Annotated in this window: 56 protein-coding genes and 1 other annotated feature (1 of these 57 only partly in view); of the genes, 4 read left to right on the forward strand and 52 right to left on the reverse strand. The window is 39.4% G+C overall.

Annotated features, from left to right (window positions below; translation table 11 throughout):
• Both ACDX78_RS00280 and ACDX78_RS00285 read right to left on the reverse strand, forming a co-directional pair.
• Positions 1-181, reverse strand: partial view of an organic hydroperoxide resistance protein gene (locus ACDX78_RS00280; protein ID WP_486024366.1) — the start only. It extends 251 nt beyond the left edge of the window; the window shows 181 of its 432 coding nt (coding positions 1-181); its start codon is at positions 179-181; its stop codon lies beyond the left edge, outside the window.
• Between the two features lie 94 nt (positions 182-275).
• Positions 276-1,151 carry a LysR family transcriptional regulator gene (locus ACDX78_RS00285; protein WP_486024368.1) on the reverse strand — a complete coding sequence of 292 codons (876 nt, stop codon included), beginning with the start codon at positions 1,149-1,151 and terminating at the stop codon, positions 276-278.
• Positions 1,152-1,259: 108 nt separating this feature from the next.
• Here ACDX78_RS00285 and ACDX78_RS00290 point away from each other — a divergent pair, with 108 nt between their 5' ends.
• Positions 1,260-2,024, forward strand: coding sequence for a class I SAM-dependent methyltransferase (locus tag ACDX78_RS00290; RefSeq protein WP_486024370.1), 765 nt, complete (start codon positions 1,260-1,262; stop codon positions 2,022-2,024).
• 236 nt (positions 2,025-2,260) lie between these two features.
• Here ACDX78_RS00290 and pyrE read toward each other — a convergent pair whose 3' ends face one another.
• The 38 genes from pyrE to ACDX78_RS00480 form a co-directional block, all read right to left on the reverse strand.
• Complete coding sequence (gene pyrE / locus ACDX78_RS00295) at positions 2,261-2,875, reverse strand: orotate phosphoribosyltransferase (RefSeq protein WP_486024371.1); 615 nt, start codon at positions 2,873-2,875, stop codon at positions 2,261-2,263.
• Positions 2,859-3,572, reverse strand: a complete 714-nt coding sequence (pyrF, locus tag ACDX78_RS00300; RefSeq protein WP_486024372.1) for an orotidine-5'-phosphate decarboxylase — start codon at positions 3,570-3,572, stop codon at positions 2,859-2,861. The genes pyrE and pyrF overlap by 17 nt, the downstream gene beginning before the upstream one ends.
• The gene (locus ACDX78_RS00305; protein ID WP_486024374.1) at positions 3,569-4,483 is read right to left on the reverse strand and encodes a dihydroorotate dehydrogenase; all 915 of its coding nucleotides are present in this window, start codon (positions 4,481-4,483) and stop codon (positions 3,569-3,571) included. The genes pyrF and ACDX78_RS00305 overlap by 4 nt, the downstream gene beginning before the upstream one ends.
• A complete protein-coding gene (locus tag ACDX78_RS00310; protein WP_486024376.1) occupies positions 4,480-5,235 on the reverse strand; it encodes a dihydroorotate dehydrogenase electron transfer subunit in 756 nt (251 codons plus the stop codon). Before ACDX78_RS00310 ends, ACDX78_RS00305 begins: the two co-directional genes overlap by 4 nt.
• Positions 5,232-8,429, reverse strand: coding sequence for a carbamoyl-phosphate synthase large subunit (gene carB / locus ACDX78_RS00315; RefSeq protein WP_486024378.1), 3,198 nt, complete (start codon positions 8,427-8,429; stop codon positions 5,232-5,234). Before carB ends, ACDX78_RS00310 begins: the two co-directional genes overlap by 4 nt.
• Positions 8,422-9,522, reverse strand: coding sequence for a glutamine-hydrolyzing carbamoyl-phosphate synthase small subunit (carA, locus tag ACDX78_RS00320; RefSeq protein WP_486024380.1), 1,101 nt, complete (start codon positions 9,520-9,522; stop codon positions 8,422-8,424). Before carA ends, carB begins: the two co-directional genes overlap by 8 nt.
• Entirely contained in the window at positions 9,515-10,798 is a 1,284-nt protein-coding gene (locus ACDX78_RS00325) for a dihydroorotase (RefSeq protein WP_486024381.1), read from the reverse strand. Before ACDX78_RS00325 ends, carA begins: the two co-directional genes overlap by 8 nt.
• Positions 10,752-11,681, reverse strand: coding sequence for an aspartate carbamoyltransferase catalytic subunit (locus tag ACDX78_RS00330; RefSeq protein WP_486024383.1), 930 nt, complete (start codon positions 11,679-11,681; stop codon positions 10,752-10,754). Before ACDX78_RS00330 ends, ACDX78_RS00325 begins: the two co-directional genes overlap by 47 nt.
• A 129-nt stretch (positions 11,682-11,810) precedes the next feature.
• Positions 11,811-12,353: a bifunctional pyr operon transcriptional regulator/uracil phosphoribosyltransferase PyrR gene (pyrR, locus tag ACDX78_RS00335; protein ID WP_486024384.1), complete on the reverse strand. Its 543-nt coding sequence runs from the start codon at positions 12,351-12,353 to the stop codon at positions 11,811-11,813.
• Between the two features lie 169 nt (positions 12,354-12,522).
• Positions 12,523-13,434 carry an RluA family pseudouridine synthase gene (locus tag ACDX78_RS00340; RefSeq protein ID WP_486024386.1) on the reverse strand — a complete coding sequence of 304 codons (912 nt, stop codon included), beginning with the start codon at positions 13,432-13,434 and terminating at the stop codon, positions 12,523-12,525.
• A complete protein-coding gene (gene lspA / locus ACDX78_RS00345) occupies positions 13,431-13,901 on the reverse strand; it encodes a signal peptidase II (RefSeq protein ID WP_486024388.1) in 471 nt (156 codons plus the stop codon). The genes ACDX78_RS00340 and lspA overlap by 4 nt, the downstream gene beginning before the upstream one ends.
• 284 nt (positions 13,902-14,185) lie before the next feature.
• Complete coding sequence (gene ileS, locus ACDX78_RS00350; protein WP_486024389.1) at positions 14,186-16,942, reverse strand: isoleucine--tRNA ligase; 2,757 nt, start codon at positions 16,940-16,942, stop codon at positions 14,186-14,188.
• Between the two features lie 80 nt (positions 16,943-17,022).
• Positions 17,023-17,243, reverse strand: a binding site (T-box leader).
• 53 nt (positions 17,244-17,296) lie between these two features.
• On the reverse strand, positions 17,297-17,800 hold the full coding sequence (locus ACDX78_RS00355) for a DivIVA domain-containing protein (RefSeq protein ID WP_486024390.1): 504 nt from the start codon (positions 17,798-17,800) through the stop codon (positions 17,297-17,299).
• Positions 17,801-17,866: 66 nt separating this feature from the next.
• Positions 17,867-18,643 carry a YlmH family RNA-binding protein gene (locus ACDX78_RS00360; protein ID WP_486024392.1) on the reverse strand — a complete coding sequence of 259 codons (777 nt, stop codon included), beginning with the start codon at positions 18,641-18,643 and terminating at the stop codon, positions 17,867-17,869.
• Positions 18,644-18,655: 12 nt separating this feature from the next.
• Entirely contained in the window at positions 18,656-18,922 is a 267-nt protein-coding gene (locus tag ACDX78_RS00365) for a YggT family protein (protein ID WP_486024393.1), read from the reverse strand.
• A gap of 8 nt (positions 18,923-18,930) precedes the next feature.
• Entirely contained in the window at positions 18,931-19,350 is a 420-nt protein-coding gene (locus tag ACDX78_RS00370; RefSeq protein ID WP_486024394.1) for a cell division protein SepF, read from the reverse strand.
• 23 nt (positions 19,351-19,373) lie between these two features.
• Positions 19,374-20,045: a YggS family pyridoxal phosphate-dependent enzyme gene (locus ACDX78_RS00375; protein WP_486024395.1), complete on the reverse strand. Its 672-nt coding sequence runs from the start codon at positions 20,043-20,045 to the stop codon at positions 19,374-19,376.
• A gap of 26 nt (positions 20,046-20,071) precedes the next feature.
• Complete coding sequence (gene pgeF / locus ACDX78_RS00380; RefSeq protein ID WP_486024397.1) at positions 20,072-20,881, reverse strand: peptidoglycan editing factor PgeF; 810 nt, start codon at positions 20,879-20,881, stop codon at positions 20,072-20,074.
• 56 nt (positions 20,882-20,937) lie between these two features.
• The gene (locus ACDX78_RS00385; protein WP_486024399.1) at positions 20,938-21,195 is read right to left on the reverse strand and encodes a YlmC/YmxH family sporulation protein; all 258 of its coding nucleotides are present in this window, start codon (positions 21,193-21,195) and stop codon (positions 20,938-20,940) included.
• Positions 21,196-21,516: 321 nt separating this feature from the next.
• A complete protein-coding gene (gene sigG / locus ACDX78_RS00390) occupies positions 21,517-22,299 on the reverse strand; it encodes an RNA polymerase sporulation sigma factor SigG (RefSeq protein ID WP_486024400.1) in 783 nt (260 codons plus the stop codon).
• 126 nt (positions 22,300-22,425) lie between these two features.
• Positions 22,426-23,145 carry an RNA polymerase sporulation sigma factor SigE gene (gene sigE / locus ACDX78_RS00395; protein WP_486024401.1) on the reverse strand — a complete coding sequence of 240 codons (720 nt, stop codon included), beginning with the start codon at positions 23,143-23,145 and terminating at the stop codon, positions 22,426-22,428.
• A 14-nt stretch (positions 23,146-23,159) separates the two neighbouring features.
• On the reverse strand, positions 23,160-24,080 hold the full coding sequence (spoIIGA, locus tag ACDX78_RS00400) for a sigma-E processing peptidase SpoIIGA (protein ID WP_486024402.1): 921 nt from the start codon (positions 24,078-24,080) through the stop codon (positions 23,160-23,162).
• Positions 24,081-24,735: 655 nt separating this feature from the next.
• Positions 24,736-25,875, reverse strand: a complete 1,140-nt coding sequence (gene ftsZ / locus ACDX78_RS00405) for a cell division protein FtsZ (protein ID WP_486024404.1) — start codon at positions 25,873-25,875, stop codon at positions 24,736-24,738.
• A 71-nt stretch (positions 25,876-25,946) separates the two neighbouring features.
• Entirely contained in the window at positions 25,947-27,227 is a 1,281-nt protein-coding gene (gene ftsA / locus ACDX78_RS00410; protein ID WP_486024405.1) for a cell division protein FtsA, read from the reverse strand.
• A gap of 273 nt (positions 27,228-27,500) precedes the next feature.
• Positions 27,501-28,334, reverse strand: coding sequence for a cell division protein FtsQ/DivIB (locus ACDX78_RS00415; RefSeq protein ID WP_486024407.1), 834 nt, complete (start codon positions 28,332-28,334; stop codon positions 27,501-27,503).
• Positions 28,335-29,221: 887 nt separating this feature from the next.
• Positions 29,222-30,286, reverse strand: a complete 1,065-nt coding sequence (gene spoVE / locus ACDX78_RS00420; protein WP_486024862.1) for a stage V sporulation protein E — start codon at positions 30,284-30,286, stop codon at positions 29,222-29,224.
• A gap of 127 nt (positions 30,287-30,413) precedes the next feature.
• The gene (murD, locus tag ACDX78_RS00425) at positions 30,414-31,763 is read right to left on the reverse strand and encodes a UDP-N-acetylmuramoyl-L-alanine--D-glutamate ligase (RefSeq protein ID WP_486024408.1); all 1,350 of its coding nucleotides are present in this window, start codon (positions 31,761-31,763) and stop codon (positions 30,414-30,416) included.
• A complete protein-coding gene (gene mraY, locus ACDX78_RS00430) occupies positions 31,760-32,746 on the reverse strand; it encodes a phospho-N-acetylmuramoyl-pentapeptide-transferase (RefSeq protein WP_486024410.1) in 987 nt (328 codons plus the stop codon). Before mraY ends, murD begins: the two co-directional genes overlap by 4 nt.
• Positions 32,747-32,848: 102 nt before the next feature.
• Positions 32,849-34,207 (reverse strand): UDP-N-acetylmuramoyl-tripeptide--D-alanyl-D-alanine ligase, encoded by a 1,359-nt coding sequence (locus ACDX78_RS00435; RefSeq protein WP_486024411.1) that lies wholly within the window; start codon positions 34,205-34,207, stop codon positions 32,849-32,851.
• A gap of 5 nt (positions 34,208-34,212) precedes the next feature.
• Positions 34,213-35,685, reverse strand: coding sequence for a UDP-N-acetylmuramoyl-L-alanyl-D-glutamate--2,6-diaminopimelate ligase (locus tag ACDX78_RS00440; RefSeq protein ID WP_486024413.1), 1,473 nt, complete (start codon positions 35,683-35,685; stop codon positions 34,213-34,215).
• 534 nt (positions 35,686-36,219) lie between these two features.
• Positions 36,220-38,151: a stage V sporulation protein D gene (locus tag ACDX78_RS00445; RefSeq protein WP_486024414.1), complete on the reverse strand. Its 1,932-nt coding sequence runs from the start codon at positions 38,149-38,151 to the stop codon at positions 36,220-36,222.
• Positions 38,152-38,393: 242 nt separating this feature from the next.
• A complete protein-coding gene (locus ACDX78_RS00450; protein ID WP_486024416.1) occupies positions 38,394-40,634 on the reverse strand; it encodes a penicillin-binding transpeptidase domain-containing protein in 2,241 nt (746 codons plus the stop codon).
• A gap of 17 nt (positions 40,635-40,651) precedes the next feature.
• Complete coding sequence (gene ftsL, locus ACDX78_RS00455; RefSeq protein ID WP_486024418.1) at positions 40,652-41,029, reverse strand: cell division protein FtsL; 378 nt, start codon at positions 41,027-41,029, stop codon at positions 40,652-40,654.
• The gene (rsmH, locus tag ACDX78_RS00460) at positions 41,029-42,006 is read right to left on the reverse strand and encodes a 16S rRNA (cytosine(1402)-N(4))-methyltransferase RsmH (RefSeq protein WP_486024420.1); all 978 of its coding nucleotides are present in this window, start codon (positions 42,004-42,006) and stop codon (positions 41,029-41,031) included. The genes ftsL and rsmH overlap by 1 nt, the downstream gene beginning before the upstream one ends.
• A 19-nt stretch (positions 42,007-42,025) precedes the next feature.
• Positions 42,026-42,457 (reverse strand): division/cell wall cluster transcriptional repressor MraZ, encoded by a 432-nt coding sequence (mraZ, locus tag ACDX78_RS00465; protein ID WP_486024422.1) that lies wholly within the window; start codon positions 42,455-42,457, stop codon positions 42,026-42,028.
• A gap of 194 nt (positions 42,458-42,651) precedes the next feature.
• Positions 42,652-44,271: a bacillithiol biosynthesis cysteine-adding enzyme BshC gene (gene bshC, locus ACDX78_RS00470; protein WP_486024424.1), complete on the reverse strand. Its 1,620-nt coding sequence runs from the start codon at positions 44,269-44,271 to the stop codon at positions 42,652-42,654.
• Positions 44,272-44,428: 157 nt separating this feature from the next.
• Positions 44,429-44,809 (reverse strand): DUF3397 family protein, encoded by a 381-nt coding sequence (locus tag ACDX78_RS00475; RefSeq protein ID WP_486024426.1) that lies wholly within the window; start codon positions 44,807-44,809, stop codon positions 44,429-44,431.
• Position 44,810: 1 nt separating this feature from the next.
• A complete protein-coding gene (locus ACDX78_RS00480) occupies positions 44,811-45,692 on the reverse strand; it encodes a 2-dehydropantoate 2-reductase (protein WP_486024427.1) in 882 nt (293 codons plus the stop codon).
• A 184-nt stretch (positions 45,693-45,876) separates the two neighbouring features.
• Between ACDX78_RS00480 and ACDX78_RS00485 the strand changes: the two genes are divergently transcribed.
• Positions 45,877-46,353, forward strand: coding sequence for an N-acetyltransferase (locus ACDX78_RS00485; protein ID WP_486024429.1), 477 nt, complete (start codon positions 45,877-45,879; stop codon positions 46,351-46,353).
• Positions 46,354-46,887: 534 nt separating this feature from the next.
• Here ACDX78_RS00485 and ACDX78_RS00490 read toward each other — a convergent pair.
• From ACDX78_RS00490 to ACDX78_RS00505, 4 genes are all read right to left on the reverse strand, one after another.
• Entirely contained in the window at positions 46,888-47,373 is a 486-nt protein-coding gene (locus tag ACDX78_RS00490) for an RsfA family transcriptional regulator (RefSeq protein ID WP_486024432.1), read from the reverse strand.
• Between the two features lie 85 nt (positions 47,374-47,458).
• On the reverse strand, positions 47,459-48,235 hold the full coding sequence (locus tag ACDX78_RS00495) for an enoyl-CoA hydratase/isomerase family protein (RefSeq protein WP_486024433.1): 777 nt from the start codon (positions 48,233-48,235) through the stop codon (positions 47,459-47,461).
• Positions 48,236-48,368: 133 nt separating this feature from the next.
• A complete protein-coding gene (gene rpmF, locus ACDX78_RS00500) occupies positions 48,369-48,542 on the reverse strand; it encodes a 50S ribosomal protein L32 (RefSeq protein WP_486024435.1) in 174 nt (57 codons plus the stop codon).
• 28 nt (positions 48,543-48,570) lie between these two features.
• A complete protein-coding gene (locus tag ACDX78_RS00505; RefSeq protein ID WP_486024436.1) occupies positions 48,571-49,107 on the reverse strand; it encodes a YceD family protein in 537 nt (178 codons plus the stop codon).
• Positions 49,108-49,400: 293 nt separating this feature from the next.
• Between ACDX78_RS00505 and ACDX78_RS00510 the strand changes: the two genes are divergently transcribed.
• Positions 49,401-50,618, forward strand: a complete 1,218-nt coding sequence (locus ACDX78_RS00510) for a nucleotidyltransferase (RefSeq protein WP_486024437.1) — start codon at positions 49,401-49,403, stop codon at positions 50,616-50,618.
• A 157-nt stretch (positions 50,619-50,775) separates the two neighbouring features.
• Here ACDX78_RS00510 and ACDX78_RS00515 read toward each other — a convergent pair whose 3' ends face one another.
• On the reverse strand, positions 50,776-51,807 hold the full coding sequence (locus ACDX78_RS00515; RefSeq protein WP_486024439.1) for a SepM family pheromone-processing serine protease: 1,032 nt from the start codon (positions 51,805-51,807) through the stop codon (positions 50,776-50,778).
• 343 nt (positions 51,808-52,150) lie between these two features.
• Between ACDX78_RS00515 and ylbJ the strand changes: the two genes are divergently transcribed.
• The gene (gene ylbJ, locus ACDX78_RS00520; RefSeq protein WP_486024441.1) at positions 52,151-53,380 is read left to right on the forward strand and encodes a sporulation integral membrane protein YlbJ; all 1,230 of its coding nucleotides are present in this window, start codon (positions 52,151-52,153) and stop codon (positions 53,378-53,380) included.
• A gap of 231 nt (positions 53,381-53,611) precedes the next feature.
• Here the strand turns inward: ylbJ and coaD are convergent, their stop codons facing one another.
• The 7 genes from coaD to ACDX78_RS00555 all read right to left on the reverse strand — a co-directional run bounded on the left by coaD (position 53,612) and on the right by ACDX78_RS00555 (position 57,634).
• Complete coding sequence (gene coaD, locus ACDX78_RS00525; RefSeq protein ID WP_486024443.1) at positions 53,612-54,091, reverse strand: pantetheine-phosphate adenylyltransferase; 480 nt, start codon at positions 54,089-54,091, stop codon at positions 53,612-53,614.
• 6 nt (positions 54,092-54,097) lie between these two features.
• Positions 54,098-54,664: a 16S rRNA (guanine(966)-N(2))-methyltransferase RsmD gene (rsmD, locus tag ACDX78_RS00530; RefSeq protein ID WP_486024445.1), complete on the reverse strand. Its 567-nt coding sequence runs from the start codon at positions 54,662-54,664 to the stop codon at positions 54,098-54,100.
• A gap of 288 nt (positions 54,665-54,952) precedes the next feature.
• Positions 54,953-55,240, reverse strand: coding sequence for a YlbG family protein (locus ACDX78_RS00535; protein ID WP_486024447.1), 288 nt, complete (start codon positions 55,238-55,240; stop codon positions 54,953-54,955).
• A gap of 61 nt (positions 55,241-55,301) precedes the next feature.
• Entirely contained in the window at positions 55,302-55,739 is a 438-nt protein-coding gene (locus ACDX78_RS00540) for a YlbF/YmcA family competence regulator (protein WP_486024449.1), read from the reverse strand.
• 54 nt (positions 55,740-55,793) lie between these two features.
• A complete protein-coding gene (locus ACDX78_RS00545; RefSeq protein ID WP_486024450.1) occupies positions 55,794-56,027 on the reverse strand; it encodes a YlbE-like family protein in 234 nt (77 codons plus the stop codon).
• A gap of 12 nt (positions 56,028-56,039) precedes the next feature.
• Complete coding sequence (gene ylbD, locus ACDX78_RS00550; protein WP_486024451.1) at positions 56,040-56,456, reverse strand: spore coat protein YlbD; 417 nt, start codon at positions 56,454-56,456, stop codon at positions 56,040-56,042.
• A 95-nt stretch (positions 56,457-56,551) separates the two neighbouring features.
• Positions 56,552-57,634 (reverse strand): CAP domain-containing protein, encoded by a 1,083-nt coding sequence (locus tag ACDX78_RS00555; RefSeq protein ID WP_486024453.1) that lies wholly within the window; start codon positions 57,632-57,634, stop codon positions 56,552-56,554.
• Between the last annotated feature and the right edge of the window lie 37 nt (positions 57,635-57,671).

Here is a 57,671-nt window from a genome sequence, read left to right on the forward strand (position 1 = left end):
AGGCACCATCAAAGCAAGCAGCATACCCTGCTGCGAATAATTCTTCCGGATTTGTTCCGCTATCTGAAGGATTATTCGCCGGATTTACCAGGTTCATATCTATGTTCCCATTACTTGATTTCACATTTCCTTCCCTGCCGCCTTTTGCAGTGGCACTGCTTGTAAAAATTACCTCACTCATCGAAACACTCCTTTTTATTGTGTATCAATAGTATTCCTTGTATTTCGGCTCGTAAAACATCATAAAAAAAGAATCTTCTTGCAAACAATGAAATTTAATCTATCTGATGTTCCAAAAATGACTGACTATTCAAAGCATCAATAAAATGATTCACTTGCGGCAGTTCCCTCACCCCTTCCTGATAACAAAGCCAGGTTGCTCTTGTAACAGGCTCCCCGTTTAACTGAAGTGGTAAATGTGGATAATCTTTTTTCATGGAATCAGATACACTTTCAGGCAATACCGCCATCCCAAGCCCTTGTTTCATAAGTTGTTTACATGTTTCAATCTGATCTACTGTGATTGTCTTCATTGGCTTAATATGCACCTGGTGATGATATAGCCAATTATCTACCAATTCATGCATACTGTCATCACTGTTAAATGCAATTAATGGTCTTTCTTTCATTTTGCTTTCAGGAAAAGGCTCTGTATCAAAAATGTAAAGTGGGTCATCAAACAAACGGGTGCACTTGCTCTCTTTCAGTTTTTCCCCGCGAATAATACATACGTGATATTTCTTATGATGTTGTTTTATATCTTCACTAATGCCAGTTACAAGGTCAATGGCAACCTTTGGGTAACGATTGGTAAATTCCCCTAAAATAGTTGGAATAAAACGCTGGCTGATCAGTGAAGAACAGGCAATCGACAATGTCCCCTGCACCTCTTCACTGGATTGTGCAAGCCGGTTATTCATTTCTTTTTCATTTTCAATCACATTTGCAGCATGTTTTAAAATCAGTTCCCCGGCTGGTGTCGGTATTAGCCGTTTAGGCGTCCGAATAAATATCATTCTGTCAAAGTAATCCTCAATAGACTTTAAACGCTGGGTCACCGCAGGCTGTGAAATAAGCACTGCTTTAGCAGCGCCCCTGATTGTACCGACTTCATTCAATTTTAACAGCAATATATAATCGTCTATTCTCATATTAATCTTCCTTCGATAAGTATTAGTTATTACTATTAATTATAAACTACTATTTTACTTATTGCATCAATAAACATATGATATACATAAAGGGAGAGGATGGTAAGTATGTCAGGAAAAAAAGATGTGAAAAATGTTTTTACAAAAAATAGAAAAGCATATGTATCGAGCAGTACCCATCGCAATAGCAGGGATTTAACGTTGTTAACCGAATGGCTGAATCCGAATTCCGATATGGTTGCATTAGATATTGCAACAGGCGGCGGCCATACAGCAAAACGGCTCTCACCATATGTCAATAGAGTAATTGCTACAGATATAACAAAGGATATGCTGGAAAATACAGCAGCGTATCTGTCTGGATATTCAAATATTGATTATATCATTGCAGATGCAGAGCACCTGCCATTTTTGAATCACACCTTTGATATTGTAACCTGCCGGATCGCTGCACATCATTTTCCCAATCCTGACCAGTTCATTCTTGAAGTAAAGCGAGTATTAAAGGAAAAGGGGAAGTTTTTACTGATAGATAATATCGCACCTGCCAATGAAAAATATGATTTATTTATTAACAGCTTGGAAAAAATCCGCGATTACAGTCATGATCGTTCCCTTAGAATAAATGAATGGAAAAAGTTTTTTTCAGAAAATAAACTGGAGATCCTGCAGGAACAAAAGAGAAAAAAAACATTGCCCTATGAAGAATGGGTCAATCGTACGTTGGACGATGAAGAAGATCAAAAACAAGTAGAACAGTTTATGACAAGCGCTTCAGAAGACATTAAACATTATTATAAAATAAAAATGGAAGAAGGAAAAATTCAACATTTTACGATTGATGAATGGATGGTTCTATGTACCCGTAACTAATATTAAACATGGCTGTGCCATATCTATAATAATCCTCTCTAAATACAAACAATCCCCCGGCAAAGTAGATACCTAGAAAACGACCAAAGGTAGTGATCGGTGCTGCACTTATACCCGGGGGCGTGAAAGCGAAATATATTTCCGGAGATGGCTTTATGTTTTCATTATTATTGATTCGAATTATCTTTGATAAAATACGCTTGCCCCAGTCTTCTTTCATATTGATATAATTTCAATTACCATTCATTTCTCCATGCAAGTAATTGGTCTTTATCTTTCACGGTTAATCTTCCATCCGCTGTTAAAACATCTATTAATTGATCAAAATTGGTAATCGTCTTCAGGTCTAAATTTTCTTCGGAAAAAGCTTTTACCGACTTCTGCAGTGCATAGGTGAAAATGGCAAATACACCAGTAACTTCCAAACCTGCCCCTTTTAACGCTTTTGCTGCATCGATCGATGATCCACCGGTGGAAATGAGATCTTCAATAACCAGCACCTTCTGCCCCTTATTTACTTCTCCTTCAATTTGATTTCCTTTGCCATGTCCCTTTGGTTTAGAGCGGACATATACCATAGGTAACTCGAGTGTGTCTGCAAGCCATGCAGCGTGAGGAATTCCTGCGGTCGCACAGCCTGCAATAATATCAGGTTTTTCCGCTTGCTTTTCAAGGAGCTCAACAAAGGCATTCGTTATTTTCTTTCGTATAGGCGGATGGGACATTGTTAAACGATTATCACAGTAAATAGGTGATTTGATACCGGAAGTCCATGTAAAATAATGATCTGGATTTATCTGAACGGCTTTTATATTTAGTAAGTCCCTTGCAACTTCATATTGTAAGGCCATATTCCCACTCCTTTAACGCTTCTATATAGCTTTGATGCGGATGCTTGGACTTTGTAATACTTCTGCCGATCACAAGCATGTCCGACCCATTTTCCCGAGCAAATGCCGGTGTAGCGATCCGTTTCTGATCATGCTGGTCTGTTTTTTCCAGACGAATCCCGGGGGTTACCGTCAAAAAACCGGAATTGCATTTCTCCTTAATCAATCTGGCTTCATGCACGGAACAAACCACACCATCTGCCTCGCTATTTTCTGCCATAGATGCCAGATGCACGGCATTACCGCTCAGACTGCCAGGTAATAAAAGCTCTTTATTCATTGATTCTTCATCCATGGAAGTGAGGATCGTAACAGCAATTAATTTAACATCATGGTTTCCCGAAGCTTTTAATAATCCTTCTTTCGCCCGTTTTATCATTTCGCTTCCACCTAGAGCATGCACATTTATGATATCTACTTCCAGTTTTGCCAGGTTTTCCATCGCTCGCATTACCGTGGTCGGAATATCATGCAATTTTAAATCAAGAAAGACAGGATGATTATTTTCTTTTAATTTTTCTATAATTTGCGGACCTTCCCGGTAAAACAGTTCCATTCCAACTTTCACTGGAACACCTTGAAGTTTATTCTCCATCAGGAACTGTTCCGTTTCTTGCCAATCAGGAAAATCCAGTGCCAGAAAGACAAAGTGATTCATGATGCAATCCCCTTTCCGATAACTTCTTGTATGGATTTAAATCCATACCTCTGCAGTGCTGCCGGCAGATCATCAATAATTTCCGAACAAGCAAATGGATTTTGAAAATTTACAGTGCCGATTGCTGTTGCACTCGCACCAGCAAGCAGAAACTCAACGACATCTTCTGCACTAGTAATCCCGCCCATCCCAATAATTGGAATGGAAACAGCCTGCTTTACATCATAAATCATTCTTACGGCAACCGGTTTAATGGCCGGTCCGGATAATCCGCCGGTTTTATTGGCGAGTAAAGGACGGTTACTAGGCAGATGAATTTGCATTCCGGTGATTGTATTTATCATGGTGAGACCATCTGCTCCAGCTCTCTCTACTGCCTTTGCCATTTCCACAATGTTACTTACATTAGGTGACAGCTTTACATAAACAGGTAATTTGCTTACCTTCTTCACTTTTTCCGTGACTTCTGCAGCCATCGCCGGGTCTGTTCCAAATTGAATACCGCCTTCCTTTACATTTGGACAGGAAATATTCAGTTCCAAGGCACTCACCTGATTTGTTTTATTAAAGCTTTCAGCTACCTTTTCATACTCCTCCAATGTACTTCCAGCGACATTGGCAATAATCGGAACATTGTAACCGGCAAGAAAAGGGACTTCCGTTTCTATAATTTTTTCCACACCGGGATTTTGCAGTCCGATAGCATTCAGCATTCCTGAAGCCGTTTCTGCTACCCTTGGTGTATCATTGCCAAAACGTTCTTTACCTGTTGCAGCTTTCATGATCACTGCCCCTAGTCGCCCCAGATCATAAAATTCACTGTATTCGCGGCCAAAGCCAAAGCAGCCTGAAGCAGGCATGATTGGATTTTTCAGGTTTAAACCCGGCAGTTGAATGGATAAATCTGTCATAAAGAGACCTCCTGTGCGTGAAAGACCGGCCCATCTTTACATATTTTTTTGTATCCGTCTTGATTCGCTGTTGGAATTACACAAGCAAGGCAAGTTCCCACACCGCAGCCCATCCGTTCCTCCAGGGATATGTAGCCCTGTTTTCCTTTCAGCTTCGCGGTAATGGACTGAAGCATGGGAACAGGACCAACCGAATAATAGCAATCAAAAACACCTATTTTATTTAAAACATCCGTGACAAACCCTTCTTCTCCATAAGAACCGTCATCCGTTACAATAAAATTATTTCCAAGGTCATTAAACTGGTCTTCATAAAAAACGTATGCTTCGGACTGAAATCCAAGTATGGATATTACATTCACATTTTTTGCCCGTAATGTCTTCCCAAGATAATATAATGGAGGTACACCAATCCCACCACCTAACAATAAAGCGGTAGATCCGGGTTCCAGCTCTGTCGTAAATCCATTGCCGCTCGGACCTAAGGCATTGATTTTCATGCCTGGCTTGTATTTAGCTAGATGACGAGTGCCTGAGCCAACAATTTTAAATAATATCGTAATTGTTTCTTCTTTCTTATTTATATCTGCGATTGAAATCGGACGCCGCAACATATGATGATCAACACTTATGTGCAGAAATTGGCCCGCTTCAGCAGTTTGGCTGATATATTGATTTTGTAACACCATTTCTACTGTATCTAAAGCAATTTCAAATGAACGTATGATTTTCATTTCTTCCTGTCTTTTCATGATGAACCAACCTCTTGTTTTGTTATTGGTTTAGCGTGAAATGTCATAGAATCAATTACATTTAAAATGGCATTTGCCGTATCCAGATTTGTTAAACAGGCGATGCCATGCTCCACGGATTCACGGCGGATTTTAAAGCCGTCGGACCGCGGCTGTGTTCCTGAAGTTAACGTATTGATGACGAATTGCACATCCCCATTTTCGATAATGGATAGTACGTTCGGTTCATCCGATCCGATTTTTGCTACTTCCGTGACAGGTATTCCGATTCTTTTAACGAATGAAGCTGTGCCCTTTGTGGCAAATAATTGAAAACCGAGCTGATGAAAACGCTGTGCAATCTCAAGTGTTTCTTGTTTATCTTTATCTGCTACCGTCAATAGAACCGCACCTTCCTGCGGCACTGTCAAACCGGAAGCAACCAGGCCTTTATACAATGCTTTTTCCAATGTTTTGTCATAACCTATTGCTTCCCCGGTCGATTTCATTTCCGGGCCTAGAATCGTATCCACGCTGCGCAGTTTTTCAAAGGAAAATACAGGGACTTTTACAGCAACTTCGTTGTTCTCAGGCAGTATTTTCGTTTCATAGCCCAATGCTGAAAGCTTCCTGCCTAAAATACACTTTGTCGCAATATTCGCCATAGTTACACCGGTAATTTTGCTTAAAAACGGGATCGTTCTGCTTGCACGCGGATTAACTTCAATTACATAAACTTCATTATCCTTGATAATAAATTGGATATTGATTAATCCTTTGACATCCAGTGCTTTTGCAATTCGTGCTGCAGCATTCAGGCATTTTTGTTTCACATCTTCATTAAGCCTTTGCGGCGGATATACTGCAATCGAATCTCCCGAATGCACGCCTGATCGTTCAATATGTTCCATAATGCCTGGAATTATTGTAGTTTCCCCGTCACTTATTGCGTCAACTTCCACTTCTATTCCGGTAATATATTTATCAATAAGGACGGGATGATCATTGGTTACTTTATTTTTTGCTAAATAGGCAACTAATTCATCGTTATCATACACAATTTCCATACGGCTGCCGCCAATGACATAGGATGGCCTTACTAATACAGGATACCCAATCGCGTTTGCTGTCTCCATGGCATGCTCCATTTTTAGAACGGTTTTTCCTTTTGGGCGCAGTAAACCTAAATCATCCAGAAGTATTTCAAATTTGTCCCTGTCTTCCGCCCTGTCGATTGCTTCGATATCTGTTCCTAATATAGTCACACCACGCCGCTTTAGTCCTGCTGCCAGATTAATAGCTGTCTGGCCTCCAAATTGAACAATGGCTCCTTCTGGTTTTTCCAGTTCAATAACATGCATCACATCTTCCAGTGTAAGTGGTTCAAAATAAAGCTTATCGGAAATGCTGAAATCCGTAGAAACTGTTTCCGGATTATTGTTCATAATAATAGCTTCATAGCCCATTTCCTTTATCGCAAGAACGGAATGAACCGTCGCATAGTCAAATTCAATCCCCTGTCCGATTCGGATTGGCCCTGAACCAATCACAAGAATTTTCTTGCGTTCAGAAGGTAATGATTCATTTTCATCCTCATAGGTACTATAAAAATAGGGTGTTTTTGATTCAAATTCAGCAGCACATGTATCTACCATTTTATAGACAGGTGTCATTCCTTCTGACAACCTTTTATTATAAATATCATCAGCAGTAACATTCCATAAGCGAGAGATATGTGAGTCTGAAAATCCACGTTCTTTCGCCTTTTCCAGCAAATCGATTGAAAATGGCTGCGCAGCAAGCTGCTGCTCCAATTGAATCAACTTTTCCATTTTCACAAGAAAGAAACGGTCTATCTTTGTAATATCAAAGGCTTCATCTACAGTCATGCCTCTGCGAAGCATCTCCGCTAATACAAAGATTCGTTCATCATCCGCTTTCTGAATTCTTTTCTTTAGTTTTTCATCAGATATATCAATAAGATTCTCCAGCCATAGTTCTTCTGTACCGGCATCAAGGGAACGTACTCCTTTGAGCAATGCCTCTTCAAAATTTCTTCCGATGGCCATGACTTCTCCGGTAGCTTTCATTTGAGTCCCAAGTGAACGGTCACCAGTGATAAATTTATCGAATGGGAACCGGGGTATTTTTGCCACAACATAATCAAGTGCGGGTTCAAAGCAGGCATAGGTCGTTCCGGTAATGGGATTCATAATTTCGTCCAATGTCAGACCGACTGCAATTTTTGCAGCCATTTTTGCGATTGGATAGCCGGTTGCTTTTGAAGCAAGTGCTGATGATCTGCTTACCCGCGGATTTACTTCGATAATGTAATAATTAAAGCTGTATGGATCCAGTGCAAGCTGTACATTACAGCCACCTTCGATTTTCAGTGCTCTAATAATTTTTAATGATGCATTTCTGAGACTCTGATATTCCCGGTCACTTAAAGTTTGGGAAGGTGCAACCACAATGGAATCTCCAGTATGTATACCGACCGGATCAACATTTTCCATATTGCAAACTACAATAGCCTGGTCATTTTTATCCCGCATTACTTCATATTCAATTTCTTTATATCCTGCGATGTTTTTCTCGACTAAACATTGATTTACAGGGGATAGTGAAAGACCATTACTCGTAATTTCTCTTAATTCTGTTTCGGTGTAACACATGCCGCCGCCTGTACCGCCAAGTGTATAAGCCGGGCGCACAATCAGGGGGAACCCAATTTTCCCTGCGAAATCAATTGCTTCATCTACTGTAGTCACTATTTGACTATCCGGTACCGGTTCGCCAATTTCCTGCATTAAGCTTCTGAATTTTTCACGGTCTTCTGCCTTTTGAATTGCTTCCAATGATGTACCTAACAATTCGATTTCATATTCAGCGAGAATTCCTGTCTCTTCAAGTGCAATGGCTAAATTCAAACCGGTTTGCCCGCCAAGCGTTGGAAGCAGTGCATCAGGATGCTCCTTACGAATGATTTTTGTTAAAAATTCTACAGTCAATGGCTCCATGTATACTTTATCCGCCACGGTAGTATCTGTCATAATCGTTGCCGGATTTGAATTGGCCAGTACAACTGTGTAACCTTCTTCTCTTAAAGCCTGACATGCTTGCGTGCCGGAATAATCAAATTCCGCTGCCTGTCCGATAACAATTGGTCCAGAGCCAATGACAAGGATTTTTTTAATGTTCGTGTTTTTAGACATGCGTTTTCTCCCCTTTTTTCAATTGACTCGCGTCGATGATGTTTAAAAATTCATCAAATAAATGGCTGGTATCCTCTGGTCCTGGTGAGCTTTCCGGATGATATTGAACGGAAAAGGCAGGATATCGTTTATGTGCAATACCTTCTACGGTTCCGTCGTTAAGAGATTGCTCGGTTAATTCCAGCTCCGTATTCTCAAACGTTGCTTTAGCTACTTCATAGCTGTGGTTCTGAGATGTAATATACGTTCTCCCGCTGCGAAGATTCTTTACCGGATGATTGGCACCCCTGTGGCCAAATTTCAATTTCTCTGTATCAGCTCCGCTTGCCAGCGCCAGCAACTGATGTCCGAGACAAATACCGAACACTGGAATTTCTCCAAGCACATCTTTAATCATTTCCACTGCCTCGGGTACATTTTTCGGATTTCCCGGTCCATTGGTCAATATGATCCCATCCGGCTTTAAACGCATGATATTATTGGCGCTGTAATTGTATGGAACAACCGTAATATGACAGTCCCTTTTCGTTAACTCCCTTAGGATTCCGTGTTTCATTCCAAAGTCAACAACTGCAATTCTTTTTCCTCTACCCGGAACCACGTATGGTTTTATCGTTGATGTTTTTTTCACTTGGTCCTCTGGCAGTGGTGTGTTTTTCATTTCTTTCAACAATTCATCAGGGGATACATCAATATTTGCAATCATCGCTTTCATTGTTCCTTGCCTGCGGATGATTTTGGTCAATTTTCTTGTATCTATATTTGCCAGACCCGGAATATCATTTTCTTTCAAGTAAGAATCTAGGCTTTCTTCGTTGCGGAAATTAGATGGTGTATGGCACACTTCTTTTACAATTAAACCGTGTATAAATGGGGTTACTGTTTCAAAATCATCCATGTTAATGCCGTAATTACCAACAAGCGGATAAGTCATCGTAACAATCTGTCCGCAGTAAGACGGATCTGTAATAGCTTCCTGATACCCTGTCATGCCAGTATTAAATACAATTTCTCCTTTTGTCGAACGTCCACTGCCAAAACTTTCACCGATAAAAATAGTGCCGTCTTCCAAAACCAGTTGTCTTTTATTCATTGCTGTCCTCCTGAAATACTATTTTGCCTTCTGCAATGGTGAGTACTGGCTGTCCAGCAACTTCCCATTGATGAAATGGTGTGTTTTTACCTTTCGAATAAAAATTTTCTTTATTAATTACCGTAGTTTTATTTAAATCAACGATGGTCATATCTGCAGCTGCATTTTCTTCCAATCTTCCATAGGGTAAGTCAAAAGTTAAAGCTGGTTTTATTGTCATCCATTCTACTAATTGATAGAGTTTAATTTTATTTGTTTTTACAAGATGTGTGTACAGTAATGAAAATGCTGTTTCCAGTCCCGTTATTCCAAATGGAGCTTTAAGAAACCCTTGTGCCTTTTCTTCCTCTCCATGTGGTGCATGGTCTGTTGCAATAAAATCTATCGTTCCATCCAGCAGTCCTTCCAATAAAGCTTCCTGATCTTCTTTTGCTCGGAGCGGCGGGTTCATTTTGAAATTGGCATCGTCTTCTATAATGTGTTCCTCATTCAAAATCAGATGGTGCGGCGTCACTTCTGCTGTCACCTTGATCCCTGCTTTCTTTGCATCGCGGATCACTCGGACTGATTCTTTCGTACTAACATGACAAACATGATAATGACAGCTGGCTGCTTCTGCAAGCAGAACATCTCTCGCAATTTGAACAGATTCACTGAGTGAGGTAATCCCTGGTAATTCCAATTTTTCACTGACTTTTCCGTCGTGTACTACACCGCCATAAAGAATAGTATTGTCTTCACAGTGGGCGACAATCGCCTTACCAGCGGCTGCTGCTTCCTTCATGGCACCAAGCATGAAATCAGCAGTCTGGATACCCACACCATCATCTGTAAATGCAAAGGCACCCTCATTTGCAATATCTTTTATATCCGTTAATTCCTCCCCTTGAAGATTTTTAGTTATGGAAGCATAAGGCAGGACCCTTACAGCTGCTGTTTCATTGATTCTTTCAAACAGCTCTCGTACCGTTTCCATGCTATCTGGCACTGGGTTCGTATTGGGCATTGCACAAACAGTCGTAAATCCGCCCCGGGCGGCTGCTTCCGTACCAGTTTTAATCGTTTCTTTATACGCTCCGCCTGGTTCCCGCAGATGAATGTGGACATCAATAAATCCTGGTAATACCAATCTTTCTTTACCGTCAATGATCTTATCTGCACCTTCTTCAATAAAGGGTGCAATTTTTTTTATTTTTTTATCTTCAATTAATATTTGTACTGCTTTCTCTTCATATGCTGAGGAAAGCTGCTTGACGTTTGTCAATAATAGTTTCATTTGTAATCCCCCACTCTTCCAGTAATTTGGTTATGATAGCCATTCTTACAAAAACACCATTATTCATTTGCTTAAATATTCTCGAGCGTTCACATTCAACGAGTTCCGTATCAATCTCCACTCCGCGGTTTACCGGAGCAGGGTGAAGGATGATTGAATGATGTTTCATTTTACTTTCCCTTTCTTTCGTTAACCCGTATTCAGTTAAATAATTATCTATTTGTGAGGAGTCTTCATGTCTTTCATGCTGGGTTCTGAGAAGCATCATGACATCAGCTATTTCCGCTGCCTCATCCATCGAAATGTAAGGAAAATCCAGTGACTCATCTTCATAGTCCGGTGCTGCACTTAAATAAACTTCAGCACCTAATCTTTGCAGGGCAAGTGCATTTGAATGTGCGACTCTGCTGTGTTTTATATCTCCTGAAATGACCACTTTCAATCTATTAAACCTTCCGAATTCCTGGTAGATGGTCAGGAGATCAAGCATACACTGTGTCGGATGTTCCTTTTGACCGGCACCGGCATTAATAATCGGAATGGATATTTTATTTTCAATTTCCTCTATCCAGTCATCAGACTGATCTCTGATAACAAGCAAATCAGCACCTATGGCTTCATAGGTTTTTGCCGTATCATATAGTGACTCCCCTTTTTTGGTGCTGGAATTTTCATTATGATGTTCCAGTACTTCCAGTCCCAATTTCTTCTGAGCCACGATAAAACTCATTTTTGTGCGCGTGCTCGGTTCAAAAAATAAGTTTGCTGCAAACAATTGTCTGTAAGGTTTAATAATGTTTCCGAAACGATACCTTTCTGCAGTTTCAAATACGCCGTATAATTCTTCTACAGTTAACGCTTCAGCAGAGATAAAATGTCGCATGCCGCGCTCCTCCTCATTTTTAATAAAAAAAACTCTTTGCAAAGGTCGCAAAGAGTTATACATATCCTGTGGAAGATATGTCTTCAAAGCAACCTTTCAGACCTCACGGGATCTTTTTAAAGGTTTTATTCACTTTTCATAGATGGAAACTGAATCTTCTTCATCGTTTTCTTTCAATTTCACCACCACAATTTCTTTATCCGAAGTTGGGATGTTTTTTCCGACATAGTCGGCTCTTATGGGCAATTCACGGTGACCCCTGTCGACTAACACCCCGAGCTGAATCTGTGCTGGTCTCCCTCTGTCCATGATTGCATCCATCCCAGCTCTGACTGTTCTGCCAGTATACAAAACATCGTCCAGCAAAATCACGATCTTGCTTGAAATATCCTCCTGAATATCCACGGCTTTTAACTGGGGATTATCACTGCCTGCAGCTTTCTCCAAGTCATCTCGGTAAAGCGTAATATCCAGTTCTCCGACAGGCACGGATTTTCCTTCAATCTGTTTAATTTTTTCCTGAAGCCGCTTCGTAAGCGGAACACCTCTTGTCTTAATACCAACCAAAACAAGATTTTCCGCACCTTTATTTTTTTCCAGAATCTCATGAGCAACCCGCGTTAATGCCCGGTTCATTGCAGATTCATCAAGTAATTCCGTTTTCTTCTTCATGGTCCCACCACTCCTGTAAATAAAAACCCCTTTATTCCATGAGGAAAAAAGGGGCTTTCGTGCATACTTTTGCCTAGTTGTTTCATTCCGGTTCCTTTTTAGCCTCACTGGACTTTCTTAAAAGGGCATTATTTAATTGCCTTTATTATTTCAAATATCGCATTCAATGTCAATACAATTTATCAATATAGGCTAATATATCCTGAAAAGATTTGGGAGCTTCTGCTGTGAATTCCAACCACTCCTGTGTTTTTGGATGTGTAAACCCAATAGTATTTGCATGTAACACTTGCCCGTTCGCCTCAAGTGTTTTGCGCGGACCATACTTCGGATCTCCGATTAGCGGGTAGCCAATGTATTTCATATGCACGCGTATCTGATGTGTCCTTCCAGTTTCCAGCTGACATTCCACATGGGTATAGTCAGGGTAGGTTTTTAATACACGAAAATGAGTAACTGCATCTTTCCCATTATCTGTAACAGTCATTTTCTGCCGGTCCCTGAAATCCCTGCCAATCGGCGCATCAATAACGCCTTTCTCATGCGGGATTTGTCCATGTACTACGGCTTCATATTTTCGTATGATTTTTCTTTCGGCGAGCTGATCGGCCAGGCTTTTATGTGTGGCATCATTTTTGGCAACAATCAATAAGCCGCTTGTATCTTTGTCAATCCGGTGAACAATTCCAGGGCGTTCTTTCCCGTTCAGCGTAGATAATTTATCACAATGGTACAATAATGCATTTACGAGTGTTCCGCTTTCATGGCCGGCAGATGGATGGACAACCATTCCTTTTTCTTTGTTAACGACCAACAAATCATCATCTTCATAGGAAATAGATAGTCCAATGTTTCCCGGCGAAATTTCCACCGGTTTAATTTCCGGAATTTCCCACGCTATATTGTCATCCGGCTGGCATTTATAATTTGCTTTTACCGGTTCACGATTAACGGTAACCATTCCTTTGGCAATCCAGTCCTGTACTCGTGCTCGTGAGTGTGCCGAATTAATCTCAGCCAATAATTTATCAAGACGTGTTTTTGCCTGTTCTTTTGTAACTTTGTGATGAAAAACACTCATTTTTTCGATTTCCCTTTCTTTCTTTCATCGATGATGGTTGCTATAATAACGAGAATTACCCCTATAGTGAGTGCTGAATCAGCCACATTGAAGATAGGGAAATTATACCCGAAAATATGAAAATCAAGAAAATCCACGACTTCCTGATGCAGCAACCGGTCGATAAAATTACCGATGGCACCGCCTAAAATAAAGCTTAAAGATACTGCAAGCAGCTTACTTTCTTTTGCGTACTTCTGCATGTAAAAGATAATTCCGATTACCACAAGTACGGTAATAATATAAAAAAATGTCATTTGACCCTTTAATATTCCCCATGCAGCCCCAGCATTTCGATGAGATGTTATGTAGAAGAAATTTTCAATGATCGGAATTCGTTCTCCCAGCTCCATCGTGCTGGCTATGATCCATTTTGTTAATTGATCAATTCCAATAATGACAAGCGCAATTAAATAGTACCAATGCATGCGTCTTCCTCCGTATTCAAATATCGTACCTTTTTATTTTATATGTTATCTGGCCGATAAGCAATTTATGTAAAGAAAAAGCTGTCTCAAAGAACAGAATCATCACGTGATTTCCTATTCAGCTGACGAATCTGACTTCATATGAGACAGCCTTTGTTATTTTGGCATTTTCAGCAAAGATATTGCTCTAGTTAAAAACTATATAGTTATGAAATTTTCTGAGCCGCCCGCGGCTACCGGAATGTATTCGGCCACGGGCTAAATAAGACAAAAAAGCAATTATTTTATGCAGTATAATGCTCTTTCACAATGCTCGCACATCGTGAACAAAGCTCCGGATGATCAGGATCCTCTCCAACTGTATCAGTAGATACCCAGCATCTTTGACATTTCTCGCCAGGGTGTTTCTCTACCAGTACATCCACATATTGATACTCTTTCAACGCTGAATTACTGTCACTTATATTTACTTCAGAAACAATTAAATATTGGTGCAGATGTTCAATAGAGACAAGTACTTCTTTTATTTCATCATCTTTTGGTGCAATCGTAACTTTTGCCTCCAGTGACTTTCCAATCACCTTCTCATTTCTCGCTTCTTCCAGTGCCTTTAGTACATCATCCCGAACCTTCATCAAATGATCCCATTTTTCCGCAACATTACGCATGCCGGCAATTTCTCTTGGTTCTGGAATGTCTGTTAATTGAACACTTTCTTCTGCAGCACCCGGAATATATTCCCATACTTCATCCATTGTATGCGGAATAATTGGTGTTAATAGTTTTACCAGTGTGGTTAAAATTTCATAGTACCCTGTTTGAATACTACTGCGTCGTTTGTCATTACGAGCTTCGATGTATAATACATCCTTGGCGAAATCCAGGTAGAATGAACTTAAATCAACCGCACAGAAATTATGAATTTGATGAAAAATTGGGGAATACTCGTATCCCTCATAGTTTTCACGTACATCCTTCAACAGGTTCTGCAGCCTGTGAAGCATATATTTGTCGGCTTCTTCCAGCTCCGATTCAGGCACACTGTCTTTCTTTGGATCAAAATCAGCCAGATTTGCCAGCATAAAACGGAATGTATTGCGGATTTTCCGGTACGCTTCGGAAATTTGTTTTAAAATATCAGGAGAAATTCTTACATCTGCCTGATAATCCACAGAGGAAACCCATAATCGCAATATATCAGCACCTAGCTGTTTTTGAACTTTTGCCGGAACCATCACGTTGCCTAGTGATTTACTCATTTTTCTTCCTTCACCATCAAGTACGAAACCATGAGTTATAATTGCTTTGTAAGGTGATTTTCCTGTAACGGCAACCGCAGTTGACAAGGATGAATTAAACCATCCGCGGTATTGGTCACTCCCTTCCAAATAAACATCAGCAGGTCGACGATGACCCTCACGTTTCATCAGAACTGCCTCATGGGAGGAACCAGAGTCAAACCATACATCCATAATATCTGTTTCTTTCGTAAATTTGCCATTAGGACTGTGTTCTGATGAAAATCCTTCCGGCAATAAATCTTTTGCTTCCGATTCAAACCAAATATTAGAACCATGCTCTCTGAAAAGATCTGACACATGGGAAATGGTCTCATCTGTAATAATCGGTGTTTTATCCTCTGCATAAAAGACAGGTATTGGTACGCCCCATGTGCGCTGACGAGAAATACACCAGTCTTCCCTGTCCCTGACCATATTATGAAGTCTTGTTTCTCCCCAATTTGGGTACCAGTTAATTTCCTTAATTTCAGCCAGTATATTGTCACGGAAATCCTTAATGGATGCAAACCATTGGGAAGTTGCACGGAAAATAGTCGGTTTTTTCGTTCTCCAATCATGCGGATAAGAGTGCGTAATAAAGGCAAGCTTTAATAGCGCTCCCGCTTCTTCCAGTTTCTCCGTAATCACCTTATTTGCTTTATCATAAAACAAACCTTCAAATCCGGGAGCTTCTGCAGTAAATACTCCTTTTCCATCCACAGGGTTCAATGCTTCTATACCGTAGCTGCGGGAAACATAAAAGTCATCTTCCCCGTGCCCTGGTGCAGTGTGCACACAGCCTGTTCCTGCTTCTGTTGTTACATGATCCCCAAGCATAACCAGAGAATCGCGTTCATAGAAAGGATGTTTGGCAACAATTTTGTCTGCTTCTTCTCCTTTAAATGTTTTGACCACTTCAATGTCTTCCCAGCTTAATTCTTGCGTAATGCTTTCCAATAAAGCTTCGGCAACGATGAATTTTTCCTCTCCAACTTTAACAACGACATATTGAAGTTCCGGGTGAAGACTGATCCCCAGGTTAGCTGGAATGGTCCACGGTGTAGTTGTCCATATAATTAATTTCTCCCCGCCATCAAGCAATTTTTTTCCATCTTTCACTTCAAAGGATACATAAATTGAGGGGGAACGTTTATCTTTATATTCGATTTCCGCTTCTGCAAGTGCTGATTCAGAGGATGGTGACCAGTATACAGGCTTCAATCCTTTATAAATATAGCCTTTTTTGGCCATTTCACCGAAAACCTTAATTTGTGCAGCTTCATAGTCTTTTGTAAGTGTAATGTAAGGGTTATCCCAGTCTCCGCGGACACCCATCTTTTTAAATTGTGTACGCTGATTGTCCAGCTGGCCGAGTGCATATTCTGCACACATTTGTCTGAATTCGGCAATACCAAGTTCTTTTCGGTTAATTTTTTTTGTTTTTGTGAGCGCCGTTTCCACTGGCAATCCATGCGTATCCCACCCAGGGATGTACGGAGCATGGTATCCGGACATTGATTTGTACCTGGTTATAAAATCCTTCAGTATCTTATTTAAAGCATGGCCGATATGGAGGTCGCCATTTGCGTACGGCGGACCGTCATGAAGGATAAATAATGGTCTTCCTTTCGTTCTTTCCAGTCCTTTTTCATAAATCTTCTCTTCTTCCCATTTCTCCTGTCTTAGCGGTTCTTTATTAGGCAAATTGCCTCGCATGGGGAATTTTGTTTTAGGCATTAATAATGTTTCCTTATAATCCATTTTATTTTCCTCCCTTTACAGTATACGATTATTATGAGTTCCATTTATTGCTTTAAAAAATAAAAAAAGCCCTCTATCCCTAAAGGGACGAGAAGCCTCGCGGTACCACCCTTATAAATTTAAAATGACACAATTTTAAATTCACTCGATATTCGTAACGTGAATCAACGGCCATTATTACTCGATTCATAATGGCTGCTCCGGAATGATCTTCTACAAGTAACTCTGCACCAGGCTCTCACCGCCCCCTGACTCGCTATAGCAGAAATAACTTCTATACTATTTCCATCATTGCATTTTATTTCGTGAAGTTTGATTATGAATTATATGTATAATTCCAAATAACGTCAAGTCTTAAGAATCATTTTCCACTAAATCGAGCTCTTCACCTATATCTGTATCAAAAAGATCTTCCCAATCTCCTGTATTTATCATTTCCATTTGTGCTTCTACCAGCATTTTCAATCTGGTACGGAAAACTTTTGCCTGTTTCTTCAGTTCTTCAACATCCATGGAAATACGGCGTGATTTTGTTAATGCTTCATTAATAATACGATCGGCATTTTTTTCCGCTTCTTTTATAATTAACTTGGATTCTTTTGTTGCATTGCCTGTAAGTTCTTCAGCTGTTTCCTGGGCAATTAAAATGGATTTATTTAAAGTTTCTTCAATATTGGTGAAATGTCCCAGCTTTTCATTAAGCTGATTGACCTTCTCCTCTAAATCTTTTTTCTCTCTGATCGTCATCTCATAATCTTTAATAACCTGATCAAGAAATTCATTTACTTCATCTTCATCATAGCCTTTAAACTTTCTTGTAAACTCTTTATTATGAATATCCAATGGTGTTAATGACATATCGGCCACCTCCGTTCGAACTGCTTGTAAAATAATAAAAATGTATTCGACAATATACTATGGTTTCTATTTTAGCACAGCCATTGTGATTTTCAACTTATCTTTTTTTGTTTTTCCATTTATCGTTTCGAGCTTACTTCTTCCTTTGCCTCGTACAGATAACATATCGCCTTCCTGCAGCAAAAATTTTGCTTCTTCGACAACCTTATAATTCACTTTCACAAATTGTCTTTTTATTAATTCAAGGGCTGTTTTCCTTGAAAGTTGATATGTTTCCTTTAAAACGACATCAAGCCGTAAAGAAGCTATCGTATGGTCTCTCTCTATCCACTCCACCTTTTTATCTATGATAGAAGATAAAGATTTCTCTTTTAGTGTTATCGCTGCTTTGTTGATGGAGGTAAGATTTACTATAACATATGCAGCTATTTCACTGGCCAATATGATTTGAATTTTTCCGTCCTCCACCATAATGTCACCAAGTTTATTTCTTTTCATGCCAAGTGACAAACATGCTCCTAAAATATCACGGTGGGTTAAGGTTAAAAACTTTTCCGGATAGGTTGCTTCAAGCATGGTGAGGGAAAAGTCTTTCTCTGCTACTTCCTCATAGTACGGATATATAATAGCACGCTGTCTTTCTGCATTTTGGAAACCGCCAAATATATCAAATTTTAGATCCGCGTCATTACTGCCAACGATCATGCTGACAATTTGCTGCTCCCTTGGATCCAGAAAATCAGTTTGTTTATTTATAAATGACCTTTCTACTTGTTCTTTCCATGAAAGCACCTGATCAATAAATGGCCTTTCATCTTTTCGGAAATGCTGATAAATATCCATTTCAAACTTCCTTTATAAAGCAATCATCTGATATAGCTCGAAAACGCCAAACCTTGCTAAATGAAGCACAAGAATACCAACAATTGGTGATAAATCAATCATACCAAGAGGGGGAATTATTTTCCGAAAAGGCTCAAGGTAAGGTTCACATATTTTAGTTAAAAAAGTTCCGAATGCAGATTCTCGTGCACCCGGGAACCAGGACATGAAAATATATACGATTAATGCATAACTGTAAATCATTAATGCATTTGATACTATTCCAAACAATAAAGCCATATTTTATTTTACCATCCTTTTTCGTATTCTTTTTCCATGAAGGATTCTGTGATGGAACCGGTCACATCAATATTATCAGGTGTACATAAAAACGTATCTGCACCAAGCTTCTGAATATCCCCATTGATTGCATATACTGTTCCACTTAGAAAATCCACGATTCGTTTTGCCTGCTGATGTTCCACACGCTGCAAGTTAATGACAACAGCCCGTCTATTTACAATATTATCGGCAATCTCCTGTGCTTCATTATAATTTCTAGGTTCACAAAGTACCACTTTTGCAGGTGACTTTTGAATGCTTGAGAGATTCACGACATTTTGTTTGTTTTGCTTATTCAGCGGCTCATCCGATTCAACAGGTTCCTCAACATATTCATATTCGTCTTCCATGGTGAAGTAATCTTTAATCTTATTCTTTATACTCATCATCTCACCTCTTGTCCCTTTTTTTATTCGCCAACAAGGCTTGAACCAATACGTATATGAGTTGCACCTGCTTCTATAGCCAATGAAAAGTCATTACTCATGCCCATGGATAAAAATTTACAAGGTGCGTGGGAAAAGTTTTGACTCCTTGCTTTATCTCTTAATGCAGCAAGATCCCTAAAAATTTCTTTTAAACGGGATTCATCCTCTATATGAGGAGCCATTGTCATCAGGCCAACGATGCGTATTTTTTCGTATTTGCCAACTTCTTCTATGAAAGACACTACTTCTTCTGGTTTGAGTCCATGCTTTGATTCTTCCCCACTCACATTTACTTGCACAAAGCAATTCATCGTCTGATTTGCCCGTTTATTAATTTCTTTCGCTAATGACATCCTGTCCAATGAATGAATCATATCTACTTTATCAATAACATCCTTTACCTTTCTCGATTGCAATGTACCGATAAAATGCCATTTTGCCCTGTCCCCGATATGGTCATATTTTGTCAGAAAACCTTCCAGCCGATTTTCCCCAAAATTTGTAATACCAGACTGTAATGCTTCTTCTGTTCGTTCTATTGTAACATATTTTGTCACACCAATTACGGTAATTTCTTCTATATTTCGATTACTTTTTGCACATGCCTGTCTGATTTGTTCCTTTATGTTTGCCAAGTTAACTGCTACATCCATTATTACCATTTCTCCTTTAAAAATAGTTAAAGGGAAAAGCCAATAAATCCTGCCATTCTTCCCGTTTTCCCCTCATCTCTCCTATGTGAAAAAAATAACTGCTCATCCTTATACGTACAGTAGCTGGTTACATCTATATTATTACGTAATACCCCTGATTGTAAAAGGATATCCACATTTAACTGTTTTAAATCGAGCAGAAATCGAGCATTTTCCTGAGGAATAACGGCATTATCACTAAGTTCCGACGGTATATGACTAATGACATGCTCATCGACTTCATAATATTTTGTTGAAATACATGGCCCGATGGCAACAAGCAGATCTTCTGCAAGCACTCCTTCCTCTTGAAAGGCGGATACCATGTTGGAAGCCATGCCATTCACTGTTCCTTTCCACCCAGCATGGGCGATTCCAATATATTCTGTTTTTGGGTCAAAGAAAAACAACGGCACACAATCAGCAAAATAAGCGATACAGAAAATTCCTTTTTTGTCTGTAATCAATCCATCTGTATCCGGAATAGAAGTTGTTAGCGATGCAGCACCACTACCTTTGTTTTCCTTATCCACCTTCTTTACCTTTGTCTTATGAACCTGCTCTCCACTAACCCATTCATTGATCGAAAAAGATACATCATCCAACAGTAATTTTCTGTTTGCCAAAACATGTTGTTTATCATCATTTACGTGTAATCCAATATTTAAAGAATCAAATGGTACCTCACTTACCCCGCCGGTTCTTGTAGTAAATCCGGCAATTAATCCGGGAATCTTGTTTTGCCAGCTTTTGATAGAGAGAATCCTTTCATTTTCCTGTCTAAATGGTTCACTCATGCTGCTGCCTCCTTAGCTAAAATTACTTGTCCATTTTAACACACTTCTCTGCCTTTTTATGAAGGTCCATATAATTTTGGCTGGTCCACATTCCTGACGAGGATCACATCAGATCCTATCCTGACAATTTGACTCCAGTGAATGACCAATTCTTCCGGTTTATCAAAAAAACCTTTTTTCTCTTTCATCATTAACACAATGCCAATAATCCTGCCGATGTCTGTATCTATTTCCAGGTCGGAGATATGACCCAGCCGACTCCCATCATCAATAATAATAACCTCTTTTAATTGAAGCTCCGATAATCTGATCATCCCTCTTCACCCCCATTATACTTTTAATTATATGCAAGCAGAATTCATTTTAGAAAGCATTAGATAACTTGCCTTATTTCCCCGTTCTTATAGTGAACCATTTCGCTTTTCTCCTTCAATCACAAAAAAGAAACAAGGCAATCATCGCCCTGTTTCTTTTACTTTTTCATGGAATTTTTTACATAATAAAGATTATATTAAATCCTCCTCGTTTCATGCTATTTTACAAATTTTTATAAAAACCGGCACAAAGAATTTAATTATTTTATTAATTTCTTCACGATTATCCCCGGCAATAACTCTAAATTAAAAAGACATTCATTATTCAAACATCTGCTTATTCATCTGACTGATCGCTGCTTTTTCAAGTCTCGACACCTGAGCCTGGGAAATCCCAATCTCATCTGCGACTTCCATTTGTGTCTTTCCTTGGAAAAACCGCTTATTCAATATCATTTTTTCCCTTTCATTCAGTTGATACATTCCTTCTTTTAACGAGAGTTTGTCCAGCCATGTGGAGTCTTTATCCTTCTCATCACTAATTTGATCCATTACAAAAATCGGGTCGCCCCCATCGTTGTATATAGGTTCAAATAAAGAAACAGGATCCTGGATCGCTTCCATAGCAAATACAATATCTGAATGAGGAAGATCCATTTCTTCTGCAATTTCCATTGCGGTTGGTTCTTTCGATGTTTTATTGATCAGTCCCTCTCTTACCTGTAATGCCTTATAGGCAACATCTCTTAATGATCTCGAAACTCTTATCGGATTATTATCCCGTAAGTACCTTCTAATTTCGCCAATGATCATTGGAACAGCATACGTTGAAAACCTCACATTATGCGATAAATCAAAGTTATCAATTGATTTCATTAAACCGATACAACCTACCTGGAATAAGTCATCAACATATTCACCGCGATTATTAAATCGCTGAATAACACTTAATACCAGTCTTAGATTGCCATTTACCAGTTCTTCCCGTGCAGAAAGATCATCTTCTTGTTGCATTCGTATAAATAGCTTTCGCATTTCTTCATTTTTAAGTACAGGCAGCTTTGATGTATCAACACCACATATTTCAACTTTATGTCTAGTCATTTCTGTTCAACCCTCCCAGATTGGTGATGCTGTTCATGGACAGTATCTCCCTGGGAAAGGGTTTTTATGCAGGCCGAATTTGGTCATCAAATGTTGAAAATCATTGAAAACCTTTGACAGATAAGGTTAAACCATTTTATTAAATTCTTTTTTTAATCGGCGAATTATTTTTTTCTCCAACCGTGAAATATATGATTGTGAAATACCTAACATGTCGGCAACATCTTTCTGGGTTTTTTCCTCTTTTCCGATTAATCCGAACCTGAGCTCCATGATTTGTTTTTCCCGGTCGTTCAGTTGGGAAAGCGCATCTTTCAACAGACTTTTGTCTACACTTATTTCCAAGTCTTTCGTAATGATATCCTCCTCAGTTCCAAGGACATCCGAGAGCAGCAGTTCATTCCCGTCCCAATCTATATTTAGCGGTTCATCAAATGAGATTTCGGATTTTAATTTATTATTTCTGCGTAAATACATTAATATTTCATTCTCGATACATCTGGATGCATATGTTGCCAGCTTTATTTGTTTCTCTGGATTAAAGGTATTTACAGCCTTTATTAAACCGATTGTTCCAATACTAATTAAATCTTCAATATTTATTCCAGTATTTTCAAACTTGCGTGCAATATAAACAACTAACCGTAGATTCCGCTCAATCAGTACGGCTCTGGCTGACTTATCTCCTTCAGGGAGAAGTGTCAGTAATTCTTTCTCTTCCTCCTTGGATAAAGGAGGCGGCAGTGCTTCACTTCCACCTATGTAGTATATTTCATCGGATTTGATCCCCAGCTTGATTTGTATTTTATACCACCATAGACGCAAACGTAATTTTATTATTTTCACTCAGAATCTCCCCTTTATGCAGAATGTATTGCTGATAATTGAATCATTTGCGGCTGCAGCAGACAATGATAAGTCCTGTCTTTTACCAGGTCCGCAAATTGAATTCCAACTAAAAAGTGACTGGTAACAATTTTTTTATTTTCATATAATATGGTGATCTCATCCGGTCTGACTGTAAGCAAAAACATACTTGTTCCCTGAACGCCCTGATATGGAACAATTTGAATAAAGTTCTCCCATTCAGCAGGTATTTTACTAAAATCAAGATGGTCCTGCAGTTGTTTCAGAAGTTTCCACTCTTCTTCAGAGAACCATTGCTTTAAAAAGGGTTCATCACATATGATAACCGGCTTTTTCGTTATTGGGTCCAGAAGCTGATTTCCGCTGTCAATATAGCCGTGAGTAGAATAACTTTGCTGTTTTATTTTTAACGTCACAGGACATAGCTGGTCATAGCGTATTTTTTCTACGACATGCCTGTCCATTCGTCGTTTTGTAAAGCCCCATACAAATGGAAACCCTATCACCACAAACAGCCAGCTGATCGGATCCCCAAACCCGTGATTAACGGTTAAAATGCCATTTGCCGTTATACTTACAGGCTGCTGGAATAGAAAGTGTATAGCAATTAAACCACCTCCTATCGAAAACGATACAAAGTAAAATAAAAAAAGCAATTTCACCGTTCGATAAAATGATTTATAACCAAATGAACAGTAAATGATTAGTATGGAATACATTAATTTGCCTGGTGCAGTAGTCAATAATGAATCAGGAAAGTAAAATGATACAGGAACGATGAGTGACGCAACCAGGGCACCAAAAACGATTTTCTTTTTCCTTATGCTTTCTCTTGCCAAGGCTTGGGTCAAAAATAAGAGCATCATATCCAATAAAAAGTTCAGCATCCATACAGCATCAAGGTAAATAGTCAAAGGTATTCTTCCTTTCAGCTACAATCGATTATCTGGTTTACTATTTTAATAAAGTACTAGATTACAATGAGAGATAAGAATCTGTTTCATACATATTAAAACAACAATACTTCCTCGGCAGTTAAAAAGAGTATAAGGGATATAAAGAGCAAAGTCTGTCTATTCTTGTATGCATAAAGCAACTAATTTTAGCTAGTTATTGAATAGTTTGTCACCCAGCACTTTATAAAAATGAGCTTTTCATTGGGCCTGAATGTTTTGTACTAGTTCAACTAAAGTTTATATTCTTTCTTCCCTGGTTTGGACTGCCAGGTATTCTATTCAATAATGCTTTTATCGGGAGATGAACGTTAGAAGGTTTTTGTGAACTGTATACCTTGTAGCAAAAAATTAGTCAATTGAAGTTTTCGGAAGGCATTCTAGGGTACGTCATTTCGCAAAAAGTAGCTGTTGAGGAAACAGACAGACATTCTCAAATACTTCTTCACGCAAATTCCAGCTATTGAGGAATTGACAGGCATTCTCAGATACTTCTTTACTAAGAAATTGCGGTAAAGTAAATTATACTAAGCAACAGACTTGCAGGATTTTCTGACTCATAAAAAAAGAAGCAAGTGCCTCCAATTTAGCACTTGCTTCTTTCCTTTCACTTTGATTAGCGGTTTCGATTACGGTTTCGTAAAAATGTAGGGATATCCAGCTCGTCCTCTTGTTTCGGACGCTGTTGCTGAACAGGCTCTCTTTGTTCCCTTGGAATGTCATCATTTGCTCTTGTTGCCGCATGCTGCGTATGGTTGATTCCCGGACGATCCACTTTTGGACTTCTCGTCTGTTTGTTTGTGGATTCATCAAATCCTGTTGCAATGACGGTTACAACGATTTCATCTTTTAAATTTTCATTAATGACGGAACCAAAAATAACATTAACTTCTTCATCTGCAGCAGAAGTAACCAGATCCGCCGCCTCCTGCACTTCATATAAACTTAGGTTAATCCCGCCTGTGATATTCATTAAAATACCGTGCGCTCCATCAATGGATGTTTCCAATAAAGGAGAAGAGATTGCTTTTTTCGCGGCTTCTGTAGCTCTTGTTTCACCGGTAGCAACACCAATTCCCATTAGAGCGGATCCCTTATCAAACATAATTGTTTTTACATCCGCAAAATCCACATTAATCAAACCAGGTTTTGCAATCAGGTCAGAGATGCCCTGCACACCCTGTCTAAGTACATTATCCGCTTCCCGGAAGGCTTCAAGCATTGGTGTATTCTTATCCACGATTTCCAATAAGCGGTCATTAGGTATAACTATGAGCGTATCTACACTATTTTTTAATGATTCTATACCTGAAACCGCATGTGTAGAACGTCTTCTTCCTTCAAAGGAAAATGGACGTGTAACGACACCAACTGTCAGTGCGTTTAGATCTTTGGCCACCTGAGCAATGACTGGCGCTGCACCGGTACCGGTACCTCCGCCCATACCAGCAGTGACAAAAATCATGTCAGCACCTTGCAGTACTTCCTCAAGCTGCTCCTTGCTTTCTTCGGCTGCTTTTTTGCCGACTTCCGGGTTAGCACCAGCACCCAGCCCGCGGGTCAGTTTGCTGCCAATTTGTAATTTCACTTCCGCTTTTGATAGATTTAATGCCTGTGCATCTGTATTAACAGCTATGAATTCGACACCTTCAACCCCATGATCAATCATGCGGTTTACAGCGTTATTTCCGCCGCCGCCAACACCAATAACTTTTATCGTTGCTAATTCCTCCATATTTGTATCAAACTCCAACATATTTCGTTCCTCCTAATATGCAAAATTACAAGTAACCCATAGCTAATTTCTATAAAGATTAAAATCGAATTTTAATCAAAGAAATACTTAAACATATTAGCTATTTTGGACTCTTTTTTCTTCTTTTCTTTTGGCGTATTTGTTTTTGGCTGTTTCGGATTTCGCTTCACTCTTTGTTCATTATCGTGAATTTGTACAGCAGGGAATAAATCTTTTCCTTGTATTTTCGCATTACGATAAGCAAATTGCAAGATACCTACGCCTGCTGTAAATAGAGGTTCTCTCACCCCGATATAATCAGGAATGGCAATGCGGACATTAGAACGGAAAATGTCCTGGGCAAGCTCCATCACCCCGGGCATTGTCATGGTACCGCCCGTTAACACGTAACCGCCCGGCAAGTCGTCAAAACCCATTTTTTTAATTTCATCATCCACATATGCATAAATTTCTTCCAGTCTGGCTTCGATGATATCAGCAACCTGCAGTTGATTATACGTCTGCTTTGAATTATTACCTATGGCTCCTACTTCAAAAACTTCATCTTCCTGTGCATCATCATAATAAGCATGACCATAATTCTGTTTAATATCTTCCGCTTCTTCCGTGGAAGTTCGTAAACCTATCGATAGGTCTTTTGTAATATTGTCTCCGCCGAGATTAATTACACTGGTGGAAACGAGATGATCATTTTCAAAAACCGATAAAGTAGTACAGCCTCCACCGATTTCTATTAATGCTACACCCATATTCCTTTCATCATTGGATAGTGCAACAGTACCCGCAGCAAGCGGCTGAAGACAAATATCTGCAATTTCCAATTCAGCACGTTCTACACACTTCAAAATATTGTGTAAGAAGGTTTTAGAACAGGTGATTATTGTCCCTGCCATCTCCAATCGTACACCAATCATTCTGCGCGGATCGTTAATTTCATCCAGACCGTCTACGATAAATTGCTGTGGAACAACATCGATAATCTCACGTTCAGGAGGAATAGATACTACTTGAGCGCCATCAATGACTCTCGTAATATCCTCATCCGTAATTTCACGATCTTCACTCTGAACAGCTACCACTCCATGACAAGGCTGCAATTGTACATGATTTCCATTGATTCCTACGACCACGCTGTCAATTTGCATACCTACCATTCTTTCAGCCTGTTCAACAGCATTTCTAATTGAATGAACTGTCTGATCAATGTCCACGACTGCACCTTTTTTTAAGCCCTTGGACTTGGCTGTTCCAACGCCAATAATATTCAATGAATCATTTAATACTTCTCCAATGATTACTTTCACTTTTGTAGTTCCTATATCAAGACTTACCAAAATTTCACTATTATTCAAAGAAAAGGCACCCCCTCGTTCGGTTCCACTATATGTATCTCACTCTATCTTAGTCATTAATACCTGATAATTTATTATTTTATAGTATATTGCTAGAAAAAGAAAATATATATATGTTGATCAAGCCAAAAACAGGAGATTTCTTTATAATTTAGGCATAATCTCATATTTTTACAAAACAATATTACTTATATATCAACTTATCTCTCGCCGGATATACTTTTTTATATAACTTCGCATTGTCTGCGATTTATATGACTTTCATGGAAAAAATCAATCATCTGCATCCTGATCAGATACTGTCTCATCATTTCCGCTTTCTGTTTCTATATCATCTTCTGTTTCATCCTCAGTTGATGGTTCATCGAATGATTCAAAATAAGCTCCTACGCCAATATGAATAATACCTTGTGCTCCTTCATCTAGCTGGGCAGCAATAGAAGGATATACTTCCATTCTTTCAGCAAAATTTCTAATCGCACCATCCACTAAAAAACCATCATTCATATATAATAATAATTTATTACTATCATCTTCAGCAGGTGTCCAGTGAATTTCAGAAATTAAATTACTTATATCTTTCGGGAGTTTTTCAAGCTCACTTGACATTCTTTGTAAATACTCCTCATCATTAAAACCGAATATGATAGGAGCATCCCCATTTGGACTTGATTGATGCATTGATTCAAGTACTGTCCCATTTCCCAAAAGAGGCAAATAGCCGTTTCCATCTTCTACATACCCGACATGTTCATACTCTTCCAAGTTAATTTCCACTGTCCGGGGAAGTATTCGATTAAGCTCCGCAGACTCCACAATTGGATTATTCGTAATCCGTTCAACAATTTCGTCTCTGTTAATCGTCCAAATGTTGGTACTTGTTTCTAATTCACTATGTTCAATTACTTCCTCATCCGTTAAAAAAGAATTGCCATTAACTTGAATGGTTTTTATATGACTCAAAGGCGACTGCAAATATACAATAATTGAAATCAAAAAGAAAAAAATAGAAAGATAAAATACAAGACGTCGATTCGCCTTTTTTTTACGGGCTTGTTTCAATTTTGGAATCCTGTCTTCGATTGAAACAATTTTCTTTTTACTCATCCCCATTTCTTCCTTTGTAAAAAAATTACAGAAAGAGACACATATTGCTTTTATCATCTTTCATGTTATATGAATTATATCACATTTTCCCCTTATAGTTATAGTCTGCATTACATAGTTTCCCATAAAAAAGTATATTAATTTTTACCAAATAGCTAATAGGACAAAAAATCACCCGAAATGGATCATTTTTTCCATTCCGGGTGATTAAAAAGCTCTAACAGATTGTTACTTATTCCAAAAAATCTATAAACTGTGACGTAACTATTCTTTATTTCCTAAGTCTCTAAGCAACACCTACCGTCAGGGGATCGCTTCGGGCGGATGCTTTCCGCGGGCACGGCCTCAGCCTCGGGCTAACAGGATGTTAGTCATGAAGGCGTTGCGACAGGACGTCGCGACTTTAGCCTTCCATCCACTCGACCGCTCTGCGCGGTCTTCGGACTCGTGCTGTTCCCGCAGGACAAGGAAGGCTGCGTCAGCATTACATCGCACGAAGAAAATTGCATTATATTTTCGAGGAGTCACCGCCCTACGCTCACCCGTACTAGTGAGAGCACAATTGCTTCGGTCAATTGCACTAGTAATAGGTAGTAAACCAATTCCAGCGGAGGAAATACACGGAGACTCCTGCGGGAGGAATGGCCTCGGTGAGACCCCGCAGTGCGACAAATGAAGGCCGACTAAAACCGCCCTTTGCGGGCAACGTCGGCATACCCCTTGTCGGGGCAAGGAGGCTCACCAGCCACCCGCGGAAAGCGTAGTGTATTTCCGGAGCGTTAATCGGTACTCAAACAACATTTAAAGTTACGCCGCAGTTTCCTTCTACTGAGAAGACAAAAAAACAATTTCATTTTAGAAATCAGCCTTTCAAAAAGAATTTTAACTTACACTTTTGTATATTTGCTTATATTTAGCAGGATTCCCACCGAACATAAAGTCAGCGTAAGAGAGGAGCCTCCATAACTTAAAAATGGAAGGGTAATCCCTGTGACGGGGATTAATCCAATGACAACACTTATATTAATCATTGCCTGCAAGATGAGCATGGATACAATTCCGAGGGCTAAGAACCCGGAAAACGCATCCGGTGCCTCTAAGGCGACTTTTATCCCTCTCCAAAATACAAGGGAAAATAATAGAATAACGAATGTTCCGCCTATAAAGCCTAATTCTTCTCCCAAAATGGCAAAAATAAAATCCGTCTGTGGCTCCGGCAGATAAAAATACTTCTGCAGACTTCCTCCCAAACCAAGCCCCATCAGCCCGCCTGGTCCAATGGCATAAAGTGATTGAATGATTTGAAATCCGTCTCCTAACGGATCATCCCACGGGTTCAAAAATGCTGTTATTCTGCTAATTCGATACGGGGCTGAAGCGATTAAACCAACAAAACCTGCCAGTCCCAGGGCAGCCAGTCCAAAAAAATGGGACATCTTTGCCCCTGCAGTAAAAATCATCAGCATACAAGTTAACACAAGTACCATACCTGTTCCCAAGTCCGGCTGAAGCATGATAAGTCCAAAGGCAGTGAAAACCAAAATAATAGAAGGGAAAAAACCTTTTTTAAATGAAGTAATATATTTTTGATTGGCGGCCAGAAAAGCTGCTAAGAAAATAATCAAACCAAGTTTCATAAACTCAGATGGCTGAATACTGAAAGCACCGACCCCAATCCAGCTTTGTGCTCCGCCGCGTACCATGCCAATGCCAGGAATCAAAACAAGAAAAAGTAACACGAAACAAGCTATTAAAATCCTTTTTGCATATTTTTTCCAAGTCGTATAAGGAATGAGCATAATAAAAAACATACTGATGATGCCTGCAACCGTGAAAAGAAGCTGTCTTTTCAAGTAAAATGCAGCATCTCCAAATTTATAATCAGACCATACGTAGGAGGAACTAAAGACCATAATTATGCCTATAATAAGCAGTGCAATAACAGATCCCATCAGGAGATAATCCGGTTTATTATGGTTTTTCAACGTTTTATCAAACAATATAACACCCCTTTTTTCGCGTACTGAAAATAGGGGTGTTGCTTCATGAATATATTGTATTTATGTTTACAACAAGCCCCTATAATAATGTATGCACGGCTTGTATAAACATGTCACCTCTTTGTTCAAATGTACGGTACTGATCCCAGCTAGCACATGCAGGCGACAGTAAAATGACATCTCCTTCTGCAGAGACCTTATAAGCCGCTTCCACGGCTTGTTGAACATCTTCTGTCATAATGGTCTGAAGCCCCTGTGAATCAGCTGTATGCTTTAACTTTTCCTTTGTTTGTCCAAATGCTACAACAGCTTTTACACTTTTTAAATAGGGAATTAAGTCTGTAAATTCATTTCCCCGATCCAGGCCACCAGCGAGAAGTATTACTGGCTGGTTAAACGAGGCAAGCGCCTTTTGTGTTGCTAAAATATTAGTTGCTTTTGAATCATTATAAAATAACCTTCCACGGTGATTCATAATAAATTGCAGCCGATGTTTGACACCTGAAAATGTTAATAACACATTTTTAATTGCTTCATTGCTGGCGCCATTTAATTTTGCTGCAGCAATAGCAGCAAGTATATTTTCCAGGTTATGCTCACCTACAAGTACAATCTCTGAGCGGTTAGCGATCTTTTCCTCACGAAAATATATCCATTCATCATCCAGCCAAGCGCCATGTTCCTTTAGCGGTTTTTTAACCGAGAAGGGAATTTTATATGCGTTTGCTGATTGTACTGCTTCAGCCAGTATAGAATCATCCGCATTATACACCAAATAATCTTCAGCGGACTGGTTTTTGAATATATTGAATTTCGCAGCTTTATAATTTTCCATTGATTTATGATAATCCAGATGTGCTTCGTAAATATTAAGCAGTACCGCAATATTAGGACGGAATTTATCGATTCCCATTAATTGAAAAGAAGAGAGTTCCAATACCAAACGCTCTTTTTCTGTTAATGTTTGTGCAACATCCGTTGCCACCAGGCCGATATTTCCGGCTATCTTCACAGGTTGATCACTTTTTGTAAGCATTTCAGTTATAAGGGTGGTTGTCGTTGTTTTTCCATTTGATCCTGTAATCCCAATAAGCAAACCCTCTGTTAAAAAATAGGCAAGCTCGATTTCTGTAATAATCGGGATACCACGCTTATCAGCCTCAGATAAAACAGGGTTGTCATAAGGAATGCCGGGATTTTTCACAACTATTTCTATATCATCCAAAACAAAGTCAGGATGGGAACCTAAAATAATCTCCGCACCCATTGACATTAATTCTGTAACAGTACCCTCCTCTTCTTTTGCAGCTATATCATTCACACGTACAGTACGATCATTTTCAATCAATAATTTCGCGGCTGCAGTACCGCTTTTAGCCAGCCCTAATACAAGTATTCTTGAGTAAGGAAAATCTATTAATTTTTTCAACCTAATCCCACCTCGATATAAATCCCAAGCGCAGCAAAGATCAGTCCGATCAGCCAAAAGGTAGTAACTACTCTCCATTCCGACCAGCCAAGCAATTCATAATGATGATGCAGCGGGCTCATTTTAAATACCCTTTTTCCTGTTGTTTTAAATGAGATAACCTGAATGATCACTGAAAGTGTTTCAATTACAAATACCCCGCCAATGATCACTAACAGGATTTCCATTTTTGTTAAAATACTTACAGCAGCAATTGCCGCACCCAAAGCAAGTGATCCGGTATCCCCCATAAAAACTTTTGCCGGGTGCGCATTAAATACCAAAAACCCAAGTAACGCCCCAACAACGGCTAAAGAAAATATAGTCACTTCATACTGTGGAAAACCATACCACGCCAGTAATCCGAATGTTCCAAACGCTATTGCTGCAGTTCCTGCAAGCAGTCCATCCAATCCATCCGTAAGGTTTACTGCATTGGAAGAACCGACAAGCATCAATATGATCAGAACAGCATACATCCAGCCTAGCTCCCACTCCACCTGTGTTCCCGGGATTTGAATCGTAGTTGGGAAGTTTTGGCTTTGTAATATAAAATAAAAGATAAGTGCAATTACAATTTGACCAAACATTTTCTGCTTGGAAGTCAAGCCTAAATTTCGTTTCATGGCAATTTTTATAAAATCATCCAAAAAACCTAAAATACCATATCCGGCCAATACAAAAATCAATAGCCATAATTCATAGCTGATGCCATCAGGGTCGATTCTAACGACCATAATAATGGAGGTAATGATGATGCTGAATATAATCATAAGACCGCCCATTGTAGGTGTGCCAGTTTTTTTCAAATGGGATTCCGGTCCTTCTTCTCTAATGCTTTGTCCAAACTTTAACCTTCTTAAAAATGGAATAAATATTGGAGATAAAAGGACGGTAACTAAAAATGCAATTGCTATTGTAATTAATAAGACTGAAATATTCATACTATCTCCTCCTAGTGCAAAACCGTCCACTTATAATAATTTAGCAAGTTTCTTTTTCATCAATTGCTGCTCTGCTGGAACATTTCCATTGCTTTAACCTGATTAAATAATTTCCTCAATGAGCTTTTCAAATTGAAGACCTCTTGAAGCTTTAAACAACAATAAGGCGTCCTCTCTAAGGTAGCTTTTCACTTCCTGAAGCAGTGCTTCTTTTGAAGTAAAATGCTGGCAATGAATATCCTCGTTATTTGCGGATACACTGTCAGAAATAAACGCTGCCTCATCACCATATGTAAATACATCTGTAATTGGCACTATTATATTTTCAGCGATGGACCTGTGCATTTCTTCCGAATATGCCCCCAGCTCCAAAATCTCACCAAGCACCAGGATTTTATGATGAAACCCATCCATCTGCCTGATGACATCAATAGCTGCTTTCATCGAAGTTGGGGAAGCATTGTAGGTATCATTTATAATGGAAGCACCATTCATTCCTTTAATCATTTCAAAGCGCATGGAAGTTCTGGAAAGTTTTTGTAAAGCCTGTTGTATATTTTCCTGACTTATTTTTAAAAGTTCGCCAATAGCAATAGCGTAAGAAGCATTATGCACATGATGGCTGCCCAATAAAGGGATAGTGAAATTGAATTTATTTCCTACATTAAAATCAGTACGGTTATATTCCATATTGATGATCTCTATAACTTTACTATTTGTTTTATCGTAGCCGCATGTGATTACATTTTTTTGTTCGTGCAACTTCTCCAAAAGCTTTTCATCCCCATCAATAATGATTTGACCATTTTCATGGAGACCATGGAGAATCTCTAATTTTGCATTGGCAATACCTTCACGGGAACCGAGAAATTCGATATGGGATTCGCCGATATTGGTGATAATTGCGTAATCAGGCTTGGCAAGCCTTGATAATTTGTCAATTTCCCCAAATTGGTTCATTCCCATTTCCAATACCAGTACCTCTGTATCTCTTTTCATGGATAAAATAGTTAGCGGCAGGCCAATATGATTGTTCAAATTACCTAATGTATAATGGGTTCTATATGTGGTTTCAACGACAGCTCTTACCATATCCTTCGTCGTTGTTTTTCCGTTTGAACCTGTGATACCAATAACAAGCGGATCCACTTCCATCCGGTAATTTTCTGCAATCTTTTGCAGTGCTGCAATTGTATCATCTGTAAAAAACACCGGTAAATCCGCAGGCAATTTAGCAGGAAGCCTTCTCTTTTTATCCCATAAAATCGCAGCAGCACCGTGCTCAACAGCCTGCTGTACATAATCATGACCATCAAAGTTTTCCCCAATAATGGGAACAAACAAAGCGCTGTTCATTTTTTTCCGGCTGTCTGTAGATACTTCCTTGATTTCAGTTTCACTTTCCGTATTACCTTTATTTTCCGTGAGCTCAGCAGCTAACCATCTTACAGTAAATAACATTTCCATTACCCCTTCTCAAGAATCGCCTGACGGGCAACTTCACGATCATCAAAGTCATATTTTGTATGCCCGATTTGCTGATATGTCTCATGGCCTTTACCGGCAATCAAAATAATATCATCTTTTTCAGCAATCTGAACAGCCTGATGGATTGCCTCTTTTCGGTCCGGAATGACCTCATAGCTTTTAGCAGTACTATCAATTTCTGCTGTCATATCATTCAATATAGCTTGCGGATCCTCTGTTCTCGGGTTGTCGGAAGTAAAGATGGCATGGTCTGCGAACCTTAGCGCGACCCCTGCCATGAGTGGCCGTTTTGTCCGGTCGCGATCACCGCCACAGCCTACAATGACGTAAACTTTATTTCTCGCAAATTCTTTTACTGTCTGCAGCACATTTTCCAGGGAATCCGGCGTATGAGCATAATCAACAATAACAGAAAACACCTGTCCTTCGTTCACACTTTCAAACCTTCCGCTGACTCCTTCAATGCTTTCCAGTGCTTCCTTAATCACGGGTAGCGGTATGTTGGAGGCTATTGCCGCTCCACTTGCGGCAAGCATATTATACACATTAAAATTGCCAATCAGATTGCTGTTAACTTCTATTTGCCCAACAGGCGTCTTCATCCGAAATGAAGTGCCAGAAGCTTCAAGCTTAATAGCTTCTGCCATAACCTGGGCGTTCTTTTTATAACCATATGAAATAACATGCTGTGCAGTACTCCGTATTAAAAGATCACTGGCCTGGTCATCCGTATTAATGACTGCAAATTTTCTCCCCGTATCATCATAAGTATTTCCCAATTGACTGAACAAAAGACTTTTTGCACGCAAATAATCATCTATATTTTCATGGTAATCCAAATGATCCTGGGATAAATTAGTAAAGACGGCAATATCAAAATCGCTGCCGTAAACCCTGCCCATATCCAGAGCGTGGGAGGACACTTCCATAACCCCTTGCTCCACACCCTCTTCACGCATTTTCTTAAATGACCTTTGTAAATGCAAAGAGTCAGGGGTTGTGTTATTAACTGGATAAGTGTCTTTACCAATTTTCATTTGTATCGTGCCTATAACTGCTGTCTTTTTTTCATAATGGTTAAAAATGGTTTCCAGTAAATATGTCACCGTTGTTTTTCCATTGGTGCCTGTAACACCGATTAAAGGAAAATCTCTTGTTGGATCATTATAGAATTTCACTGCAAGCATGGATAAAGCCCTTGCTGTATCCGCAACGGTAATGACCGGCACATAAGCCTGTACCGGCTTTTCAGCAATTACCGCAGAGGCTCCGTTCTTTACGGCTTCTTCCACAAAATGATGGCCATCTACCGTAAAACCGGATATACATACAAACAGACTTCCCTTTTTAACAGCGCGGGAATCCATTTCCAAAGTATGTATTTCAATATTCTCTATGGTGGAAGTTGTTTCATAAAAAGAAATACTGGAAAGTAATGCCGTTAATTTCATCGTATACTCCTACCTTCAAATTCTTCATAATAATTTCTTGTTTTTTTAACATGTGTAAACATACCCTGAGGAATGTAATGTGAAACTTTCTTTCTGCGTTAAAACTTAACTTATCGCCCATCCTTAATGGCAATGACGAAAGCCTTAGTTACATGCAGGGGCTGGGACATATCGAAAGCCACTGTATAAACAATAAACTAATATAGCGGAGGGAATATACGTAGACTCCTGGGATTGCGCGTAAATGCTCGCCCCACCGTAAAGATTTGTGGGAAGTAGGAGGTCGGTAAGACCCCACAGGGCGTTACTCCAAGGTCGATGACAATCGTCACTTCCAGTGACTTCATCGACACTAGCTAGCACATCCTGTGCATCGGAGGCTCACCACTCCCCCACGGAAAGCGATGTATATTTCCGGAACCGGTTATAGGCGCTAATTGTTATTGTTCAGATTTTCTTTGATTAAAAAACTTTTTGCCCCAGTCTCTGCCCACAAAATAATTTATTTACTCATTATAGCAAACTTCATCATTTTTAACGATCATTTTCCGATAAATAAATTCTTACTTCTGCTCCCTGTTCAACACTTGTACCGGCAGCAGGAGCTTGATCAATAATATAATCTCCTTCCCCGTCCGTTTCCACCGTTAAATCCAGCATATACTCTGCCAGTTCATCTTTCGTTAAACCAATTAAATCAGGAACTTCCACCTTTGGCTCCTCTGGCCATTGATAATCCTTTGGAAGACCGTCATCCCGCGGTTCTATTTCCATGGCCCGCAAACTATCGCCGATAATAGTCCCTACAATGGGAGCTGCAACTACACCGCCAAACTGAACGGTATTTTTCGGATTATCCACAGCAACATAGACAACAATTTCCGGATCATCTGCAGGTGCAAACCCAATGAATGATAAGATATAGTTATTTTCCATATATCTTCCATCTTTTCCAACTTTCTGAGCTGTTCCGGTCTTTCCGCCTACACGGTAACCATCCACATATGCCGGCCGACCTGTACCCTCAGCAACCACGCTTTCCAATGCATGCCTTATCTCTTCAGACGTGGAAGCGGAAACTACCCGTTCTTTTATATTGGTTTCCTTTTTCTCGACCACTTTTTCTGAAACAGGATCGACCCACTCATCAGCTATATAAGGTTCATAGAGGTACCCTCCATTTACTGCTGCAGCAACAGCCATTACCTGCTGAATTGGTGTTACCGAGACCCCCTGGCCAAATGCCGTAGTAGCCAATTCAACTGAGCCGACATCCTCTCTATTGAATAAAATCCCATTTCCTTCCCCTTGCAAATCAATACCTGTTTTCTGGCCAAAACCAAAATTCTCTATATAGGTAAATAGCTTTTCCGTTCCAAGCATTTGACCAAGATTAACAAAGCCGGGGTTACAGGAATTTTGGACTACTTCAAGGTAGTTTTGATGGCCATGGCCGCCTCTTTTCCAGCAATGAAGATGAGACCCTCCAACTTCAATATCACCATCATCATGGTATTCATCTTCCAATAAATCTACTGCATTTTCTTCCAGTGCAGCTGCCAATGTTATAATTTTAAAGGTAGACCCCGGTTCATACGTACTCCAGATTGGCAGATTGCGATCAAATACATCTGCATCAACCTCCTGATAGTTTTCCGGGTGAAAGTTAGGCCTAGTAGTCATTCCCAACACGCCGCCTGTTTTTGGGTTGACGGCAATAGCCATTGCTCCATCTGGGTCATATTTAGAAACGACAAGATCAAGTTCTCTTTCCATAATAGATTGTACTTTTGTATCGATAGTTGTTCTTAAATTCAACCCATCTTCAGGAGGACTATATACATCGGCCAAATCATCCAGCCGCCTGCCTTTTGCATCGGAAAAAAAGGAGAGACTGCCTTGTTTCCCTTTCAATTTATCATCGTAAAATAATTCCAGGCCCATCAAGCCCTGGTTATCAATTCCGGCAAAGCCCAATACATGTGATAAATCTTCGTCTTGGGGATAATGTCTTTTTGAATCTTTTGCCAGATAGACACCTTCCAAATTTGCTGTACGTATGGCTAATTCCTGTTCTTCGGATATTTTTATCCCCTCAGGCCGAATCATTACACTGGATGTATTTTTTGTTATATTTTCATATACCTTGTCCACAGACACATCCAGAATTTCAGCAAGTATTTCAGCAGTTTCTTCCGGGTTGGTAATTTGTCTTGGTGTAGCAATAACCGATGGTGCTGTTACGTTTTCAGCTAATACTTCATCATTCGTATCGAGGATTAACCCCCTCTCAGGCTCAAAAACAATATCCCTTGTCCATAAATCATTTGCTTTATCCATTAGTTCATCCCCGAGTGCGAATTGAACATATCCTAATCGAAAAGTAATGACCAAAAATACAAGCAACCCAATGAGAAAAACAGTTACCATTCGTTTTTTCACTGTTACAGCAGATACACGCTTCATATTCCATCCCCTTCTCTGTCATAGGTAGGCTTGTATCCACTATATGAATAAATAGAATTGAATAGAACATGGAAGAAGGAAGAAAAAGCACGCTCGGTCTGACTTAACCAAATCAAAGGCCGCCTTGGCAAAAGAATTTGACTCACATCAGCTTAAGCTTCTAAGTTGATGATACCCAGATGGGCAATAGCGAGTCAAATTCTCCTGAGACAGCCTGGTGGCAGTTTATGTTTTTTAGCTTATTATCCTTCCACTTCTATATCTTCCTCATCATTCTCGGCTTCACTTTCCATTGTTTCTTCTACGGTCTCACTTGGAGAAGTAAACTCAACACCTAAGTAATCTCCCTTTTTAAGCGGTGTTCCTTCTTCAATATTTTGGGTAGCTGCAAAGCCGTTTCCAAAGGTTTCTGTTTGCAATTCAAGCAGCTCGGTCAGCTGCAATACTTCCCGTTTTGACCAGCCTGATATGTCAGGCATTTCTGGCTGGTCCGTCACAAGTATAATATGATCGTTCGGGAGGATATAATCTCCTTCTGATATGTTTGCTGAAGCTACCTCTCCCGAACCAATGACTGTAACATTTAATCCATCTTCAGCCAGTGAACTCTCCAAATCGGCAGCATCCAAACCAATCAGCTTTGGTATTTCAACTTGCCGGACGGAATCTTGCTCGTCTTTGTCAGGTTCAATGTTTAAATAATGCAGGCTGTTTTCCATTACATTATTAAATATGAAAGATACAGGAGCAGACCCTGCTTCTGTATCTTCCAACTCAGGCTGTTTGACAGATACATACATCATGAGCTGCGGATCGTCCATCGGAGCCATGCCCAGAAATGAAAATATATAATTTTCCCGGCCGGTCAAGTACGGGCTTCCACCGGGATCCGGGTTCGGGATTTGGGCTGTTCCTGTTTTGCCTCCCACGGTATAGTCATCGAGCTGGTACATTTTCCCTGTTCCATTCTCTCCATTTACGACTGACTCCAGCAGCTTTAATACCAGATCTGAGGTTTCTGCTGAAATCGGTTCTCCAACCACATTAGGGTGCTTTTCCTCCAACATGTCCCCAGTACTTGATTCAACTATTTGTTGAATCACATATGGCTGAACCATTTTCCCGTCATTCGCAATGGCAGTAGCTGCCTTCATTTGCTGGATTGGGGTCAATGTACTGCCCTGCCCAAATGATGTCGTAAGCTTTTCGAGCGGCCAATTGTATAAAATTTGACCCTCTACTTCTCCAGGTAAATCTATTCCTGTCGGTTTATCAAAATCAAATGCTTTTAAATACTCCAGAAATGTGTCCGTCCCTATTTTTTCCCATGCTAATTTGGCGGCGGCCACATTGGAAGAGCGCTGAAATCCTTCATTATACGAAATGCTTCCCCAGCCTTCACCTCTATTATGATCATTGATTGGCTGTATCCGTTCATTGACTGTATAACTTCCAGACTCAAATGCCTCTTCTCCGTTATAAACGCCTTCTTCAATTGCCGCAGCCCATGTAAACATTTTTACTGCTGATCCTGGTTCAACCGGTGTAGAAATAACATCGTTATACCAGTTTTCCACATCGGCCGGGTCATTTGGGTTATAGCTCGGCCTATTGCTCATGGCAAGGATTTCGCCGGTTTTTGGATCCATGACTGTTGCAGTTATTCGTTCCGGGTTATAAAGTGCATTCACTTCTGTTAGTGTATCTTCCAGCAACGTTTGTATTTTTTGATCGATTGTCAAATAAACGTCATCCCCATCTTCCGGTAAGGTGACGATTTCATTTGGGTCAAGTAACCGCTTATTATATTGATCGCGCTGATAGGATATATTTCCATCTATCCCGCTTAACAGCTCATTCATTTCATTTTCCATACCGACAATGCCTGATATTTCCCTGGCCGTTCCATCCTCTGTTTCGACCTCTGAGTCTCTTGCAAACCCAATAATATGGGAAGCAAACATGCCGTTCGGATAGTAACGAATAGACTCTTTTTCAAATTGGATCCCTGGCAGTTCTAAAGCTTCTATCTCTTCTTTCTGCTGTTGGGACAATTCCCTGCCCTCCGTTCCGAATTCTACTTGGAAAGCATCATTTTCAATACCGCTTTCCAGACGGTCTAATATTTCATTCTCCTCCCCCCCAATGATGGGTGCAAGTTTTTCAGCAGTCTCTTTGGTGTCAACCACATGCTGCGGATTGTCCAAATTAGTGGAATATGCTTCCTGAACAATGGCATACATTAGGTAGACAGGCCTGTCATAGGCGAGCGTCATTCCGTTTTTGTCATATATTATTCCCCTTTCGGAGTCAAGGCTATAAGAGTTTGTCCGTTGCTTTTCTGCCCATTCCTGTAAAGACACTTCATTAACCTCACCTGTTGCCTGTATGTATAAAAAACGACCGGATAATACCAAGAACACGCCAACAAACAAGATTATAAGTATACCTGCCATGAAATGAGTTGTTTTATTCTTTTTCATAATCATAACCGCCTTGCTTAGTTATTAACATTTTGCGCTTGCTTCACCTCTGCATGTTGAATCATTAAACCATTGTCCCTGGCAATTTGCGTAATGCGTTCAGGGCGCTGGAGTTCCTTCATTTCAAACAGCAGGCTTTCATTGATCACCTGCTGATTTTGCACGGTCTGCTCCAGCTGTTGCATATCCCTGTTCAGGCTGTCTGTGGATGAAGAAAAGGAAACCATGAAGCCGCCTGCGATAATTATACATGCCCCGATAAGGGAATATAGTACTTTCTCTCCGCTCGTGATCCATCCTTGCTTCCGAACCTTTACAGCTACTTTTTGCTCTCTGTTTGGGGCAGTTTCCACTGTACTTCTTTGCTGCCAATCGATAGCCTGGTTTTCACGCATTACTTGTTCCACCCTTCCTTATATGAAAAATCTTCGTTCCAATCACTTACTTTTTCTGCAATCCGTAATTTCGCCGATCGGGATCTTCTGTTTTCCTGCAATTCATTTTCAGCCGGTACAATTGGCTTTTTTGTGTTCAGCTTAAAAGGAGCCTCATGGTCTTTAGGCAATACAGGTAAATTTTTTGGTGTTGGTTTTTCCGTACTCCAGGCTTTAAATGCCTGCTTCGCTAAACGGTCTTCCAGTGAATGGAAAGTAATAACGGCAATTCTTCCCTTTATGGAAATAATTTCGGCCGCTTGATGAAGTGCATCGTTAAATACATTCAGTTCATCATTTACCGCAATACGCAATGCCTGGAAAATCCTTTTTGCTGGGTGACCACCTTTTCTCCTTGCAGGGGCGGGGATACCTTCCTTAATGATATCCACCAGCTGATTTGTTGTTTTTATTTCCTTTTTTTGTCGTTGCTCTTCAATTTTTCTGGCAATTTGTTTCGAAAACTTTTCTTCACCATATTTAAAAAATATGGAAACCAGTTGTTGATAGGACCAGGAGTTAACAATTTCAAAAGCACTTAATTCCTGTGTCTGATCCATTCGCATATCCAAGTCTGCATTATCCCAATAGCTAAAACCCCGTTCTTTTCTGTCCAGCTGCGGGGAGGAAACACCAAGGTCAAACAATATACCATCAACGTGACGGATGTTATTTTTATTTAATTGGTATTTCAAATTAGTAAAGTTTGCATGGATCAAAAGGATTCGATCATGGTAGGGGGATAATCTTTCTCGTGCAGCTGTTAAAGCATCTTTATCCTGATCATATCCGATCAAGAGACCGTCTGAATTCAGATTAGAGACAATTTGCTCAGCATGACCCCCGCCGCCCAAAGTACAATCCACATACGTCCCGTCAGGCTTTATAGCCAATCCTTTTACCGTTTCATGCATTAATACACTATAATGTTCAAACATTGAGACACCCGCTTTTCCATTAAATATCGAAGTCCATAAGGTTTTCTGCAATTTCGGCAAACGATTCCTCAGATTCACTGAAATAATCTTCCCAGTTCTCGCTTGCCCAGAATTCAACTCGGTTCGATACACCAATGACAACACATTCTTTATCTAAAACAGCATAGTTGCGAAGAGGCTGAGGAATATTTATTCTTCCCTGCTTGTCCACTTCACATTCCACTGCGCCGGAAAAGAAAAATCGTGTAAAAGCCCTGGCATCTTTTTTTGTTAGTGGGAGGTTTTTTAATTTTTCTTCCAATAATTTCCACTCATTCATTGGGTAGGCGAACAGACATTTATCAAGTCCACGGGTGACAACGAAGCTTTCTCCAAGCCCTTCCCGGAACTTGGAGGGCACGATAATTCTGCCTTTTGTATCGATGTTATGTTGATGTTCACCCATAAACATATAGTCCGCCCCACTTTCGTATAATTATATTACCACATCTCCCCACTCTTCACCACTTTTTTATAAAAAAAGTTTAAAATTATTTTCTTCTTCCATTTTTGTGTCTGTTTAAACACATAAAAAAAGCTGTCCTATCAGTGATAGACAGCATATATATATATTTATTCTTATGGTGGGGGAAAGTGGATGTTTTTTTAGATCCACACCATATAATGACCATTTTCAAAAGACAAGGATTTTCCTGTTAATTCTTTTATAAATGCCGGACTGTATAAATTAATCCAAGGCAAAGGGGTCCAAATCCGTTCTTGTAAGTTATTCTGTGGATATAATGACAAGTTAATGAAATCAAATTCGGAAATATCCTTTTCATATTTTTCCTTCAATGCTTTCATCATCCTATTTTCCAAATAATCAATGTTTCGCTTTAAATAAAACAAATTCTTTTCAGATAGATCACCTATATCTGAGCTGATTTCTTCTGCAATATCCCTTAACGGTTTATGCGCTTCTACCATTTGCCTTTTGAGCGAATCAGCCACAGCCCGTATGGATGGATTGTTTTTTGACTCCAGCCACTCGTTTTTTAACTGCTCCACGCCCTCATTTACTACCTTTTCATAGGAAATATTATACTTTTTTGCATATCTTTCCACGTTCCTGTCCAGAAAAGTAAATGATAACCTTGGAACAACCGGGGGCATTTTTAGGTTCATTGTATGAAAAGCCTGTTTTAATGATGCCCAATAAGCAATCTCTCCCGGACCACCGATAAATGCCAGCGTAGGAAACAATAATTCCTGCATGATTGGTCTTGTAACCACGTTGTTGCTTAATTTTTCCGGATGGTGCTCAGCAATATTAAATAATTCTTCTGTGGTAAGGAGTACTTCATTTTGTTTCCCTGCCCAATCTCCTTCACTTGTTCGTTTTAGCAATATACGTTCATCGTCTTTATGATAAAACAAATGTCCCTCATTGGCATCTGCATCCAAAGAAAGAGAATAGCCGAGCTCCCCAAGTTCCTTAACACTATGCTGTACACTTCCAGCTATCTCCGGCTGTGCTTTAATTAAAGCGCTGAAATGATCCTTCTCCAGTTTTCGCAAATCCGCATCACCCGAGTCAACCAAAACAAGACCGTCTTCCTCAAATAATTGATAGATGAGACGGGCAAAAAAATCCACATAACTGTCCGACTGCTCCAGACACTTTTCCAAAGTATCAAATAGAACACTGGAATAGGCTGTTTCCTGTAATTGCTGAAATAATACTGTAAGCCATTCTTTACTTTCTTCCTGATTTATTTTCATCTGTGAAATGGATTGTTTCTTATAAACCTTCTGTGGATGTGTATACTTTTCCATCTGCCCTTGATTTGGCAGGAATACATGGTTGATTTCATCAAAATCATGATCCTCTCCAGCAATCCAGAAAACCGGAATTACCGGGGTCTTTAGTTCCTTTTCTTTCTGCTTGGCGAACTGTATAATAGAAATCACTTTATTAATTGTGTACATTGGGCCAGTTAACAAGCCCGCCTGCTGACCTCCGATAACTGTCACACTATTTTTTCCCTTTAACCGTTCTATATTGTCTATCGTAGTCCGCGGGGCATCCCAGCGGTTATTTATTCCATGTAAAACATTGGTCAAATCCGCTCGATCATAATTCCGATGTTTTACATCCTCAATCCGCTCCTGGTACTGTGTAAATGGATCATAGTCAAAAAAAGCCATGATGGCTTTTTCACTAGCCCGGTAATCGCGAATCAGCCTGCTTTTATTATGTATCTCAATTGCGTCAATTTGCATAGATTTGATGCCCCTTCTGTAATGATATCCATAAGTATTGTACATAAATTATAATATTATTTCATTCTTTCTGTTTTAGAGATGAAGCAGAGATAAAGCCTATTATTCCAATAGGTTTTATCCAAACCACGACCAAGCATAGCCTGATCAAGTGATACTAATAAAAGATCCGATAAGCTATATCAAAAATTAATAAACAAATATAGAGGGATGCAAACAGAAGAAATAAAAACCTCCAGAGTAATTTTAAAGCTTTCAAGAGCAAAACTTCCATGTTCAATTTCCACTGGATAAAAATAATTATTGCTAAAGCGCTAAGAAAGAAAATAACAATTGGCCCAGTCAGATTAACATGGAAGTTTAACCATACCAATATACTAACGGCAATGATATATAATAAGGTTGTCCAATTAACAGACTGATGAAAAGCTTTCAGCTTAGGCCAGTTCCATTTTATTAAAATAAAATAAATAAGCCAGGTTGCAATCACAGGAACAGTAACGAAAAATGCAATCATATAACTAATAAAATTAACCATATTAGTCTGTAATTCCCTTCTTAATTTCTATTGCTTTCATGCTGTCATACAAAAAGCGAGTATATGGAATGGTAAAACCATTTCCTTTTTTAATGATATAACCGGATATTGCTTCAATTTCGGTTTTTCGGCTGTCCATGATATCTTTGAACATAGAGGAACGATTTTTCGCTGTGTTTTCACATATGTACTCAACCCTTGCCCATCGTGTGGCATAGTCCATCTCCAAGACAGCACAAGCCTCCTCGCATATGATTTGCGCCATATTGTGCAGATAGCGGTTACGCATAACTTCTCCGTTTGTCACTTGAAATAATGCTGTCAGCGGATTAATAACCGCATTAATGACCAGTTTTTCTTTAAGTAGGCGTAGGTAATTCTCTTTAAAATCGAACGGAAAATCCGAATGGTTTAACTTCTTGGAAAGAGAATGCAAATACGCTTCATCCCCCTGGTATGCGGCCAAATTTATTTTTCCTTTTCCTGTATGTGCAACGAGATTATCCTCCAGTTTCATTGCACCATGCTCGATAACCCCGAGTATAATGGGGTGATATAACTCCTTTATATCATCCAAGTGTCCCATTCCGTTTTGTAAAAAAATCAACGGCGTATTTTTCCTTATTTTCCTGAGCAATGGAATAATAGCTGAGATAGACACTTGTTTCACACAAATGATAACACAGTCCTCATCCTGTAAATCCTCACTGAGCAATGCACGAATGTAAGCCCGCCCGGGATAATTTGATAATCTCACTCCATCTTTCATCAATTTTATTCTTTGATCTTCCTTGCGCACATAAATAGTTACAGAATGCTGTCTGGATAAATATGTACTTAGCAATAGCCCAGTCGATCCGCCCCCTATGATTCCAATATTCATTTTTACGCCCTCCACTCCTCTTAAGAATTGAAATTTATCTAAAAATATATGAACCAGTCGCCAAACATGGTAAAATGTACAGGAATGATTTTCATTATCCTTTTTTTATATTATAATAAAATATATAGAAAAGCTAAAATATTTCTGACAATATTGTAAACTTGTAATGAAGGAGAAGATGATAATGCCACCAAAAGTAGAGAAGCTATCAATTAATTATAAAACACTTGAAAGGTTTAAACACTTTAAAGAGTATGGGAACCAGGAACTTTCTATGCTTGAAGACCTTGAGAATAACATAATGGAGAATTATGGGGATTCCCCATTTTACGGAATTTACTATGGTGACAACCTTATTGCGCGAATGAGTTTATATAAAATCAAAGCAAAATATGATTACTACTTTGAACCTCCGCAAGACTACTTAACACTATGGAAATTGGAAGTATTGCCTGATTATCAAGGCAAGCAATATGGCCAGAAACTGGTTGATTTTGCAAAAAGTTATGGACTGCCTATTAAAACAAACCCAAGAATCAATTCACATGGTTTTTGGGAAAAAATGGGATTTCAAAAAGCAAATTATGATATGGAAAGAGATTTAGGAGAAAATCCATTAATCTGGCTGCCGGAAGGTGTTAACGAACAGGAAAGCAGTTAAAGTCTTGTTTAATGAAAATCAGACAAAGAACAAAGGCGCAAGCGTTCGGTTAGCGACGTACAGACTGCGCCTGGCCACGCCAGGTGGATCAGTGTTGCCACGCAAAGCGGCGGTTTTTACTGATCAATCTTTCCGTAGGAGATAAAGGAAACATACCCCCACATTGGGGGTATGCCGACGTTGGCCGGCAAGGCCGTATTTAAACGGCCTTCCTTTACCCGTAAGGAGTCGATGTTGACTTATCAAAGGATGTTCGCTTAAAAACGCGACGTCCTGGGACTACGGTACAGTAGTTCCTCGCCCCACCAAAACCTCATGTCGCAACACCGAACTGACCTGCATCTTGCAGGCCCGAGGTGAAGGAAGTCACGCTAGTCGCTGGGCGCTGGAACTGGACGTGACTAATCCTATATTAAAGTTATCCACTGGTTATAGTTTTTATAATTTCATAAACAATGACAAAAGACATGAATGAGCACCACTCCCTTCATGTCTTTTTTTCTACCTTTTTACTCATAAATACATTAAAACTATTTACCTGACCTCTTTACTCGTCTTTGCCCGGCTCCAGAGTTCCCCCATTTCCTCCCAGGCATAATCATAGCGTTCAAGTTCTTTTTTAAGTCTTTCATTTTCAGTTCTTAAGTATGTTACCATGTTTTCCTGCTGCTTCTCACGATCATTTTTTTCACCAGAATAATCCTTTTTCATTTTTTCCAATAAAGTGATCGCTGCTTCAATGGAGTCCTTTTCCATATCACCTGATTCATTCAAATGCCAGACTTCTTTCCGGCTGCCTTTCTTCCTGTCTTCCTTGGCAGTAAGTATTGCACCCTGATACTGCTTTCGAATCGTAGCATTCCATCTGAAACCGCATGCAGCAGAAGTACGTGACAGCTTTTTGGCTACTTCTTTAAAAGCTTCAAGCTGTGTTCTGCCTTCCCGTATATAGCGTAACACTGTTTCGGCCAAAATTATATCCTCATCTTTTGACCAGGCATCCTGCCGTGTTGCATTCATACCATCCCTCCTTATACGTTTGCTATCAATGTATGCAAAAAGTAGGCGTGATAGAATACATGTTTAGCTTTTTAACGGGAAATTTTCAGTCAGCGTTCCGGTTGATGAATTTGCTTACCGCCGCTCTATGTTCAGGTGTCTCCCATAGACTTGCACAATTTCTAACCTCTTCACTCATGAAAGATGACAGACTGAGACTTGATATTTTTTTCTTGTATTGCAGTTTCATCATTCTCATTTGCTCATAAGATTTGGAAATGTAGGATTTTAAAATATCATTGAAATTACCTTCCCAATCCTCCATCGGTACGATTTTTTGCAGCCAGCCTTGCTGCATTAATTGATCTGCTTTTAGTATGCTTGCTTCCATTAACCAGTTCATGGCAAAACTAGGGTTTACTTTTTCATATAGCAGTGCTCCCCCTCCCCATCCTGGCAAAATTCCCAATTTTGTTTGTACAAAACCAAATGTAGTGGCTTCTTTTGCAATTCGAACATCACAGGCCGTAGCCAGTTCACATCCGCCTCCTAATGCATTTCCATTAAGCATAGCAATTGTCGGAACAGGGAAATTTGCCAGTTCAAATAACACCTCTTTCATTGGGTATAAAAGAGAAAAAGCTTCATCTGTTGTTAAATCGCCATGGAGATCAAGTAAATCTCCGCCTGCACAAAACATATTTCCATTTCCTGTTACCACCAAAAATTTCAGCGAATCCTGTTTTGTATCTTCCAATATTGTCATTAGTTCCTTTGTCATTTCTTGTGAGACGGCATTATTTTTTTCAGGCCGGTTTAAACATATTTCCCCGTAGCCTTCATCATGTTTTTCATAGGCTATAATATTAGTCAAGCAATTCACTCCTTTTCAGTACAGTAGTAATCATCATAGATAAGAAATAGCAAGCTTCAATACGAAGCGGGTTATTAATAATACTCAAAATAAAAAGGCTGACCCTTGTAATACCGGGACAGCCTCCTTTATTCGTTCGCAATTAACTGCTTACCACTTCTTTACCATCATAATGACCGCATGACTTGCAAACATGATGCGGTTTTGCTAACTCTCCGCAATTTGAGCATTCTACCATACCTGGTACCTGCAGTTTTTTATGAGTTCGACGTTGATTTTTCACTTTTTTGGAAGTCCTTCTTTTTGGTACTGCCATGACTTACACCTCCTTCAAAGAAAATTCATTATTTTTCTTTTCTATCATTTTCTTTTTTTTCAAGCAAATTCTCCAATTTTTTCAGACGGGGATCAATTGTGTTGTCCTGTTTTTCTTTTTCAGTAATTAACTCCCATCCCTGTCCTTGATTTACCGTGTTTTCTGGGTCTAGTGCAGCCTCTGAATAAACCCGGAATGGCAAGTTCAATATAATATGTTCTTTTATAAAGGGAGTTAAATCGATGACTTCCCCTTCCACGGGGTGAATCTCATTCTCTTCATCCACATCATAGGGAGAGGATGTGAACACTTCACTTGTCTGAATATCCATTGAATATGTTACATCTCTCAGTGTACGTGCACACGGCAGGATCATTTCACCTTCAATACGAAGGTCAAAAATGAATTGCTCCCCCTGCATATAACATTTCCCTGTTACATGTACAGCGTCAATTTTTCTAATATCATTATTCATTTCTGTCAAATCAGAAACATTTACGTTTTCATCAAAGGCAAAAGCTTCTTGATGAGCACTTTTTCTAAATTGTGCAATAGAAAATTTCATCATTATCACCTCAAGACAACAAGAGTTATTCTAAAAGAAAAAACGAGTTTTGTCAACATTTTATCTTTACATCCAAATAGAAAGTATCAAGTTTATTAAATATACCAATTCTGCAGTTAATTTTTCACGTATTGAATTTAATAGGGTACGAAAACTTTTTCCATCCACAGATTGTCCTATTATGCTTCCCCAAGACGTGTGCAGCTAACCAAAAGTTATATCCGGGTTATTTATGCGTATGCTTTGGATTTTTGGTACAATGAATACTAAAATACATCCAGGAGTTGGTCGGTTTGAAAGCATGCGGTTTAATCGTTGAATATAATCCGTTTCATAATGGGCATCTATATCATATTCAGCAATCGAAAAAGCTGACGAAAGCGGATTGTGTAATTGCTGTGATGAGCGGCTCCTTTTTGCAAAGAGGCGAGCCGGCAATTGTCGATAAATTTCATCGAACCAAAGCCGCTTTGGAATCAGGGGTCGATATTATGTTGGAGCTTCCGTATCCGTATGCCGTTCAAAGCAGTGATTTTTTTGCAAAAGGGGCTGTTCTAACCTTATATGAAATCGGGGCAGACAGCATATGTTTCGGCAGTGAATCGGGAAATATAGATTTTTTTAAAAAAGCGTATTTTGCATTTAAAGAAAAGGAGCATCTATTCAAGCAAGTATTAAAATCGCAATTAGACAAAGGTACCGCTTTTCCGGAGGCCAGCAGACTGGCATATAAAAAAATTGGGCTCTCAACGGCTGAAATGGATTTGTCCAAACCGAATAATATTCTTGGCTTCAGTTATGTGAAGGCTATTTTAGAAAACCATTTGCCTATGGAAGCTTGCACCATTAAACGAACTAAAAGCAACTATCATGATCAATCCATCACAAGCTCTATTGCCAGTGCTACAAGTATACGAAAAGCCCTGTTTGAAACCGGAGAAATTACGGATTTGCTAAAAAAATCAATGCCTTATGAAACAAACCTGCAATTACAGAAATATAAAGAGAAATCAACAATCTGGCATATGTGGGAATTCTATTTCCCTTTTCTTCATTACCGTGTAAGGACAATGACATTAAAAGAACTTGCCAATATTCATGATGTAGAAGAAGGTTTGGAATACCGCATTAAAAAAACCGCAAAAAAAGTGTCCTCGTTTAGCGAGTGGATGAGTGAAGTGAAGACTAAAAGATATACGTGGACAAGGCTGCAGCGTATTTTTGTACATATTTTAACCAATACAACAAAAGAAGAGATAGCAGAAGCAAGACAGCATAAAACAGTTCCTTATATTCGGTTATTGGGAATGACAAAAACGGGGCAATCCTATTTAAATCAGCGTAAAAAAGAACTTGAAGTCCCTCTGGTAACAAACGTAACGAAAAATGCGGATCCCATGCTTTTACTGGAAGAAAGAGCAAGTAGCGCCTATTACAGTATTCTTCCTCCAAGTAATAAGCATAAATTATATAGACAAGAATTTCAGGCACCAATGATATTTCCGACTTAACAATATCCTGAGTGGTCTACCTTGAAATACATGGCCGAACGGAATCGACGTAAGTATATATCTGAAAGGGCCAAGTTAATTTAAACATAAGAAAACCGATGAATTTTTTCATCGGTTTTCTCTTTTATAAGGACATTTGAGATGGTGGCTACGCGTGTTACAAATTATTTTTAGTCTCTAAATCCTGTAGATAACTAATAGCTTCTTCCACTGTATCAATTGGTACAATTTCCATGTCTGTTCCAATTTCTTCAGCCTTTTCCAGCGCAATGTGATAATTTGACGCTACTTTTCCATTTTCATTCGGAGCAAAGAAAATATCGATGCCTTTATTGTCAGAAGCAACCACTTTCTTATCCACGCCGCCGACTCGATAAACATTGCCTTCATAATCTACTTCTCCGGTACCCGCGATGGCATATCCTTTTGTTACATCCGCCTCTGTCAGCTGATCATATATTTCCAGGGAGAACATTAAACCTGCACTAGGTCCTCCGATTCTGCCACTAGAAAAGTTTATTTCAGGATTTACGGCTACACCACGGTCGGTAACAAGTTGAATACCGATTCCCGGCTGACCATCAAGCTCACCTAATGCTTCGAGTGTAATTATTTCTTCTAATGTTTCCTCTTCTCGTATAAATTCCACTGTAATTGTTTCCTCTGCTTCTTTTCCTTGGACGTAATTAATTAAATCATCCGCTTCTGTGATTTCATCCCCATCAAGCCCAATAATCCGATCTCCCATTTGCAGTTTGCCATCTGCAGGCATATCGTCCATTACTGAAACAACGTAAACACCATTATATTCGATGTTTATTTCTTGTCCTGCTAATTCATAAGCAACAACTGTTGAGGCCTGCTGCGAACTTTCCATCATTTGCAGCTGCGCATGCATATATTCATCATCGGTAATTCCATCAGGCCTTACATCTTCTAGGGGGCGTATTTCATGGTGCGGGAGAAACATAGCCCAAGCGTATTGCAATGGGGTTGCCTGCCCGCCGCTCACCGTGACAAGATGCATTTCACCTTCGCTTAAAAATGCGCCTTCCACTTCCACAACCGGGTTTAATTCATCCGCCGCTCCCGGTTTATATATATAATACGGCAGTTGAAAAGCCGCTAAAAAATAAGCAATAACTATAATAATAAACAGAGATAATAAATGTTTTTTTCTAAATATCATTGCAGGACTCCTTCCACTTCCAGCTGCTTAAGGCAGCTGATAAAGCCAGCGTGATGTTTCTAAATTGAAATACCCCGCTCATTCCATGTGTTGAAGACAAAAGCCCGGTTTGTATAATGCAGATAATAAAGCTCCCCTCTAAAATATCACCCTGTTAAAAAAGTGTATGGCATAAATACTACAGGTATGAGCGTATATTGAAAAAGAAGGTCTGCCTGTACATCACGTCTTTATCTTTTTGTTCTTAAATACTTTTAAATAGCAATACCATACCTAAAATCATTCTATTATTATATCAAAGAAAACAATCCAGAGCCAGTTCATCGTTTAGGAGGCTACAGTATTGATACAGAAATCAAAAACCATTATTTTAGCTGGATTCACTGCATTTTTTGCCTTTTCCCTTTTGTTTTTTACCGATCAGGCTTTTGAGGCGAGTATTAGAGGATTAAATATATGGTGGGAGGTAGTTTTTCCATCATTGCTTCCATTCTTTATTACTGCAGAATTATTAATTGCATTCGGTGTGGTACGATTTGTCGGCGTATTGTTTGAGCCCATCATGAGGCCACTATTTAACGTCCCCGGCGCAGGCAGTTTCGGCTGGATCATGGGCATGGCAAGCGGATATCCAACCGGTGCAAAAATTGCTGCACGGCTGCGTGAAGATGACCAGCTCACCCGGGCAGAAGCCGAGAGACTCGTTTCATTTACGAATTCCTCAAGCCCGCTGTTTATCATTGGAGCTGTATCCATCGGCTTTTTCCATGATGCACAGCTTGGTATATTACTGGCAGCAGCCCATTACTCAGGAAATGCGCTCGTAGGTTTTTGTATGCGATTTTATAAAAAGAATGACAGAAAAAAAACAAAAGACCAGCGTATGGGAGGAGAAACAAATCCAAGGGTATCAATTGTCAGAGCTTTTCGTGAGATGCACCGTACCCGTGTACGTGATAAACGACCTTTAGGAGAAGTTCTTGGAGATGCAGTAATTAATTCCATCCAAACACTTGTGATGATTGGCGGCTTTATTATCCTTTTCTCTGTTTTGACAAAACTGTTCCATCTGGTCGGGGTTTCCCCGATTATTGCAGGGATATTGCAGCATGTTTTGGCATTATTTTCATTGCCGGTTGAACTTGCTTCCCCCTTTTTCTCCGGTTTGTTTGAAATATCCATCGGTGCACAGATGATCTCACAGATATCAACAGATACGATCTTACAAAAAGCCTTAATTGTCAGCTTTATATTAGGATTTAACGGGTTTTCAGTTCAAGCACAGGTGGCCAGTATTTTGGCAAAGACAGATATTGGTTTCGCCCCGTATTTTTTCTCAAGGTTTTTGCACGGTATCTTTGCCAGTATATTAACTGTAATACTATATTATCCGCTCTATTTAAATAAGCAAACATTTGGAGGAGATGACATTCCCGTATCACAAGAAGCAAGTGCGAGTATTTGGATCGATATCCTAAATCGCCTTTCCCATATCGGCCCTGCAATTACCTTAGTAACACTGGGGATCGGCGCCATCATTATTTATATAAAAATGCTCAGAAAGAGACTGTGACAAAACAATTTCAGCAAACAAAAATCAAACATTCTTAAATTTGAAATTAAAACCTGCTCCGGAAAAATACTACGCTTTTCGCCGGCAACTGGTGAGCATCCTTGTTCTTTCGCACTGCGGGGTCTCACCGATGCCTTTGGTCCTTCAAGCGTCTACGTATATTTCCGGAGCTGCCTTGGTAGGTCGTTCGTCTTTTCAATGTTTCCCTATGGTTTTGTCCCAGCATCTTTTCTATTTAAATCTATCTTTTAACGCATTTTCCACTACTTCTGGTACCAGATCGGAAACGTTCCCTTGATACCTTGCAATCTCTTTTACAATACTTGAACTTAAGAAGGAGTACTGGTTATTTGTCATCATGAAAAAGGTTTCAATTTCGTCATTAAGTTTTCTGTTCATGGATGTAATTTGCATCTCATATTCAAAATCACTTACTGCACGCAATCCACGAATGATAGCTTGTGCATCCTTGGATTGTGCATAATCCATTAACAACCCGCTTGATGTATCAACTGACACATTCGGGTAATCCTTGACACTTTCCTCAATCAATTGAATTCGTTCATCCACCGTAAAGATAGGATTTTTTGACTGATTCTTAAAAACAGCAACGATAATATGGTCGAATATTTTCGACCCTCGTTTGATAATGTCTAAATGCCCGTAAGTAATTGGATCAAAGCTCCCGGGACAGATGGCGAGTCTACTCAATTTAAATCAATCCTTTCTTTTCCCTTCCTGATAAATAGTAACACTAATGGTATCTCCATAATTACTTTGCTTCAGTATACTGTAGTTATCGAGTTGTGGCGGCAGTTTCTCGGAAATGTCATGTTCACAAAATATAAGGCCATTTTCTCTTAGTAATCCGAGATTCTTGATTTCATATAAAAGATTTTCAAAATCAACCATCCTATACGGTGGGTCAAGCAGGATAAGGTCAAATTGCAATTCACGCTTTGCCAGCGTATGTAAAGCACGGAATGCTTCGTTTCTGTATACTTCCGAGGATTCAGTTATATTGAGCGTTTTTAAGTTATCATAAATTGTATTGACAGCTTTGGACTGTTTATCAATAAAAACAGCAGAATCCATTCCCCTGCTTAGTGCTTCAATCCCCAAAGCACCGCTGCCGGCAAATAAATCCAACACCCTGCCGCTATTAAAAAATGGGCCAATCACTTGAAAAACGGCTTCTTTCACTTTATCTGTTGTAGGTCTTGTCGCTTTACCTGAAACCGCTTTTAATTTTCTACCTTTATGTATACCTGCAACTACACGCATACTTCCACCTCAATTTGCAGTATTCGACATTTATCCTACCATAAAAGGTCAGGTTAAAACAATTTCTTTTAAAATCATTCGATCATGTATATTTTTAAAATACTCGTCCATAATAACATATTGAAACGGCTAAAAGTTAATTAGTTGTTTTAAAACTCGGAGAAGACTTACACTTCCCCATAAGTTCTTCCTCCGGTTTCTCCTCTCCCTTTGCTTTTTGTTTTCGAAGAACGGAAACAAAAAGACCTGTAGAAACATTTCTACAGGTTTTTCTTTTGATTTCTTATTTTATATAGATGAATGTGTATCTATTTTATAGTCATATTGCTTAGCCTGATCAGGTATAACCCCTTGAAAATCTGTTTGCACATACGGTTTATATGAACGTTCCACCTTTGATACAAATGAAAACCTCAACAGCTTTTCTTCTGTTTTTTCGATATCCTGCTCATCTACATAAATAACAGCATACTTTTGCTTTCTTGAAATATAGAGTAAATGACCGTGCCTTTTAATTTGTTTTATATTCTTTCTATGTTGGAACCAGACGATAAGTCCTTGTCTTTTCACTCTCATAAAAAATCCTCATTTGCAATGTATTTATAATACGTGCGTGTTCTCCATGCTTCCACTTCCGTCAGGAAGCACATCCGCAGCTGCCGCCGCTTCCGCACCCGCACCCACTGTCTGTCAAGGCTGCTCCTTCTTTTGGTGCTTTAATATCTTCGCTGACACTTAAAGCAATATAGGAACTAACCTCGTCCAGCAGTTTTTGCAGATTTCGCTCGGTAATCTTAAAGGCTGCTACTTTATCATTCATGTCCATCTCCCGCTTAGTGAAACGCACGCTTTTCATTATCTGGTTATAATCCGGGTGATACCGTCCGAACCGCTGTATATCCTCATAATGTTCCTTCATATCTATAAACTTCTTTATAAGCTGCTGGGCTTCGCTGTCGTAATCCAGTGCATTTTTAGCTTCCTGATAGGCCTGCATATCTTCAGAGTCCAAAATCATTTTAGCTAAGACTTCAGAATGATCAAGTATATCTGCATACTCCAGTGTAGCAATCATACTACTAAACACCTCCACTACTATCTTAACATGTCAGAGGCGTTCTGAAAATAATTAATCTTTCACTGCCTCGGCGAATTGCATAAGCATTCCCGCCATCTGTACTTGATTATTTAAACGATCCATTCGCTGGGGAAATGTTTTACCATAAAATTTTCGGGCTTCTTTATCTATTTCCCTTATCTTTTCCGGGTCCCTTGATAAGTAGCGATACCACATCGGATTATAGCGGACAAATCTGGCTAGTGATGGGTTATTTGTCAAATAGCGGTACGTGTATTCATCCATGCGCCAACCTCCTTAATCCTGGTACCATTGCTGCTGGTTTTGATTGACAGTTGAACTTTTATTCTGCTGAAACTGGCTAATTGCTTCCTGTACAGTAGAGATGGTATTACTTAATTGATGTACTTGCTTTTGTACTTTGTCCATATCCATATCTTCAGCCTTTTTTAAAAGCTGGCTAAATAATTCCATATTTTTTTTCTTTGATTCCGTTTCATCATCAGCGTTATGATCCTCTCCCTTTTCCGTTTTATCTGTGTTTTGTTCTTTAAATTTCTCCCAATAGTCATCGTCTTCCCCAAGGAGCATCCATTTTTCATAATACTCCTGCCATGGTCTTCCTTTTTTCCGCAGATTCGCAATTAATTTAGGATGTTTATTGACAAATTGTTTAAAATCCTGGACAGAAGGATGGAGTTTTTGATCGTCCAATTTACTCACCTCAAATGAAATCATCTTTTTATTAATTTATGCGGATTTCCCGCACCTGTGATACATGCGGATTGATAATTAAAGCATAAAAAGAATTACAACGGTTTTTCCATAAAATTTTGTGTGTAGTAAAATCGATAGACACCCACACCAAGATGTGTATAGCCCTCATTAAATAACGCTTCCCTGTGCCCCTCACTGTTTAACCATCCTTCCATGGCAGAAGGAGCATCCGGGTATTGGGCTGCAATATTCTCGCCTGCTGTCCGGTAGAAAACTTCTACTTCAGATAACCGTTCTTTTAACCCATCGCCATTTAAGCTGGAATGGGAGAAATAATCATTATCCGCCATATCTTTACTATGCGCAAAGGCTACTTCATGTACTGATTCCTCCCAGCTTAACTCAGGTGAACCCTGTCGATTTCGTATGACATTTGTTATATCAAAAATCTGTTGTTCCATTCCTTTTTCAACCTCTTTCCAGGTTTCATCCGACAAGTTGGGCCTATCAGGCAGATTTCCCCGATACTGCAGCTCATATGGACGGTGTTTGAGCAATATATCAGCCGTTAATACTCTAATTGAAGATAATTCACTGGTAAACGTATCAAAATAATTCTGTATAAAAATGTCATCGCTTACTTTTACTAAAGGGCGGGTTACTAAATCTTCCTCGTTTAAAAGAAAAGTATACGATGAAAAACTTCCACTATAGTTTATTTCATCGCTAAACTGAAAATCCCCGTTATCTGCATAAGATTCAGCTGCCGATTCATATTCCTGGCCAATATAAACCGGAGATAAATCCAAATCTTCTCCTGTTGCATAAATGGTAACCACTTTATCCTCCAAGATTCCAAACTGAACATAACTTGCGGATTGATCCGTATAGACCCACCAGGTATAACCATACGCACTCACGTCTTTTCGATCAGGTTCTCCAAAAGCTTCTGTCAGTGCTTCGACATCACTTTTCATCCATTGGAACAAATCACCTTCCAAAGGAAACATAACCTCCATTTGAGGAGCTGTTTTTGTTTCAAGCGTATGCTGTTTCCATCCTGCATCATTGGCCGATCCCAATGCTTCTTCCTCATTAAACATGGTCTCGTCTATTAAATAGACACCTATCAGCACAAAAAATGCGGCTAAAAATAGATTTTTTACAAATCGCATAGAAGAAACTCCTTTATTCCTTTTTATCACACTATAT

Origin of the sequence: Virgibacillus oceani, assembly GCF_041521345.1 — a bacterium.
Lineage (GTDB): Bacteria > Bacillota > Bacilli > Bacillales > Amphibacillaceae > Virgibacillus_N > Virgibacillus_N oceani_A.

Excerpts from the sequence above, each read along its gene's own strand:
- ACDX78_RS00485 (WP_486024429.1), top strand. The coding sequence starts at position 45,877 with ATGCCACCAAAAGTAGAGAAGCTATCAATTAATTATAAAACACTTGAA.
- ACDX78_RS00490 (WP_486024432.1), bottom strand. The coding sequence starts at position 47,373 with ATGAATGCAACACGGCAGGATGCCTGGTCAAAAGATGAGGATATAATT.
- ileS (WP_486024389.1), bottom strand. The coding sequence starts at position 16,942 with ATGGATTATAAGGAAACATTATTAATGCCTAAAACAAAATTCCCCATG.
- ACDX78_RS00450 (WP_486024416.1), bottom strand. The coding sequence starts at position 40,634 with ATGAAAAAGAATAAAACAACTCATTTCATGGCAGGTATACTTATAATC.
- ACDX78_RS00370 (WP_486024394.1), bottom strand. The coding sequence starts at position 19,350 with ATGAGTATAAAGAATAAGATTAAAGATTACTTCACCATGGAAGACGAA.
- carA (WP_486024380.1), bottom strand. The coding sequence starts at position 9,522 with ATGAATAAAAGACAACTGGTTTTGGAAGACGGCACTATTTTTATCGGT.
- ftsL (WP_486024418.1), bottom strand. The coding sequence starts at position 41,029 with ATGCGTGAAAACCAGGCTATCGATTGGCAGCAAAGAAGTACAGTGGAA.
- ACDX78_RS00360 (WP_486024392.1), bottom strand. The coding sequence starts at position 18,643 with ATGGATATTTATCAGCATTTCCGAAAAGATGAAAGGCCATTTATTGAT.
- pyrE (WP_486024371.1), bottom strand. The coding sequence starts at position 2,875 with ATGGCCTTACAATATGAAGTTGCAAGGGACTTACTAAATATAAAAGCC.
- ACDX78_RS00340 (WP_486024386.1), bottom strand. The coding sequence starts at position 13,434 with ATGAGTGTTTTTCATCACAAAGTTACAAAAGAACAGGCAAAAACACGT.
- ACDX78_RS00365 (WP_486024393.1), bottom strand. The coding sequence starts at position 18,922 with ATGGCTTTATTGTTTGGAATAGTATCAAATGCATTAATGATTTACAGT.
- rsmD (WP_486024445.1), bottom strand. The coding sequence starts at position 54,664 with ATGCGTGTAGTTGCAGGTATACATAAAGGTAGAAAATTAAAAGCGGTT.
- ACDX78_RS00305 (WP_486024374.1), bottom strand. The coding sequence starts at position 4,483 with ATGACAGATTTATCCATTCAACTGCCGGGTTTAAACCTGAAAAATCCA.
- bshC (WP_486024424.1), bottom strand. The coding sequence starts at position 44,271 with ATGCAAATTGACGCAATTGAGATACATAATAAAAGCAGGCTGATTCGC.
- ACDX78_RS00555 (WP_486024453.1), bottom strand. The coding sequence starts at position 57,634 with ATGCGATTTGTAAAAAATCTATTTTTAGCCGCATTTTTTGTGCTGATA.
- mraY (WP_486024410.1), bottom strand. The coding sequence starts at position 32,746 with ATGAATATTTCAGTCTTATTAATTACAATAGCAATTGCATTTTTAGTT.
- pyrR (WP_486024384.1), bottom strand. The coding sequence starts at position 12,353 with ATGAAGAAGAAAACGGAATTACTTGATGAATCTGCAATGAACCGGGCA.
- ACDX78_RS00375 (WP_486024395.1), bottom strand. The coding sequence starts at position 20,045 with ATGGATGTAGCAGTTAACTTGGCAAACATAAAGGAACAAATCAGACAG.
- spoVE (WP_486024862.1), bottom strand. The coding sequence starts at position 30,286 with ATGGGATCTGTTATTGCACTGCTTATTATAGGCATAATTATGGTCTTT.
- ACDX78_RS00545 (WP_486024450.1), bottom strand. The coding sequence starts at position 56,027 with ATGGATGAATACACGTACCGCTATTTGACAAATAACCCATCACTAGCC.
- ACDX78_RS00475 (WP_486024426.1), bottom strand. The coding sequence starts at position 44,809 with ATGGTTAATTTTATTAGTTATATGATTGCATTTTTCGTTACTGTTCCT.
- ACDX78_RS00285 (WP_486024368.1), bottom strand. The coding sequence starts at position 1,151 with ATGAGAATAGACGATTATATATTGCTGTTAAAATTGAATGAAGTCGGT.
- ACDX78_RS00290 (WP_486024370.1), top strand. The coding sequence starts at position 1,260 with ATGTCAGGAAAAAAAGATGTGAAAAATGTTTTTACAAAAAATAGAAAA.
- carB (WP_486024378.1), bottom strand. The coding sequence starts at position 8,429 with ATGTCTAAAAACACGAACATTAAAAAAATCCTTGTCATTGGCTCTGGA.
- ACDX78_RS00310 (WP_486024376.1), bottom strand. The coding sequence starts at position 5,235 with ATGAAAAGACAGGAAGAAATGAAAATCATACGTTCATTTGAAATTGCT.
- ACDX78_RS00540 (WP_486024449.1), bottom strand. The coding sequence starts at position 55,739 with ATGATTGCTACACTGGAGTATGCAGATATACTTGATCATTCTGAAGTC.
- sigG (WP_486024400.1), bottom strand. The coding sequence starts at position 22,299 with ATGACTAGACATAAAGTTGAAATATGTGGTGTTGATACATCAAAGCTG.
- ACDX78_RS00435 (WP_486024411.1), bottom strand. The coding sequence starts at position 34,207 with ATGTTATTTACTGTAAGATGGTTAGCTGCTGAGCTCACGGAAAATAAA.
- lspA (WP_486024388.1), bottom strand. The coding sequence starts at position 13,901 with ATGCATTGGTACTATTTAATTGCGCTTGTCATTATTGGAATTGATCAA.
- rsmH (WP_486024420.1), bottom strand. The coding sequence starts at position 42,006 with ATGTTTGAACATTATAGTGTATTAATGCATGAAACGGTAAAAGGATTG.
- ACDX78_RS00440 (WP_486024413.1), bottom strand. The coding sequence starts at position 35,685 with ATGAAATTAACGGCATTACTTTCCAGTATTTCTTTTTATGAAACAACT.
- ACDX78_RS00325 (WP_486024381.1), bottom strand. The coding sequence starts at position 10,798 with ATGAAACTATTATTGACAAACGTCAAGCAGCTTTCCTCAGCATATGAA.
- rpmF (WP_486024435.1), bottom strand. The coding sequence starts at position 48,542 with ATGGCAGTACCAAAAAGAAGGACTTCCAAAAAAGTGAAAAATCAACGT.
- ACDX78_RS00505 (WP_486024436.1), bottom strand. The coding sequence starts at position 49,107 with ATGAAATTTTCTATTGCACAATTTAGAAAAAGTGCTCATCAAGAAGCT.
- ACDX78_RS00535 (WP_486024447.1), bottom strand. The coding sequence starts at position 55,240 with ATGAGAGTGAAAAGACAAGGACTTATCGTCTGGTTCCAACATAGAAAG.
- ACDX78_RS00355 (WP_486024390.1), bottom strand. The coding sequence starts at position 17,800 with ATGTCATTAACACCATTGGATATTCATAATAAAGAGTTTACAAGAAAG.
- ACDX78_RS00415 (WP_486024407.1), bottom strand. The coding sequence starts at position 28,334 with ATGAGTAAAAAGAAAATTGTTTCAATCGAAGACAGGATTCCAAAATTG.
- pyrF (WP_486024372.1), bottom strand. The coding sequence starts at position 3,572 with ATGAATCACTTTGTCTTTCTGGCACTGGATTTTCCTGATTGGCAAGAA.
- ACDX78_RS00480 (WP_486024427.1), bottom strand. The coding sequence starts at position 45,692 with ATGAATATTGGAATCATAGGGGGCGGATCGACTGGGCTATTGCTAAGT.
- ACDX78_RS00515 (WP_486024439.1), bottom strand. The coding sequence starts at position 51,807 with ATGATATTTAGAAAAAAACATTTATTATCTCTGTTTATTATTATAGTT.
- ACDX78_RS00445 (WP_486024414.1), bottom strand. The coding sequence starts at position 38,151 with ATGAAGCGTGTATCTGCTGTAACAGTGAAAAAACGAATGGTAACTGTT.
- mraZ (WP_486024422.1), bottom strand. The coding sequence starts at position 42,457 with ATGTTTATGGGTGAACATCAACATAACATCGATACAAAAGGCAGAATT.
- ACDX78_RS00385 (WP_486024399.1), bottom strand. The coding sequence starts at position 21,195 with ATGATCAGATTATCGGAGCTTCAATTAAAAGAGGTTATTATTATTGAT.
- ACDX78_RS00330 (WP_486024383.1), bottom strand. The coding sequence starts at position 11,681 with ATGCGACATTTTATCTCTGCTGAAGCGTTAACTGTAGAAGAATTATAC.
- ftsZ (WP_486024404.1), bottom strand. The coding sequence starts at position 25,875 with ATGTTGGAGTTTGATACAAATATGGAGGAATTAGCAACGATAAAAGTT.
- pgeF (WP_486024397.1), bottom strand. The coding sequence starts at position 20,881 with ATGAGTGAACCATTTAGACAGGAAAATGAAAGGATTCTCTCTATCAAA.